This window comes from Streptomyces sp. NPDC001922 (genome assembly GCF_042891165.1).
Taxonomy (GTDB): Bacteria; Actinomycetota; Actinomycetes; order Streptomycetales; family Streptomycetaceae; genus Streptomyces.
This window is the reverse complement of record NZ_JBIASV010000015.1, coordinates 113,463-171,133: the sequence shown is the minus strand read 5'-3', so window position 1 is coordinate 171,133 and position 57,671 is coordinate 113,463. Positions and strand designations below refer to the sequence as shown.

44 protein-coding genes and 1 tRNA gene (2 of these 45 cut by a window edge) are annotated in these 57,671 nt (G+C 72.7%); 27 read left to right on the top strand and 18 right to left on the bottom strand.

The features are described 5' to 3' along the window. Positions 1 to 31: the 5' end (the start) of a DUF3995 domain-containing protein gene (locus ACFYYR_RS26660; protein WP_388858556.1), read on the bottom strand. The gene continues 497 nt to the left of window position 1, outside the view; only the first 31 of its 528 coding nucleotides appear in the window; its start codon is at positions 29 to 31; the stop codon falls past the left edge of the window. A 187-nt stretch (positions 32 to 218) separates the two neighbouring features. Between ACFYYR_RS26660 and ACFYYR_RS26655 the strand changes: the two genes are divergently transcribed. Next, positions 219 to 728: a GNAT family N-acetyltransferase gene (locus tag ACFYYR_RS26655; RefSeq protein WP_388858553.1), complete on the top strand. Its 510-nt coding sequence runs from the start codon at positions 219 to 221 to the stop codon at positions 726 to 728. A gap of 275 nt (positions 729 to 1,003) precedes the next feature. Here ACFYYR_RS26655 and ACFYYR_RS26650 read toward each other — a convergent pair whose 3' ends face one another. Together ACFYYR_RS26650 and ACFYYR_RS26645 are read right to left on the bottom strand one after the other, a co-directional pair. Further along, on the bottom strand, positions 1,004 to 2,443 hold the full coding sequence (locus ACFYYR_RS26650) for an MFS transporter (RefSeq protein WP_388858550.1): 1,440 nt from the start codon (positions 2,441 to 2,443) through the stop codon (positions 1,004 to 1,006). Positions 2,444 to 2,567: 124 nt separating this feature from the next. Then, positions 2,568 to 2,711 carry a hypothetical protein gene (locus ACFYYR_RS26645; RefSeq protein ID WP_388858547.1) on the bottom strand — a complete coding sequence of 48 codons (144 nt, stop codon included), beginning with the start codon at positions 2,709 to 2,711 and terminating at the stop codon, positions 2,568 to 2,570. A gap of 344 nt (positions 2,712 to 3,055) precedes the next feature. Between ACFYYR_RS26645 and ACFYYR_RS26640 the strand changes: the two genes are divergently transcribed. The 3 genes from ACFYYR_RS26640 (at position 3,056) to ACFYYR_RS26630 (ending at position 5,808) form a co-directional block, all read left to right on the top strand. Further along, positions 3,056 to 3,934 carry a hypothetical protein gene (locus ACFYYR_RS26640; RefSeq protein ID WP_388858544.1) on the top strand — a complete coding sequence of 293 codons (879 nt, stop codon included), beginning with the start codon at positions 3,056 to 3,058 and terminating at the stop codon, positions 3,932 to 3,934. Positions 3,935 to 4,117: 183 nt separating this feature from the next. Beyond that, positions 4,118 to 5,170, top strand: a complete 1,053-nt coding sequence (locus ACFYYR_RS26635) for a hypothetical protein (protein ID WP_388858753.1) — start codon at positions 4,118 to 4,120, stop codon at positions 5,168 to 5,170. Further along, entirely contained in the window at positions 5,167 to 5,808 is a 642-nt protein-coding gene (locus tag ACFYYR_RS26630) for an SMI1/KNR4 family protein (RefSeq protein WP_388858541.1), read from the top strand. The genes ACFYYR_RS26635 and ACFYYR_RS26630 overlap by 4 nt, the downstream gene beginning before the upstream one ends. A gap of 58 nt (positions 5,809 to 5,866) precedes the next feature. Here ACFYYR_RS26630 and ACFYYR_RS26625 read toward each other — a convergent pair whose 3' ends face one another. Continuing rightward, the gene (locus ACFYYR_RS26625) at positions 5,867 to 7,282 is read right to left on the bottom strand and encodes a PLP-dependent aminotransferase family protein (RefSeq protein WP_388858538.1); all 1,416 of its coding nucleotides are present in this window, start codon (positions 7,280 to 7,282) and stop codon (positions 5,867 to 5,869) included. A 47-nt stretch (positions 7,283 to 7,329) separates the two neighbouring features. Between ACFYYR_RS26625 and ACFYYR_RS26620 the strand changes: the two genes are divergently transcribed. Both ACFYYR_RS26620 and ACFYYR_RS26615 read left to right on the top strand, forming a co-directional pair. Continuing rightward, entirely contained in the window at positions 7,330 to 8,523 is a 1,194-nt protein-coding gene (locus ACFYYR_RS26620; protein ID WP_388858535.1) for an MFS transporter, read from the top strand. Positions 8,524 to 8,727: 204 nt separating this feature from the next. Further along, a complete protein-coding gene (locus ACFYYR_RS26615; RefSeq protein ID WP_388858532.1) occupies positions 8,728 to 9,003 on the top strand; it encodes a hypothetical protein in 276 nt (91 codons plus the stop codon). Between the two features lie 70 nt (positions 9,004 to 9,073). Here ACFYYR_RS26615 and ACFYYR_RS26610 read toward each other — a convergent pair whose 3' ends face one another. After that, positions 9,074 to 10,060: a teichoic acid biosynthesis protein C gene (locus tag ACFYYR_RS26610; protein WP_388858528.1), complete on the bottom strand. Its 987-nt coding sequence runs from the start codon at positions 10,058 to 10,060 to the stop codon at positions 9,074 to 9,076. A 670-nt stretch (positions 10,061 to 10,730) separates the two neighbouring features. Between ACFYYR_RS26610 and ACFYYR_RS26605 the strand changes: the two genes are divergently transcribed. Continuing rightward, positions 10,731 to 14,108, top strand: a complete 3,378-nt coding sequence (locus ACFYYR_RS26605) for a pyruvate carboxylase (RefSeq protein WP_388858525.1) — start codon at positions 10,731 to 10,733, stop codon at positions 14,106 to 14,108. Positions 14,109 to 14,294: 186 nt separating this feature from the next. On the opposite strand, the gene ACFYYR_RS26600 is transcribed toward ACFYYR_RS26605, so the two are convergent. Further along, positions 14,295 to 15,419 carry an FAD-dependent monooxygenase gene (locus tag ACFYYR_RS26600; RefSeq protein WP_388858523.1) on the bottom strand — a complete coding sequence of 375 codons (1,125 nt, stop codon included), beginning with the start codon at positions 15,417 to 15,419 and terminating at the stop codon, positions 14,295 to 14,297. A gap of 158 nt (positions 15,420 to 15,577) precedes the next feature. On the opposite strand from ACFYYR_RS26600, the gene ACFYYR_RS26595 reads away from it, so the two are divergent. Beyond that, positions 15,578 to 16,585: a TetR/AcrR family transcriptional regulator C-terminal domain-containing protein gene (locus ACFYYR_RS26595; protein WP_388858520.1), complete on the top strand. Its 1,008-nt coding sequence runs from the start codon at positions 15,578 to 15,580 to the stop codon at positions 16,583 to 16,585. Positions 16,586 to 16,742: 157 nt separating this feature from the next. On the opposite strand, the gene ACFYYR_RS26590 is transcribed toward ACFYYR_RS26595, so the two are convergent. Then, a complete protein-coding gene (locus ACFYYR_RS26590) occupies positions 16,743 to 17,828 on the bottom strand; it encodes a hypothetical protein (RefSeq protein ID WP_388858517.1) in 1,086 nt (361 codons plus the stop codon). A gap of 228 nt (positions 17,829 to 18,056) precedes the next feature. Between ACFYYR_RS26590 and ACFYYR_RS26585 the strand changes: the two genes are divergently transcribed. Beyond that, complete coding sequence (locus tag ACFYYR_RS26585; RefSeq protein ID WP_388858515.1) at positions 18,057 to 18,470, top strand: hypothetical protein; 414 nt, start codon at positions 18,057 to 18,059, stop codon at positions 18,468 to 18,470. Positions 18,471 to 18,754: 284 nt separating this feature from the next. Here the strand turns inward: ACFYYR_RS26585 and ACFYYR_RS26580 are convergent, their stop codons facing one another. Then, positions 18,755 to 18,931, bottom strand: coding sequence for a hypothetical protein (locus ACFYYR_RS26580; protein WP_388858512.1), 177 nt, complete (start codon positions 18,929 to 18,931; stop codon positions 18,755 to 18,757). 342 nt (positions 18,932 to 19,273) lie between these two features. Here ACFYYR_RS26580 and ACFYYR_RS26575 point away from each other — a divergent pair, with 342 nt between their 5' ends. From ACFYYR_RS26575 to ACFYYR_RS26555, 5 genes are all read left to right on the top strand, one after another. Beyond that, the gene (locus ACFYYR_RS26575; protein ID WP_388858509.1) at positions 19,274 to 19,705 is read left to right on the top strand and encodes a hypothetical protein; all 432 of its coding nucleotides are present in this window, start codon (positions 19,274 to 19,276) and stop codon (positions 19,703 to 19,705) included. A gap of 764 nt (positions 19,706 to 20,469) precedes the next feature. Then, a complete protein-coding gene (locus ACFYYR_RS26570; RefSeq protein WP_388858506.1) occupies positions 20,470 to 22,098 on the top strand; it encodes a M4 family metallopeptidase in 1,629 nt (542 codons plus the stop codon). A gap of 216 nt (positions 22,099 to 22,314) precedes the next feature. Further along, the gene (locus tag ACFYYR_RS26565) at positions 22,315 to 22,857 is read left to right on the top strand and encodes a GNAT family N-acetyltransferase (protein ID WP_388858750.1); all 543 of its coding nucleotides are present in this window, start codon (positions 22,315 to 22,317) and stop codon (positions 22,855 to 22,857) included. A 356-nt stretch (positions 22,858 to 23,213) separates the two neighbouring features. Next, positions 23,214 to 24,332, top strand: coding sequence for a DUF6183 family protein (locus ACFYYR_RS26560; protein ID WP_388858503.1), 1,119 nt, complete (start codon positions 23,214 to 23,216; stop codon positions 24,330 to 24,332). Between the two features lie 120 nt (positions 24,333 to 24,452). Next, positions 24,453 to 25,049, top strand: a complete 597-nt coding sequence (locus tag ACFYYR_RS26555) for a DUF2867 domain-containing protein (protein ID WP_388858500.1) — start codon at positions 24,453 to 24,455, stop codon at positions 25,047 to 25,049. Between the two features lie 76 nt (positions 25,050 to 25,125). On the opposite strand, the gene ACFYYR_RS26550 is transcribed toward ACFYYR_RS26555, so the two are convergent. Next, on the bottom strand, positions 25,126 to 25,635 hold the full coding sequence (locus ACFYYR_RS26550; RefSeq protein ID WP_388858497.1) for a DUF664 domain-containing protein: 510 nt from the start codon (positions 25,633 to 25,635) through the stop codon (positions 25,126 to 25,128). A gap of 474 nt (positions 25,636 to 26,109) precedes the next feature. Between ACFYYR_RS26550 and ACFYYR_RS26545 the strand changes: the two genes are divergently transcribed. Then, positions 26,110 to 26,787: a hypothetical protein gene (locus ACFYYR_RS26545; protein WP_388858494.1), complete on the top strand. Its 678-nt coding sequence runs from the start codon at positions 26,110 to 26,112 to the stop codon at positions 26,785 to 26,787. 197 nt (positions 26,788 to 26,984) lie between these two features. Here ACFYYR_RS26545 and ACFYYR_RS26540 read toward each other — a convergent pair whose 3' ends face one another. The 4 genes from ACFYYR_RS26540 to ACFYYR_RS26525 form a co-directional block, all read right to left on the bottom strand. Further along, on the bottom strand, positions 26,985 to 28,229 hold the full coding sequence (locus tag ACFYYR_RS26540) for a serine hydrolase domain-containing protein (protein WP_388858491.1): 1,245 nt from the start codon (positions 28,227 to 28,229) through the stop codon (positions 26,985 to 26,987). A 216-nt stretch (positions 28,230 to 28,445) separates the two neighbouring features. Next, positions 28,446 to 29,510, bottom strand: coding sequence for a chitinase (locus ACFYYR_RS26535; protein WP_388858489.1), 1,065 nt, complete (start codon positions 29,508 to 29,510; stop codon positions 28,446 to 28,448). A gap of 494 nt (positions 29,511 to 30,004) precedes the next feature. Further along, positions 30,005 to 30,787, bottom strand: a complete 783-nt coding sequence (locus tag ACFYYR_RS26530; protein WP_388858486.1) for a calcium-binding protein — start codon at positions 30,785 to 30,787, stop codon at positions 30,005 to 30,007. A 68-nt stretch (positions 30,788 to 30,855) separates the two neighbouring features. Beyond that, on the bottom strand, positions 30,856 to 31,638 hold the full coding sequence (locus tag ACFYYR_RS26525) for a calcium-binding protein (protein WP_388858483.1): 783 nt from the start codon (positions 31,636 to 31,638) through the stop codon (positions 30,856 to 30,858). On the opposite strand from ACFYYR_RS26525, the gene ACFYYR_RS26520 reads away from it, so the two are divergent. The 9 genes from ACFYYR_RS26520 to ACFYYR_RS26480 all read left to right on the top strand — a co-directional run bounded on the left by ACFYYR_RS26520 (position 31,621) and on the right by ACFYYR_RS26480 (position 51,163). Continuing rightward, complete coding sequence (locus tag ACFYYR_RS26520) at positions 31,621 to 32,247, top strand: pentapeptide repeat-containing protein (RefSeq protein ID WP_388858480.1); 627 nt, start codon at positions 31,621 to 31,623, stop codon at positions 32,245 to 32,247. The genes ACFYYR_RS26525 and ACFYYR_RS26520 overlap by 18 nt on opposite strands. A gap of 348 nt (positions 32,248 to 32,595) precedes the next feature. After that, positions 32,596 to 33,672 (top strand): Gfo/Idh/MocA family protein, encoded by a 1,077-nt coding sequence (locus tag ACFYYR_RS26515; RefSeq protein WP_388858477.1) that lies wholly within the window; start codon positions 32,596 to 32,598, stop codon positions 33,670 to 33,672. Positions 33,673 to 34,162: 490 nt separating this feature from the next. Continuing rightward, a complete protein-coding gene (locus ACFYYR_RS26510; protein ID WP_388858747.1) occupies positions 34,163 to 34,486 on the top strand; it encodes a hypothetical protein in 324 nt (107 codons plus the stop codon). Positions 34,487 to 35,210: 724 nt separating this feature from the next. Beyond that, positions 35,211 to 36,527, top strand: coding sequence for an RICIN domain-containing protein (locus tag ACFYYR_RS26505; protein ID WP_388858474.1), 1,317 nt, complete (start codon positions 35,211 to 35,213; stop codon positions 36,525 to 36,527). A gap of 188 nt (positions 36,528 to 36,715) precedes the next feature. Then, positions 36,716 to 36,994, top strand: coding sequence for a hypothetical protein (locus tag ACFYYR_RS26500; protein WP_388858471.1), 279 nt, complete (start codon positions 36,716 to 36,718; stop codon positions 36,992 to 36,994). Positions 36,995 to 37,718: 724 nt separating this feature from the next. Beyond that, positions 37,719 to 39,113: an MFS transporter gene (locus ACFYYR_RS26495; RefSeq protein WP_388858468.1), complete on the top strand. Its 1,395-nt coding sequence runs from the start codon at positions 37,719 to 37,721 to the stop codon at positions 39,111 to 39,113. Positions 39,114 to 39,138: 25 nt separating this feature from the next. Continuing rightward, positions 39,139 to 42,630, top strand: a complete 3,492-nt coding sequence (locus tag ACFYYR_RS26490; RefSeq protein WP_388858465.1) for a type I polyketide synthase — start codon at positions 39,139 to 39,141, stop codon at positions 42,628 to 42,630. Between the two features lie 47 nt (positions 42,631 to 42,677). After that, complete coding sequence (locus ACFYYR_RS26485) at positions 42,678 to 49,358, top strand: MupA/Atu3671 family FMN-dependent luciferase-like monooxygenase (RefSeq protein WP_388858744.1); 6,681 nt, start codon at positions 42,678 to 42,680, stop codon at positions 49,356 to 49,358. A gap of 50 nt (positions 49,359 to 49,408) precedes the next feature. Continuing rightward, entirely contained in the window at positions 49,409 to 51,163 is a 1,755-nt protein-coding gene (locus ACFYYR_RS26480; protein ID WP_388858462.1) for a condensation domain-containing protein, read from the top strand. 218 nt (positions 51,164 to 51,381) lie between these two features. Here the strand turns inward: ACFYYR_RS26480 and ACFYYR_RS26475 are convergent, their stop codons facing one another. Next, positions 51,382 to 51,810 (bottom strand): PPOX class F420-dependent oxidoreductase, encoded by a 429-nt coding sequence (locus ACFYYR_RS26475; protein ID WP_388858459.1) that lies wholly within the window; start codon positions 51,808 to 51,810, stop codon positions 51,382 to 51,384. 90 nt (positions 51,811 to 51,900) lie between these two features. After that, positions 51,901 to 52,704: an alpha/beta fold hydrolase gene (locus tag ACFYYR_RS26470; protein WP_388858456.1), complete on the bottom strand. Its 804-nt coding sequence runs from the start codon at positions 52,702 to 52,704 to the stop codon at positions 51,901 to 51,903. 266 nt (positions 52,705 to 52,970) lie between these two features. Between ACFYYR_RS26470 and ACFYYR_RS26465 the strand changes: the two genes are divergently transcribed. Together ACFYYR_RS26465 and ACFYYR_RS26460 are read left to right on the top strand one after the other, a co-directional pair. Then, on the top strand, positions 52,971 to 53,477 hold the full coding sequence (locus tag ACFYYR_RS26465) for a GNAT family N-acetyltransferase (protein WP_388858741.1): 507 nt from the start codon (positions 52,971 to 52,973) through the stop codon (positions 53,475 to 53,477). A gap of 493 nt (positions 53,478 to 53,970) precedes the next feature. After that, a complete protein-coding gene (locus tag ACFYYR_RS26460; protein WP_388858453.1) occupies positions 53,971 to 54,807 on the top strand; it encodes an endonuclease I family protein in 837 nt (278 codons plus the stop codon). A 144-nt stretch (positions 54,808 to 54,951) separates the two neighbouring features. On the opposite strand, the gene ACFYYR_RS26455 is transcribed toward ACFYYR_RS26460, so the two are convergent. From ACFYYR_RS26455 to ACFYYR_RS26445, 3 genes are all read right to left on the bottom strand, one after another. Further along, on the bottom strand, positions 54,952 to 55,437 hold the full coding sequence (locus tag ACFYYR_RS26455) for an MFS transporter (RefSeq protein WP_388858450.1): 486 nt from the start codon (positions 55,435 to 55,437) through the stop codon (positions 54,952 to 54,954). 153 nt (positions 55,438 to 55,590) lie between these two features. After that, positions 55,591 to 56,811 (bottom strand): DUF418 domain-containing protein, encoded by a 1,221-nt coding sequence (locus ACFYYR_RS26450; protein ID WP_388858447.1) that lies wholly within the window; start codon positions 56,809 to 56,811, stop codon positions 55,591 to 55,593. Positions 56,812 to 57,118: 307 nt separating this feature from the next. Further along, a tRNA-Trp gene (locus ACFYYR_RS26445) sits at positions 57,119 to 57,193 on the bottom strand. Between the two features lie 288 nt (positions 57,194 to 57,481). Here ACFYYR_RS26445 and ACFYYR_RS26440 point away from each other — a divergent pair. Further along, a protein-coding gene (locus ACFYYR_RS26440) for a peptidase inhibitor family I36 protein (protein ID WP_388858444.1) crosses the window boundary here: on the top strand, positions 57,482 to 57,671 show its 5' end (the start). 203 nt of this gene lie beyond the right edge of the window; only the first 190 of its 393 coding nucleotides appear in the window; it begins with the start codon at positions 57,482 to 57,484; the stop codon falls past the right edge of the window.

Here is a 57,671-nt window from a genome sequence, read left to right as displayed (position 1 = left end):
CCCCGCCCGCGAAGTCCGTCCTCGCTGCCACCACGGCACCGTATCCGGTCCCCTGTTCCGCCTCGGCTGTCCGCCCGCCGCGGGCACCGGGCCGACTCGTCGGCGTGCGCTCCGGGCAACGCGGCCGAGCAGGCACCGGCGGTCGGGGACCCGGCCCTTGAGCAATCGGCCCGAATAATGAGGGGTGTCCCCGGGCCGGGGGCGCGTACTGTGCCCGTATGCCCGAGCTCCAGTTGCTCCGCCCCGGCCACGCAACGGCCCTGCTCGCCTTCGAGCTGGAGAACCGTGCGTACTTCGCCGCCTCCGTACCGGACCGTGGTGACGACTACTTCGCGCACTTCGACGCCCGGCACCGCGGACTCCTCGCCGAGCAGGCCGAGGGACGGTGTCTCTTCCATGTCCTGGTGGCCGATGCCGGCGAGATCGTGGGGCGGGTCAACCTCGTCGACGTGGCGGACGGTTCCGCCGAGCTCGGGTACCGGATCGCGGAGCAGGCCGCCGGCCGGGGCCTGGCCACAGCCGCGGTCCGGCAGGTCTGCGGACTCGGCGCCACGGAGTACGGCCTGAGCACGGTACGGGCGGCTGTGACGCTCGACAACGCGGCGTCGCGGGCGGTGCTGATCCGCACCGGCTTCCGTGCTGTCGGCGAGACCGTGCTGGACGGCCGGCCGGCGATCTCCTCTGTGCGGGACCTGAGCGGAGAGCGCGCGGAGGCCGAGGGCAGTTGAGCCGGCAGTGCGGACGAGCCGAACGCCGGTCCCGGGCCCGGGGCGACGGGTGCCGGCGGTGCCATCCGTTGCCGGGGTGATGGCCCGTCATGCACGGTGCACGTGCTTTTCGCCGTCCCGGACGAGGCGGCGGGGCCGAGGCACACCGCGGGGAATGGGCGGGGTGCCGTCGGCCTGATGGATGGTCCGGGACCACCCCTTCCGCTCGGCCCGTGGCCGCCGTGCAGGCTGTGACGCGGTGCGGGTCGGCCGGGCCGACTGTGAAGCGGTGCCGGTCAGTTGCCCGGGCTGTCGGGGGCGCGCCGGAGCCGGCCACCGCCCGGGGCGCCGCGCAGTACCAGTGCGACCACGACCGCGCCGACGGCGAGTGCCACGGCGCTGCACCCGAACGCGGTCCGGTAGCCGCGCAGGGCCGCCGCCGGGCCGTTCCCCGCGGCCGTGACCACGGTGGCCAGCACCGCCGACCCCAGTGCTCCGGCGATTTCGATGACCGCATTGAACACCGCGCCCGCCACCCCGGCGTCCCGGTCCCCGACCTGGTCCAGTGCCGTGGCCGAACCCGCCGCGAACATCGGTCCCACACCTGCGGACAACACCAGGAGACCCGGCAGCACATGAGCGCCGTAGTCGCCGCCGCCACTGACCCGGCTCAGCAGCAGTACACCGGCGGCCGCGGTGAGCAGACCACCCGCCATCAGGGGGAGCGGCCCGGTACGCGGCAGCAGCCGTCCGCCGAGGGAAGCCGCCGCGGCCATTCCGGCGGAGAACGGCAGGAAGGCCAGACCCGAGGCCAGCGCCGACAGCCCGAGGCCGCGCTGCAGGTAGTAGCTCAGCAGCAGGAAGATGCCGGTGACGGCGAGCCCCCCGAGCCCCACGGCGAGCAGTCCGGCGGCCCTTCCCCGGTGGGCGACGACGTGCAGCGGCAACAGCGGGTGCTCGCCCCGCCGTTGCAGCAGCAGGAACACCGCGAGGAGGGCCGGCGCCGCGATGAAGGCGCCCAGTGCCTCCGGCGAGCCCCAGCCGTGCTGCTCGGCGGCCGTGAACCCGTACACCGGGGCGCCCAGGCCCAGTACGGCGGTCAGCGTGCTCGGCAGACCGGGGAGCCGTACGTCGTCCGCCCGGCTCTCGTCGAGCACTCGCGGCGCCATCACTGCCGCGAGCAGGGTGAACGGCACCGCGATGAACATGCACCAGCGCCACGACGCGAACTGCGTCAGGATGCCGCCCGCGAGCAGGCCGGTCGCGGAACCCGCGCCGGTGACCGCGCCGTAGACGCCGAACACCGCCGCACGCTCGGCCGGGTCGGTGAACGTGACGGTCAGCAGGGAGAGCGCGGCCGGCACCAGCAGAGCCGCGAAGGCCCCCTGGCCGGCCCGCATCGCGAAGAACATCGGCCCGTTCACCGCCAGACCGCCCAGAGCGGAACTGCCGGCGAACCCGCAGAGGCCCAGGACGAGCGCCCGTCGGCGCCCGGTGCAGTCGGCGATCCGCCCGCCGGGCAGCAGCAGGGCGCCGAAGGCCAGCATGTAGCCGGTCACGCCCCAGGAGCGGGCGGACTCGGAGATGTGCAGTGCGTGCTGCACCGAGGGCAACGCGATGTTGGTGATGGAGGCGACCAGCACCACGGTCAGCTGTGCCAGGCAGATGACCGCGGCGCCCAGCTTCCGTCGGCAGCGGACCGCCGCGGGATAAGGCGTCGTCGGAGGGGTGAGCATGGAGAGGATGAACCGTTCCGTCTACGGGGCGGCCCGTGGCCGCCCCGGTCTGCAGGGGCGTGCGAGGAGGACGGACGGCCCGACAGCCGTGAAGCAGCGCGCGGAACAGTGAGCCCGTGGCGCGTCAGGCCGAGGCAGCCGTCGTGCTCGGGCGCCTGGTGATCCACACCAGCCCGGCCGGGCGACGGCCCATGGCCCGGGTGACGCGACGGAACGTGGCCATGACGAAGCGGACCGCGCGCCGTGCGCGGTCTGCTGCTTCGGACATCAGAAAGGCCACCATCGGCGCCACTGTACGGGTTCAGGTCACGGGGCCGCACATCTGATCTCCGCCGGAGGACGGTGAGCAACGTCGGAGGAGTGTCCTGCAACGCCGGGGCCGGGGCGACCGTCCGCTCCCGTGACGGTCCTGCCCGCCCATCCGCCCATCCGCCCGTTCGCGGGGCAAGCGTGCCGTCCACCGGGAGGAACGGATGGCGCCGCCCCTGCGTGACAGCGCGCCCCGAGCCGTCCCGATGGTGCGCCCCCATGACTCCCGGTGCCGGGCCCCTTGGTTAGGGTGCTCCGGCGTCACCGCATCCGGGTGCCGCGCACGAACGAGGGGGAACCACCGTGGCCAGCCCGCCACCGCCGCACGGCTCGAATCCGTACGCGCAGCCGTCCGCACCGCAGCCCGGAGCCCCGTATCCGCCCCAGCCCGGAGCCCCGTATCCGCCCCAGCCGGGCGGCTGGGGCGCCCCGCCGCACGTGGGTGCACCCGGGTACCCCCAGGGACAGCCGGCGGGACCGGCGTTCGCCGGGCCGCACGCGTACCCCTACGCTCCGCAGCCCGCGCCGTACCCGGGCGGTGCGTCCGGCTGCCGGTTCTGCGGTGCGCAGCCCGCGGTCCAGGCCACCGTGCGCGGTCACCAGGGCATGGTCGTCATCATGCGGTTCCTGAAGACGACGGGGCCGTTCTGCCGGAACTGCGGGCTGGCCACGCTCCGCGACATGTCGGCCAACACCCTGGTCGCGGGGTGGTGGAGCCCGCTGTCCACCATCTTCACGCCGATCACGCTGCTGATGAACTTCTTCGGGCCGCGCTCCGCCCTGGCGAGGCTCGCGCCCCCGGCCGGCGGCTTCCGGCCCTCCCTGGACCCCGGCAGGCCTCTGACGCGTCGGCCCCAGGCCCTGCTGTTCCTCGTCCCGATGCTGCTCGTCCTCGTGGCGATCCCGGTGCTGATCGTCATCGGTGCGGTGGCCGGGGGCGGGAGCCCGGACGAGGGCGTCGAGCGGGCCGAGACGCTGTCCGTCGGCGACTGCGTGCGGAACGAGGGCGACTGGAAGGACCAGGACCTGCGGATCACCGACTGCGGGGCGCCGCAGGCGGAGTACGAGGTGAGCCGCAGCCTGGACGAACAGGGCGAGAAGTGTGCTGACGGCGAGTACTACGCGGACCTCAAGTACGGCAAGGGCGGCACGACGAGCCTCTGTCTCAAGACCCTCTGGTAGCCGGAAGCCGGCCTCGGACAGGGGCAAGAGCAGCAGCCGGGCGCTCCACGAAATTCCGGTGCCGCCGCCGTGAACGCCCGCCGTCCGCACGGACCTGCCGACCTGCCGCGGGCCCGGTGGAGTGCCCCCGGTCACGCCCTCGTTAGGGTGAGGCCCGGCATGACGGGGGCGGGGGCGATGGGTATGTCCGTGGGTGACCTGGCACAGCGCGTGCGCGCGCGGTGGTGCCGACGGCGGCCGACGTGGCCGAAGCGGATCGCGCTCGCCCTGGTCCTGGTGGTCCTGCTGCCGGTCACGGGCGCCGCGCTCGCGCTGCGGCTGAACTGCACCGGCGACGTCGGCGACGGGACCCGCACCCGGCACCGCGACGCCCTCTGGCTGGGGCACGCCTGGCTGGACGGCCGCAGGACCGACGCCGACCTCGCCGCACTCGCCACCCGGCTCCGGCGCACCGGCATCCGCGATCTGTACGTGCACGCCGGTCCGTTGGAGCACGACGGGAGTCTGCGCTCCGACCGCTACCGGCGCGCCCGGTGGTTCCTCGACGGCACGCGCCGCGCCCTGCCGCGGGTGCGCGTCCAGGCGTGGCTCGGCGACAAGCTGGCCACCGAGGGCCCCACCGGTCTGCGCCTGACCGATGCCCGCACCCGCGCCCGGATCGTGGCCTCGACCCGACGGATCCTGGACGCGGGTTTCGGCGGTGTGCACTTCGACCTGGAACCCCTGCACTCGGGGGACGGCGACTACCTCGCCCTCCTGGACCGGCTGCGTCCGCTCACCCGGAAGCGCGACGTGCCGCTGTCGGTCGCCGCGCACCAGATCGATCCGCTGCCCGGGCTGCACTCCGCCGCGGGCGCCCTCGCCGGGCATCCGAAGTGGTGGTCGCAGGAGTTCTTCGGGGAGGTGGCCCGCCGGGTCGACCAGATCGCCGTGATGTCGTACGACACCTCGATGCCGCTGGAGAGCCTGTACGGCGGCTATGTCGCCCAACAGACCTCGCTCGCCCTGGAAGTGACCCCCCGGACCACGGATCTGCTGATGGGGCTGCCGTTCTTCCACGAGGACGACATCGGGCACCGGGAGAACGCCGAGACGGTCGGCGCAGCGGTCCGCGGCATCCGCCTCGGGCTGTCCCGCACGGACCACGAGCGGGCGCGCTTCGGCGTCGCTCTCTATGTCGACTTCGCCGCCGAGGAGCGCGACTGGTCCGCCTACCGGAAGGACTGGGGAGCATGACCGGCTTGTGGACGGGCGTACGCGAGCGGGTGCTCGCGCTGCGCGAAGCCCCGGGCGCGCGCCAGGTGTTCGGAGCCGACCCGGACCGGAGCGGCCACGGCTTCCTGCTGCGGCCCCCGCTCGCGGAGGACGTGCTGGTGGCCGGTGAGCGGGCGATGGGCGTCCGGCTGCCCGAGGACTACCGGCGCTTCCTGCTGGAGGTGGCCTCGGGCGGAGCGGGGCCGGACTACGGGCTCTTCACCGTGGAGCGGTTCGACGGCCCGCGCGCCGCCGAGGCCGCGCTGCCGTTCGTCCCCGTGGTGGACGAACCGCCCGAGCCGGAGCGTGCCGGCTTCGCCGACGAGGCGGCCTTCCAGCAGGCCTGGGCCGACTACGAGCGGCTCGTCCTCGACGGGATGCACGACCGGGCCGACCACGGGACGGTGCTCCTCGGCCACCAGGGCTGCGGCTACTACACGTTGCTCGTCGTCAGCGGACCGGAACGGGGCACCGTCTGGGACGACGTGCGGGCCGTGGGCGAGTGGATCGTGCCGCGGGAGCGGTCGGACGGCAGCCGTGTGAGCTTCGCCGACTGGTATCTCGACTGGCTGGAGCGGGCGGAGAGGCAGGCACAGGACGGGGGCGTGCCGGCGCGGTGAACGGCCTGCCCGGCAGCGCCGTCCGGACGAGGCGCCGGGCCGCCGCTCCGGGCCCGGGTCACTCCGGCGCTCCCCGGGTCAGCACATCGGCCACCGCCGCGATACCGGCCGCGATGGACCGTTCGCCGACGTTGCCGAACCCCAGCACCAGCCGTACCGGTCCGGCGGCGGGGGCGGAGCGGCAGGCGCTCATGCCGTAGAGGCCGACGTTCCGGTCCCGCGCCGCGGCGACGACGGACCGTTCGTCGTGGTGGTCACCGAGGCGGGCGACCGCGTGGAAGCCCGCCGCGAGCCCGGTCACCTCGACGTCCGGGGCGTGCTCGGTGAGCGCCGCCAGCAGCGCGGTGCGCCGGGTGGCGTAGGCCGTCCGCATCCGGCGCAGGTGCCGGTCGAAGCGCCCGGACTCGACCAGGCGCGCCAGCGCCAGCTGGTCGAGGGCGGGAGAGCCGCGGTCGTTCACCCGCTTGTTCTCGACCACCGGTGCCGCGAGCGCGGGCGGGCAGAGCAGCCAGCCGATGCGCAGCGCCGGGGCCAGGGACTTGCTGACGGTCCCGATGGCGATCACCCGGTCCGCCGCCAGTCCCTGCAGCGCGCCCACCGGTTCCCGGTCGTAGCGGAACTCGGCGTCGTAGTCGTCCTCGACGATGACGGCGTCCCGCCGCACCGCCCAGTCCAGCAACGCGAGCCGCCGCTCGGGGGAGAGGGCCACACCGGTGGGCCACTGGTGGGCCGGGGTCACGATCACGGCACGGGCACCGGTCGCCTCCAGTGCCCGCACGTCGATGCCCTGCTCGTCCACCGGCACCGGGACCGTCGTCATGCCCGCCCAGCCCGCAGCGGCGGCCACCGCGGCCGGGGAGCCGGGGTCCTCGTGGGCCACGGTGCGGATGCCCGTCCCGGCCAGGGCGCGCAGCGCGAGCCCGAGGCCCTGGGCATAGCCGGAACAGATCACCATCCGGTGCGGGTCCGCCGCGGCCGCCCGCACCCGCCGCAGATAGCCCGCCAGCACCTCGCGCAGCTGCGCGTCGCCGCGCGGATCGCCGTAGTCCAGCGCCGCCGTCGGCAGGGTCCGCGCCGCCTCACGCAGCGCCCACAGCCAGTCGGTGCGCGGGAAGCTCCGCAGATCGGGCACGCCCCAGCGGAAGTCCGCCGTCAGACGTTCGGGTGCCGCGGGGGCGCTCGTCGGGCCCGGGGGTACGGACGCTCCGGCCGCGACCCGGGTGTCGGCACCGACGCGGGTCACCAGATAGCCCTCGGCCCGGAGCTGGGCGTAGCACTCCTGCACCAGGCCGCGGGAGAGCCCGAGGCCGCGGGCGAGGGCACGGGAGGACGGGAGCCGTTCACCGGTCCCGAGCCGTCCCGACCGGATGGCGTCCCGCAGCCGGCCTTCCAGCTGGGCCCGCAACGGCTCGCGGCTCTCCCGGTCGACGGTCAGTAACAGGTCGGGTGACGGACCGGACCACTGGAGCGGCATGGAAGTGGACCTTACCGGCGATCCGGTCCGGATCTAGCGTGCGTCGCATGACCGCACCGATGAGCTCGCCACCACCCGTGCCCGCCGCCGGGGCGCGGCCCCCACTGCTGTCACGGGCGTTGCTGCTGCGTTTCGTGAGCATCCTCGGGGCGTCGACCAGCTTCTACCTGCTGCTGTCCGTCGTTCCCCTGTACGCGGCGGCCTCCGGCGGAGGCGGCGGCACGGCGGGGGCCGCCATGGGGGCGCTGATGCTCTCCACGGTCGTGGGCGAACTCGCCGCACCGCGGCTGGTCGCCCGCTGGGGCTACCGGGTGACGCTCGCGGCGGGGCTGGTCCTGCTCGGCACACCGGCGCTGGTGCTCACGGTCTCCGGGAGCATGGGGTGGATCGTGACGGTCTGTCTGGTGCGCGGTCTGGGCTTCGCGTTGACGGTCGTCGCCGGGGGTGCGCTGACCGCGTCACTCATTCCGGCCGACCGCCGGGGCGAGGGGCTGGCGCTGGTCGGTGTGGTGTCGGGGGTGCCGTCGCTGCTCGCCCTGCCGCTGGGCGTATGGCTCGCGCTGCATGTGGGCTACACCCCGGTCGCCCTCGCCGGGGCGGTGGCGGCGCTGGCCGCGATCGCCACGGTGCCGGGGCTGCCCGACCGCGATCCGGAGGCGGGGCCGCCGCTCGGGATGCTCGCCGGCCTGCGCACCGGAGCCCTCGTCCGGCCCGCCCTGGTGTTCGCCACCACCGCGCTGGCGGCCGGAATCGTCGTCACCTTCCTCCCGCTCGCCGTCCCGCGGCAGTTCGCGGGACTCGTCGCCGTCGCGCTGTTCGTGCAGCCCGCGGCCACCACGCTGGCCCGCTGGTGGGCGGGCCGCCGCGGCGACCGGCACGGGACGGCCGGGCTCGTCCTCCCCGGCCTGCTGCTGTCGGCGGGCGGGACGGGCGTCCTGGCGCTGACGCACAGCCCGGTCGCGGTCGTGGCGGGCGTCGCCCTGTTCGGCGTCGGCTTCGGCGCCGCCCAGAACGCCACGCTCACCCTGATGTACGCCCGGGTCTCCGCGCCGGGCTACGGCACCGTCAGCGCGCTCTGGAACCTCGCCTACGACGCGGGCATGGGCATCGGAGCCGTCGGTTTCGGAGCGCTCGCGGGCCGGACCGGGTACCCCTGGGCGTTCGCTGTCACCGCGGCGCTGATGCTCACCGCTGTCGTCCCTGCCCGGGCCGACCGTCGGGGCGGCGGTGCCGAGCGGTGACGCACGGCTGCGGCAGCACCCCGGCCGGCGGCCCGGACCGCTGCCCTGGCCGCTCCTGCGGCGAACAGGTGATGACGACGGGTCGGCGCAGCAGGGCAGGGGGCAACTGCCCCGCCCCGGTGGAGGATGTCAGCCGGACGCCGGGCCGGTGCCCGGCCGCGGACGGCAACGTCCGCCGGGAGCCCGCGGAGACGGAGAGGCCGTATGCACGCAGTACTCGTGACGCTGACGATCGAACCGGTGCTGGCACCGGTGGCCGCCGCCGCGCTGATGGAGGACATCATGCCGAGCGTGCGCTCGGCCCCCGGCTTCATCGCCGGGTACTGGATGGAGCCGGTCGACGGCCGCGGGCTCTCGATGGTGCTGTTCGAGAGCGAGGACGAGGCCCGTGCGGCGACCCCGCCCGCCGCCGACTGGACGGCCCCCGGGGTCACGATCGAGGGCACCGAGATCCGGCGGGTGGCCGCCACGGCACCCTGAGGCGACCGGCGCGTCCCGGCGCGCCGAACCGGGTGGCCCCGGGTTCCGCGCACCGGGAGGTGCGGCCGGCTCAGACCAGCGCGTTCTTGTAGAAGATGTTGGAGCGCCGGTCGCCCGGGTCGCCGGAGGCGAAGCCGAGGAACAGGCGGGCCTCACCGGAGTCCGTGCGGTAGACCGCCATGCCCTCCGCCTCACGGAACGACAGCGACTCGCCCGCCTTGGTCAGCACCGGACCCTCCTTGATCTTCCCGGTGTTGAGATCGATGCTCGTGATCTCCGAGTCGACCACGTTGCCGTTGGTGACGTAGTCCGTGCCCGTCAGGCAGTACAGGTACTGGCCGTACGCCGTGTAGCCCTGGAACTTCGGGGACTTGGTGGGCAGCGCGGGCTGGGGGAAGTTCACCTTCGGGGTGCCGAAGGTGCCCGCGGACGCCGCGGCGAGGTCGTAGACGGCGATGTGCTTGGCCCCGTCCTTGTGGTAGCGGGTGACCAGGGTGTTGTGGACCGGGTCGATGGAGCAGGTGTACTCCGTCGCGCCCGCGATCGGGGCGAACTTGCGGATCGCGGTGGAGGTGTTGGACAGCGAGCCGCCCTTCACGAACTTGAAGCGGGCCAGCCGGGTCCCGAAGCCGCCCGTGTTGGCGTCGACCTCGGTCCACAGGTAGCTGTCGGTGCCACTCGGCTCGACGCCGAAGGCCACGCCGTGCCCGAACCCGGAGAGGTGCATGTACGAGACCTGGTTGCCGGCGAAGTCGAGCTGGGTGACGCAGAGGTTGCCGAGCTCGTCCTGTCCGCTGCCGTTGCGCAACTGGGCCACGAAGAGGCGCTTGTTGACCTGGTCGAAGGCGAAGCTCTGCTGCACGGTGTCGTCGTGCAGCGGCTTGCCGCGGAACAGGTCGTAGGACGGCTGCGTCAGATCGAACCGGGCGGAGGCCGGCACGGCGGCGGACGCCGCGGCGGCGCCGTGGCCGAGCCCGAGGGCGGCGAGGCCGAGGCCGCCGCCGGCGCGGAGCAGACCGCGGCGGCTCAGCGGGGCGTCGAAGGCGCGGGGGGACATGTGTTCCTCCAAGGGGGAGAGCGGTCGAGTGAACGGCAGGTGGCGCCGGGAGCGGGAAGGGGCGGGCGCGGCCCGGGCCGTCCCCCAGGGATCAGCTGTCTGAACCTGATCATCTTTAGTGGCCGAATATCGATGCAACAGCAGGTTTCCAGACACCTTCTCGGCGATATTCGGTCAGATCCGACGGTGAAAGCAGCCCGGAGCCCTGGCCAGGCCTCGGGGGTCCCGCCCTCGCGGCCGCCGGACGGCTCCCCGGCGTGCGCCACGGTCCGGACGGCATGGGCGTGGGACGGGCGCACGGACGCCCCTCAGGGGGCCGCGGGGCCGCGCCTGGCCCGGCGCGGCGCAGGGCCCGCCCCCGCCCCTGAGGGCGGCCCCGTGGGCAGGTGCCGTCGGCCCCGGCCCCGCGGCCGGGCCGGTCTCACTCCTCGGACTGCCCGGCCCCGGCCCCGCGGCCCGGGCAGTCCGAGGAGTGAGACCTGGTCAGAGCCCTACGGGAGGGTACGGTCACCGTGTGTGGCGTCCGGGGGACGAACCGGTCGAAGTGTGGACGGCCGAAACACCCGGCCACGAGAACTGGATCACATCAGGGCAGCATTTTGAGCCACCTGGGCAGTACTGTCACCGACAAGCTTGGGTTTTGCACGGGGCAGGTAGAAGGGATCGGGCAATGTTCCGCAAGGTGCTGGTCGCCAACCGTGGAGAGATCGCCATCCGCGCTTTCCGGGCCGGCTATGAGCTCGGGGCGAGGACCGTCGCCGTGTTCCCGCACGAGGACCGCAACTCGCTGCACCGGCTGAAGGCCGACGAGGCGTACGAGATCGGCGAGCCGGGCCACCCGGTGCGGGCCTACCTCTCCGTCGAGGAGGTCGTCCGGGCCGCGCGCCACGCCGGTGCCGACGCGATCTACCCCGGATACGGATTCCTGTCCGAGAACCCGGACCTCGCGCGGGCGTGCGAGGAGGCGGGCATCACCTTCGTCGGCCCGAGCGCCGACATCCTGGAGCTCACCGGCAACAAGGCCCGCGCCGTCGCCGCGGCCCGCGCCGCCGGGGTGCCGGTCCTCGGCTCCTCCGAGCCGTCGACCGATGTGGACGAGCTGGTGCGGGCCGCCGACGAGCTCGGCTTCCCGGTGTTCGTCAAGGCCGTCGCCGGCGGTGGCGGCCGCGGAATGCGCCGCGTCGAGGAGCCCGGCGCGCTGCGCGAGGCCGTCGAGGCCGCGTCGCGCGAGGCCGAGTCCGCGTTCGGCGACCCGACGGTCTTCCTGGAGAAGGCCGTCGTCGAGCCGCGCCACATCGAGGTGCAGATCCTCGCCGACGGCGAGGGCGGCGTCGTCCACCTCTTCGAGCGCGACTGCTCGCTCCAGCGCCGCCACCAGAAGGTCATCGAGCTGGCGCCCGCGCCCGACCTCGACCCGGAGCTGCGGGCCCGGATCTGCGACGACGCGGTGAAGTTCGCCCGGCAGATCGGCTACCGCAACGCCGGCACCGTGGAATTCCTGCTCGACCGCGACGGCCGGCACGTCTTCATCGAGATGAACCCCCGCATCCAGGTCGAGCACACGGTGACCGAGGAGATCACCGATGTGGACCTCGTGCAGTCGCAGCTGCGCATCGCCGCCGGCCAGACCCTCGGCGACCTCGGCCTGTCCCAGGACACCATCCGGCTCCACGGCGCGGCGCTCCAGTGCCGCATCACCACCGAGGACCCGGCCAACGGCTTCCGCCCCGACACCGGCATGATCAGCGCCTACCGCTCGCCGGGCGGCTCCGGCATCCGCCTGGACGGCGGCACCGCCCACGCCGGTACGGAGATCAGCGCCCACTTCGACTCGATGCTGGTCAAGCTGACCTGCCGGGGCCGTGACTTCGACACGGCGATCGGCCGCGCCGCCCGCGCCGTGGCCGAATTCCGCATCCGCGGCGTGTCCACCAACATTCCCTTCCTGCAGGCCGTGCTGGACGACCCGGACTTCCGGGCCGGCCGGATCACCACGTCCTTCATCGAGCAGCGCCCGCACCTGCTGACCGCACGGCACTCCGCCGACCGCGGCACCCGGCTGCTCACCTACCTCGCCGACGTCACGGTCAACAAGCCGCACGGTGAGCGGCCCCGGCTGGTCGACGCCCGCAGCAAGCTGCCGGCGCTGCCCGCCGGTGAGCCCCCGGCCGGCTCGCGGCAGAAGCTCACGGAGCTCGGCCCGGACGGATTCGCCCGCTGGCTGCGCGAGTCGCCCACCATCGGTGTCACCGACACCACCTTCCGGGACGCCCACCAGTCGCTGCTCGCCACCCGTGTCCGCACCAAGGACCTGCTCGCCGTCGCCCCGGTCGTCGCCCGGACCACGCCGGAGCTGCTGTCCCTGGAGTGCTGGGGCGGCGCCACGTACGACGTCGCCCTGCGGTTCCTCGCCGAGGACCCCTGGGAGCGGCTGGCCGCCCTGCGCGAGGCCGTCCCCAACATCTGTCTGCAGATGCTGCTGCGCGGCCGCAACACCGTGGGCTACACGCCGTACCCCACCGAGGTGACGAACGCCTTCGTCCAGGAGGCCACCTCCACCGGGATCGACATCTTCCGGATCTTCGACGCGCTCAACGACGTCGGACAGATGCGCCCCGCGATCGACGCCGTCCGGGAGACCGGCTCGGCCATCGCCGAGGTCGCCCTCTGCTACACCTCCGACCTGTCCGACCCGTCGGAGACGCTGTACACGCTCGACTACTACCTCAAGCTGGCCGAGAAGATCGTCGACGCGGGCGCCCATGTGCTCGCGATCAAGGACATGGCCGGACTGCTGCGCGCCCCGGCCGCGGCCACCCTGGTCTCCGCCCTGCGCCGGGAGTTCGACCTCCCGGTGCACATCCACACCCACGACACCGCGGGCGGCCAGCTCGCCACCTACCTCGCGGCCGTCCAGGCCGGCGCGGACGCGGTGGACGGCGCCGTCGCCTCCATGGCCGGCACCACCTCCCAGCCGTCCCTGTCGGCCATCGTGGCCGCCACCGACCACTCCGAACGGCCCACCGGGCTGGACCTCCAGGCGATCGGCGCCCTCGAGCCGTACTGGGAGGCCGTCCGCAAGATCTACGCCCCCTTCGAGGCCGGTCTCGCCTCCCCGACCGGGCGGGTGTACCACCACGAGATCCCCGGCGGCCAGCTCTCCAACCTGCGCACCCAGGCCATCGCGCTCGGCCTCGGCGACCGCTTCGAGGAGATCGAAGCCATGTACACCGCCGCGGACCGCATCCTCGGCCACCTGGTGAAGGTCACCCCGTCCTCGAAGGTCGTCGGCGACCTCGCGCTGCACCTGGTCGGTGCCGGGGTCTCGCCGGAGGACTTCGAGGCCGAGCCCAACCGGTTCGACATCCCGGACTCGGTCATCGGCTTCCTCCACGGCGAACTGGGCACCCCGCCCGGCGGGTGGCCCGAGCCGTTCCGCAGCAAGGCCCTGGAAGGCCGCAGCGCCGCCAAGCCGACGCCGGAGGAGCTGTCCGCGGAGGACCGCGAGCAGCTGGACACGGACCGCCGCAGGACCCTCAACCGGCTGCTGTTCCCCGGCCCCACCAAGGAGTTCGAGGCACACCGCGACGCCTTCGGCGACACCAGCGTGCTGGACAGCAAGGACTTCTTCTACGGTCTGCGCCCGCAGCAGGAGTACACCGTCGACCTCGACCCCGGTGTGCGGCTGCTGATCGAACTGGAGGCCATCGGCGACGCCGACGAGCGCGGCATGCGCACGGTGATGTCGAGCCTGAACGGCCAGATGCGGCCGATCCAGGTGCGGGACACCTCGGCGGCGTCCGACATCCCGGCGACGGAGAAGGCCGACAAGTCCAACCCGGGCCACGTCGCCGCGCCGTTCGCCGGTGTGGTCACGCTGACGGTCTCCGAGGGCGACCGGGTGGAGGCCGGCGCCACCGTGGCGACCATCGAGGCGATGAAGATGGAAGCCACCATCGCGGCGCCGAAGGCCGGCACGGTCTCCCGCCTCGCCATCAACACGATTCAGCAGGTGGAGGGCGGGGACCTGCTCGTCGACCTCGCCTGAGCCGACGGTCCCGACGGGCCGGCCCCGGGCCGGAACCGACGGACCGGGAGTGGGGTGCGGGTGTGTGCGGAGTGCCGCCGGCCCGTACCCCACTCCTGTCCGCCGCCGCGGCCGGCCTCCCGCCGGCCGTAGGTGCGCGGCTGGAAGGCGGTCGCCCCCGCAATCTCCGGACCCCCGCGCCCGTCGTCAGCCCTCCGGGGCCCAGCGGTCCAGTGAGAGAGCGTTCTTGGCGTGCTCCATGGACGCCTCGGAGGCGGGACCGCCGGAATTCTCCGTGGCCAGCGCCTGGTTGAGGGAGACGAACTCGCGCATCCGCCGCTCGTAACCGGAGTACGCGGCACGGTGGTCGCCGCCCGCCTCCGCGAGGCAGTCGGCCAGTACACAGGCACCCACCAGCGCCAGGCTGGTGCCCTGCCCCGACAGCGGGGAAGGGCAGTAGCCGGCGTCACCGAGCAGCGCCACCCTGCCCCGCGACCAGTGGTCCATCCGGATCTGGGCCATGGCGTCGCAGTAGAAGTCGGGCGCGTCGCGGGCGGCTTCGGCGAGACGGACGCCCTCCCACCTCAAGGACGCGAGCCGGTCGGCAACGAGGCCCCGGAGGGCGCCGTTGCCGCGGAGCTCCGGGGCCAGGGGAGCCGACTCGAAGCCGAAGGCGATCCTGAGCTCGGTGTTGTCGCGCACGGGCATGATGCCGAAGCCGGCGTCGCCGTCCCGCAGCCAGATCTGCCAGTCCTCCAGGCCCAGGAAGTTCTCCGCGCCGAACACCGAGAGGTAGCTGCCCAGGTGACGGGCGAAGCGCTCCTCGGGGCCGAAGGCCAGCCGCCGGACGGTCGAGTGCAGCCCGTCGGCCCCGACCACGAGGTCGAACCTGCGGGACGCCGCGAGGGCGAAATCGACGTGCACGCCCAGCCCGTCCTCGTCGAGCGCGGTGACACTGTCGCCGAAGAGGTACTCGACATCGGCGCGCGTGTGCTCGTGCACCATCCGCACCAGGTCCTCACGCAGCAGCTCGATGTCGTCGCTGTCGAGCCGGCCGCTGCTGAACGTCGCCTCGGTGGAACGGTCGATCTCCTGCCCGTCGGGGGCGAGGACCGACATGCCGCGCATCCGTGTGCGGACGCCCCGCGCACGGTCCAGCAGCCCCATCCGGTCGAGCACGTCGAGCGCTACGCCGCGGACGTCCACCGCCTGACCGCCGGGGCGGGGAGCCGGGGCGCGTTCGACGACGGTGACCCGGAAACCACGGCGGTGGAGCCAGTGGGCGAGCACGGGCCCGGCGATGCCGCCGCCGGAGATGAGAACGGTCTGCACGGTGAATCCTCCAATACGCTGTACGCGTACTGAACGTATGGCGTACGCGCACCCGCTTCAACTGGCTCAATGGGCCATCTGTACTAGGGCAGTTGGGCTCCGTCCGGCGTCCTCGCTGCTAACCTCTGCGCTAGTACAGGACAGGAAGGCGGCATGACGTGACGGAGCCCACAGGACCATCCGGCCGACCGCCCTATCGGCGCATCGTCGACGACATCCGGCGACGCATCCTCGACGGCGACCTGGCCCCCGGGGACCGGGTCCCCTCGACCCGACGGATCGCCGCGGACTGGGGCGTCGCGCTCGCCACCGCCACCAAGGCGCTCACCACCCTGCGCCTGGAGGGCCTGGTCGAGGCCCGCCCCCGGGCCGGCACGGTCGTCGCCGGAACCGCACCCGTCGCCCCGCCCCGCGGACACGCCTCACCCGGCCCGGCCCCCGAACCGGAGCTCACCCTCGACCGGATCGTCCGCACGGCCGTCGACATCGCCGATGCCGAAGGGCTGTCGGCGCTCTCCATGCGCGGGGTCGCCACGCGGCTCGGCGTCGCCGTCATGTCGCTCTACCGGTACGTCCCCAGCAAGGACGATCTCGTCCTGCACATGGCCGACGCGGCGTTCGGCGAGGAGAGCTACCCCGACGATCCGCCCGAGGGCTGGCGCGCCCGCGTCGAACTGGGCGCCCGGACCTTCTGGACCCTCTACCGCCGGCACCCGTGGCTGGCCCAGCTCGGTTCCCTCACCCGTCCGTTGCCGTTGCCCCGTCTGATAGCCCACGCCGAATGGATGCTGAGCGCTCTCGACGGCCACGGCCTGGACCCCACCAGGCTGTTCGACATCCACCTGCTGATCTACAGCCATGTGCAGGGCCTCGCGGTCCACTTGGAGCGGGAGGCGCACGCCGAGGCCGCCACGGGCCAGTCGGAGGACCAGTGGATGGACAGCCTGGCCCCCGACCTCGAGGGCCTGATGACATCCGGTCGCTTCCCGGCCTTCGCCAAGGTGGTCGGCTCCTTCGGCGAGGGGTACGACTTGCGGCTCGACGCCCTCTTCGCCTTCGGCCTCGAGGCACTCCTCGACGGCCTGACGCCCATCATCGAAGGCGGCCGGGGCGGCCGACCGGACACGGCGGATCCCGGAGTTCGGGACGCGGGCTCGACGCCTTGAGCGATGTCCTGGTCCCGGCGCTGCTCGCCGCCGGTCGCGTCACGCTCCTGGGGTGCTGTGTGCTGCCGGCCTCGCGGGTGCGCGGGGCTCTCCGGGGCCCTGCGATGCACGGCACCGGACCACGCGGCCGTATCGGGCGCTCAAGTGCAAGGACCGTTCAGAACGGACGGCCGTACGGCCGCTCCCGCACCCGGTCGTACACCTCGCGCAGCCAGGGCTGACGCACCGCGGGCAGCCGGGCCAGCGTGTGCAGGAAGGCTTCCCCGTCAGGCCGGAACCGTTCCCGGGGATGCAGCGGCAGCGGATCGTCCCGGAGCACACCGTCGGGCAGTCCACCCGTCACGGGAACGGGCACCCGTGCGCGGGGGAACGCCAGATGCAACCACACATCGGCCGCCAACGGCACGGCGGTGGTGGCGCCGGGCGGCTGCCACACCTGCCCCGTCTGCGGATGGCGCGGCACCAGCGCGATGTCGGGCGCCGGGCCGGACGCCGCCGGGCCGGACGCCGCCGGGCCGGACGCCGGCAGGCCGGGCCCGGCCAGGACCACGCGCCGCGCGGGCCGCCCCGGCGGGAGCAGCACGTCGAGCGCGGGGCCGAACGTCTCCGCCGGCAGCCCGCCGGGGACCGCCACCGGTGTGCCGGCCGAAGCCGCCACCAGGTGGGCCAGGGACGTCCCGACCGCCGCCGCCCACCCAGGACTCCACGCTCCGGACGGTTCGACCGGCGGAGTGTCCTCCCACTCCTCGGCCAGCGCTTCCCAGGCGACCGGCGGCCGGTCCGGGCCGGCGGGGAGGCGGCGTACGGAATCCCGGGCGAACCACACCGCCTGCCAGTACGAGCAGTCGTCGACGCGGGTCGCCACGGCCCGACCGCAGTGCACACAGGCCAGGTTCGGCCCGTCCCGCCCGTCGAGTCCCTGGCAGTAGCCGTCGCACCGTTCGGGGATCAGGGCGACATCGCGGATGTCGCCCGGCGCGACGGCGATCGCTCCCGGTGCGCCGAAGGACAGGCTGCGGACCGGCGCGAACACGCCACGGGCCGCTGCTTCCCCGGCGCCGATCTCGCTCCAACGCCGCCACGGCGGCCCGGACGGCTCCGGGTCGACGGCATACGTTCCCGGTTCCATCAGCGCGGGGAGCAGGGCGTGCCCGTAACTCCGACGGGCGTGAACGGGAAGCGCGACCTGCGCAACGGGGGCGGTCAGTACGGCGCCGCACCCCGCGCACGCGAACACGGCCATGGACGCTCCCTCCCCCTGGACCGCATTGTCCCGGCGCGGCGGTCGCAGGCCAACAGCTTTTCGTCCACCCCGGCCACCCCCGGTGCGGGGTCCGGCTCCAGGACGCCGCCGCGCGCTGCCGAGGCAGCAGGTCCGAACCTTCGGCAGTGGCACGACGGACCCGGAGTCAGGGGCGGGAAGCGGCCCCGCGTGTCGACGGTGCCATCACGAGTCGGAGAGAATGGTGCGATGAGGTTATATACCCGTTCAGTCGTGCTGGTCTGTGCCGGAGCCCTCGCCCTGTTGTCCGGCTGCACCGCCGACGGCGCGACCCGCTCCGAGAAGCCCGTCGCCACCCCCGGCCCCACGGCCACCACCACAGCCGTCTCGGCGGACGCGGCCCGGCTCGCCCACCGCTACCGGCGCGCCGGCGGACTCCGGCACGTCTACGGAATCGAGCGGCGCGACGGTCCCGGCGGAGCGCCGCTGCTGATCGTGCGGACGCGCGACGCGGACGGGAGCGCCGCGACCTTCGACGAACTGAACGGCTCGATCACCAGGTTCCTCGCCCGTGAGCGGGACCTCCCGCTGCGGAAGGGGTACTTGATGGATGTCTTCGGACCCGACGGCTCGCTCCGGCACCGCTTCGACGCCCGGCCCTAGGATCTGATGCCCACGACCGAATGCCGGGGTCGCGTGTCGTGCGGCGATGAGTGGTGCTGCGTCGCTCCGTGGGCCGGACCGCGGTCGGCGCGCCGATCATCCGTGAGGCAGTGGGGTGCCCGTCGCCCGCTCCACGAGCCGTACCGGAGGACCGGACTTGTCGGGCGAAGGTGAGAGAAAGGTGCGCTCCGGGCGAAGTGGCCCCGCGGATGCGGCGCGACAGCATCACCCGGAGGAGTGGCGTGCACCGGCGGCCCGTCGGCGGGCCGCCCGGAGCTGTCGGGCTATCCCGCGGTTCTGCCCGGGATCCCGTTCCGGCGGCGCAGGTCGCTGAAGTCGAGGGCCTCCTCCGTCTCCCGCTTCACCTGCTGCATGGTCTGGCGGGCCTCGGTGAGGACGTCACCGTGTTCCTGGACGAGGCTGTCGTAGATCGGCGCCTGGGGACGATCGTCGGCCGGCATGGGGGACTGCTCCCTGAGATCGGGTACGTGGGGAAGGCCGTCCGTGGTGTCAGCGGTCGGCCGGAGAAGACCTTACGTGCCCGGGAGGCCACCGTGAGCACCGGACCTCCTCCGGGGAGGAGCCGGGGCGCGCAGCACGCGCCGCGGAGCGCCGCCGGTCGCCCGACTGTGCGCCTCGCGCGCCGCTGACCTGGTGCGATGCGCGGGGCGTGTGGATCCGGTCGCCTGCGCGGAACGCCTCCGGCACGCCGTGGCGTTCTGCGTCTTCTGCCGCGTAGCGGGGGTGATGTCGGGTACTCGGAGGCTATGCCTGGATACGCCGTTTCTCCGACGAAGAATCCTGTGCACTCCGCCCTGCGCGCGGCTCCGGACGGACCGGGACGGCATCGCCGCCCGACGCGTCGTACCGGACGCTGGCGGCGGAGGCTGCTCGCCTACCGCGACGTCGACATCGTCGCGTCCCCGGCCCCCTCTCCCGAGGACGCCCGGTGTCTGCTGCTGGTGCACGGCCGGTGCGTGATCGGCAGCCTCACCTACCGGCTCTGTGAGCACTGTTCCACCGGAGTGATCACAGCGGCGGAGTTCTCCGGCGTGCTCCGGGGCGGCGGTCTGGGCACCCGGGCCATGTCCAGCCTGCGCGCACGCCATCCCGGAATCTCCTGGTGCACCGTGCTGCACCGCAGGGCGACGCGCGTTCTCATGCACCGGCTGCGCATTCCCGAGACGTCGAGCAGCCCGTGCCGCCACCTCGGCGCGGGCCCGCGGCCCGCCTGACGTATTCGGCCCGGCGCCCGGTGCCGGCGCTCTGTACTGTCTGCCGCCGCCCGGTGCGGGTGCGTGGCACGTGCCGTCCCTCCCGCGCGTCCCGCTGATCAGTGGCCCTTTCGCCGGGGCCCTGACGGCGTGCGGTACCTGCTGACGGTAGCCCGCCGCACGTGCTCTCCCGTCCGTGTCCGCCGCACACCTCGGGGTCCCGTCCCCGAGGTGTGGTGAGCCCGTCCGGCGAAGGCCCGCTGACAGGGGCCCCGAAGAAAGGCCCCTGAACTCGCCCTGACGCGCGGGAAGAACGTCGGCGTCGGCACGCAAGGCCCCTCTGATGCATCCCGCTCCCAGTCGGCGGAATATCCGGAACGGCCTCTCCTGTATGGCCTCGGCAGGCAACCTGCGGGCCCTCCCGGCGGTCCTCACTCCAAGGTGAGCGATCCGTTGGTCTGTGCCGGGCGCACCGCGCGGTTCCCGCGGCGGTGCCGACCGGCGGCCGGTCGGCCGTCGATCGCGACGTGTCGAAGGTCACGGCATACCTCGCCGGATCCGCCCCCTGGCCCGGAGCTGCCCCCAATAGCCCTGGTCAGGGCCGCATTTGCCCCACATCAGGGGTTCGCGGGAGGTGCCGGAAAAGGTGTGTCACGTCCCTTCATCAGGCCGCTTGCCGTGATCAAGAGGCAATCATTCGGTAAAAACAGTTCAACTTCTTTCATGTGACGGTCATTCTCTCTTCGTTCTTACTGACTTTTCGTCATCCCCCACGAGGAGACCGAGTGATATCTGCCTCCCCGCAGCGCCGTCGCATCACCGCGGCGGCGCTCACGGCCACGGCGGCCATGGTCGCCGCCGGACTTGCCGGATCCGCTTCGGCGCAGCCGCTGCAGGCCGCCGAAGCAGCCGCGCAGTCCAGTCGGGACAGCGCCATCACCCATGCCGAGGCGAACGTGGCCCGGAACGCCGCCGCGTTCGGCTTCGGCAAGGGCCAGGAGCTCAAGGTCAAGGACGTCGTCATCGACTCCGACGGCACCCAGCACGTCCGTTTCGACCGCACCTACCGCGGACTGCCCGTCGTCGGCGGCGACTTGGTGGTGCACCAGTCCAGCGCCGGCGCCTACCAGGGCAGCACCCGGGCGAGCGAGGGGAAGGTGGCGGTGAAGTCCGTCTCTCCCACCGTCTCGCCCAAGAACACGGCGTCGAACGCGCTGAAGCGTGCCGACGGTGTCCGCAACGCCACCTCCAAGCCGGTGCTCGTCGTCTGGGCCGCCGAGGGCGCCCCGCGGCTCGCCTGGCAGACCACCGTCAGCGGCTCCGGAGCCCACGGCGAGCCTGCGGGCAAGGTCGTGGTCACCGACGCCGCCACCGGCCGGCAGATCGAGACCTACGACGCCAAGCACCAGGCGAATCGTTCCGGCATCGGTCGCTCGGAGTACACCGGGAAGGTCCGTCTGGACACCACCCGGCAGTCCAACGGCCGCTACGCGCTGAAGGACCCGAAGCGCGGCACCGTCACCAAGGACGCGCGCAACGCCGACGCCGACTCGGTGAACGCCTCCACCGGCAAGCTCTTCACCGACGCCGACAACGACTGGGGCGACGGCAAGAAGTTCTCCACCAACCGCGCCACCGCGGCGGTGGACGCCCACGCCAACACGGCCATGACGTGGGACTACTACAAGAAGACGTTCAACCGTCGGGGCATCAAGAACGACGGCAAGGGCGCCACCGTCCTGGTCCACGTGGGCACCAAGTGGGACAACGCCGCCTGGGACGACGCGTGCTTCTGCATGATGTCGGGTGACGGCAACGGGTCCAACGACCCCGAGCAGGTCGACCTGGACACCATGGGCCACGAGATGACCCACGGCGTCACCAGCGCCACCGCCAACCTGCGCTACAGCGGTGAGTCCGGCGGCCTCAACGAGGCCACCAGCGACATCCTCGGCACCATGGTGGAGTGGCACGCCAAGAACCGCTACGACAAGCCGGACTACCTCTTCAGCGACCAGTCCACCCCGCCGTGGCTGCGCCGCTTCGACAAGCCGTCCCTCGACGGAGCCTCCAAGAACTACTGGAGCTCCCGGGTCGGCCAGGAGGACGTGCACCACTCCTCCGGCGTGGGCAACCACTGGTTCTACCTGGCCAGTGAGGGCAGCGGGAAGAAGAAGATCAAGGGCATCACCTACAACAGCCCGATCTACCGCGGCTCCTCCAAGGTCACCGGCATCGGCAACGGCAAGGCGTCGAAGATCTGGTACCGGGCGCTGACCCGGTACATGGTCTCGACGACCAACTACAAGGGTGCCCGCAAGGCGACGCTGAAGGCCGCCGCCGACCTCTACGGCAAGCGGAGCAAGGAGTACAAGACGGTCGGCAAGGCCTGGGCCGCCGTCAACGTCCGCTGACCCCGGCACCACCACGGTGCGGCCCCTTCCTTCCGTGAGGGGCCGCACCCGGGGCGTTCCGGTCGCTCCGCGCGACGGAGGGGGTCCGGCAGGCGGCGCGTCCGCCTGCCGGACCCCCGGTACCCCGGCGGGCATCACCAACGTAGGGTGCGCGCAAGCGAGGTGGGACCGCTGGCGACTATGGCCAAGAGCCCATGTGTGATCCAGAATGATCCGATGGTCACGCTTCGGACTCCCCGTTTGATCCTGCGTCGCTGGCGCGAGGAAGACGTTGCGCCCATGGCTGCCGTCAATGCCGACCCCGAGGTCATGCGGTGGATCCGTGACGGCAGCGTCCGTGACGAACAGCAGACTCGCGGCGGGGTCCGGGCATGGGAGAGCGAGTGGGAGTCACAGGGCTTCGGCCTGTTCGCCGTGGAGATCCGGTCCACCGGTGAGATGGCCGGGTTCACCGGCCTTTCGGTGCCTCACTTCTTTCCGGAGGTACTGCCGGCGGTCGAGGTCGGCTGGCGGCTGGGACGTTCCCACTGGGGGCAGGGCTTGGCCACCGAGGCCGCCGCGGCCGCTGTACGGTTCGCCTTCGAGGAGCGAGGGCTGGAGCGGATCGTCAGCATCGTTCAGGTGGGCAACGACGCCTCCGAACGGATCGCGGCCAAACTGGGGATGCATCCGGTCCGTGAGACCGTCAGTCCCACCTTCGGTCGGCGAGTGCGGGTGTTCGAGCTGTCGTCGGACCAGTACGTCGCAACCACGCGTTGACGGCGGCTCCGAGGACGGTGGCCTCGTAGCGGACCGCGAGTCCGTCGTACCTGGTGGCCACGGCTCAATGGCTCTTGAGGTGATCGATGGCTGATCGAGCCTGCGGCATGATCCGTCCCAGCCGCCACCGGCGCCGGGCGGTTCGGGATACGGGAACGCCCGGACCGGCCGTGACCAGCAGGTATATGCGTCACCTGGAACGCCGGAACGGAACGCCGGGCAGCTTCGGGCATTCTTGGCACCGAGTGAGGCCCCGGACCCCGCCCCTGATCCCGACCCGGTGACGGCCGCACGGCTGAGGGGACTCCAACGGATGGGACCACGCGGGGCGTGACGAGACGACAAGAAGGCGGCGCATGACGGGGCGGAGCGAGCTGGAAGCGGTGGCCGCATCGCGGGACTCCTGGGACACGACCGAAGGCTGGGCGAGGCAGGGCGACGCGGAGCGGGTCGGCGCCCTCGGCCGCGTGCTCGCCGAGCAGTACGAAGCGGCCGCGAAGGCGGTGCGCGGTCTGGACTCGCGCCTGGGGCACCTGATGCGGGTGCTCGCGCTCACGCCCGGCAGGCCCTTCGTGGAGCAGCTGCTCGTGCTGCACCGCGAGAGCCGGGAGCGTCCCGAGGGAATGCGCCCCCGGTTGCTGGCCTCCCTCATCGCGGAGGGGCAGCCCCTCCGGGACGCGGCGTACGTGCTCTCCGACGAGGCGACCAGGTCGGGCGACGAACTCAGGGCCTGCCTGTACCACGAGTTGCTGCTGCGCGGTGAGAACGCCGACGAACTGCACCGTCTCGCGGGCACCGCGTTCATCGTGCCCGAGTGGCACCGTCTCGCCTGGCTGCCCGACCGGCTGGCCGACATGGAGTACGGCGGGGAGTTCCCCGGCCGTTCCTACCGGGGAGCCGTCGGTGTCGGCTACCCGGACATGGCGTCGCGGCAGTGGGTGGACGCGGCCGCACGGCGCGCCGCCGTCCGGTACTCGGTCCACGAGTCGACGCCGGCGCATCTCGTCGAGGCCATCGGCGGGCCGCCGTCCGTCGGGGGATGGGGCGGCTACGAGGCTCGGGTCTTCACCTCGCGGGAACGGATCGACCCGGCGGACCTCCCCGGCGTGCTCGCCGGGCTGCCCATGGACTGCGTGGCCGGGCTGGGCGAACTGAGCCGTTTCGAGGCCGGGCCCTGCCCGTTGGACGAGGTGTGGCAGACGCTGTTCGCGACGGCTTCGGCCGGCGGCATGTACGCATCCGGAGTGCACGGTGCCTACGGGCGGCTCAGCGCCTGGCGCGCGATCGCCGGACTCGTCGGCGCGCAGCGGGACGCCGGCGCGGCGGAGGTGGAGCGGCTGGCGGTGGCGTGCACATGGTTCCGCTTCGAGGCCGACACCGAGTGGTTCCACAACGAGATCAGCGACTACGGGATCGCCGCCGTGGCGCCGGGTGGCCGCCGGATCGCTGTGCTGGCGGCCACGGACACGGACTGAGTCCCTTCCTCCACCACCCGTTGCACGCCGGTCGGTCCACTCGCGCCCGCTCTTCCGTACGGTGCCGTACGGGCGGTGGTAGCCTTGCTCCATACGGCACCGTATGGAGGGGGTTCTGCTGTGAGGCTGCCCGTGACCGCGCACACCGGCCGTCCCTGGCGGATCCACGAGATCGCCGGCGACTTCCAGGTCGAGGACGTGTGGGAGCTGCCGACGCCCGGCGGTCCCGACGACCTGACGTGGCTGGTGCGGCAGATGGCGAACGGGGACGGGGCGCACCGCACGTCCCCGGTGTCACGGCTGCTCTTCGCAGTGCGGTGGCGGCTCGGGCGGCTGCTGGGCTGGGACGAGCCCGGTGCGGGCCTCGGCGACCGGGTGGCGACGCTGCGGGACCGGCTGCCCGCGGACCTCCGCGAGGGGCCTCGGGGCCCGGACTCCCGGGGGACTCCGTTCACCTCTCTCTATCTGACGCACGACGAGTGGGCCACGGAGACCGCCAACCGGACCGTGCATGCGGTGATGCACATCGGGTGGGTGCCCGACGGCGCCGGCGGCTACCGTGGCCGGATGGCCGTTCTGGTGAAGCCCAACGGCCCGTTCGGCGTCCTCTACATGGCGGCCATCAAGCCCTTCCGGTACCTCGGGGTGTACCCGGCGCTGCTGCGGGGGATCGGCAACCGGTGGCAGGCGACGGCCGGTGAGCGGAGCGCGGCCTGACGGGGGCCGCGGGTGCAGCCTGAGCCGGACGGGGTGCCGTTGCGCAGCAGGTCGGTGGCCGGGTTCTCGCCGGACCTCAGCGCCGTTCGAGCGTTCCCCGGACGAATGCCGCCTGACCGGCGTGCTGGAGGTCGTCGGCGATGACGCTCACCAGCCGGACCCCGAGGGTCACCGGGGGATTCCACGCCTCGTCCACGACCCGGTCCAGCGCCGAACCGTGGAGCCCCCGCACGAAGCCGACCGTCCGCTCGTGGACGGCGTCGGCATAGCCCAGCAGCAGACCGGCGGAATCGACGCGCACCTGGCCGACCTGCCTGCGGGAGTGGCCGAAGCCGGTGGCTTCCACGGGGAACGGCAGCGCGAACCGCTGCGCCCACCCCCCGGCGCTCCACACCTGCTCCCGGCCCGCCGCGTCCGCGATGTGATCGTCCTGAATCCTGGTGAGGTGCCACACCAGCCAGGCGATGGAATTCGCTCCGGGATCGACGCGTGCGTGGAGGTCCTCGGCCGGAAGACCCTCGACGGCTCCGTGCACGGACTCCTGAATGCGCTCGAACGCATCGATGAGCAGGTCTGCGGTGTTCATGAGACGGTCCCCGGTTGTCGTGGCAGGGGTGCGGACCTCTCACCTTGGCGTGCCTCGGTGCGCCGTGCCGTACGACACGCCCCTCCGGGGCGGCAGCGGGCGGAATGCGCCCGCAGGCTCCCGTGAGGCGGTGCGCGACATGACCGCGGCCTGAGGGCAGGCTCCGGGGCCGGGTTTTCCGTCCTCCCGCTCGCGGTGCTGCCGGGCGGTATCGGGGCACCCGTTCGGATGGCCGGGCGTCCCGTGTCCGGCTCCACTGCACACGTCGGGAGTACTGGGTCGCCGGAATCCGCAACGCAGTCAGTCGTGCGGCACCGCACGGCATACGGCGGTCCCTGTGAGCCACCGGGGTGAATTCCGCGAACCCGCTCTGGTTGCGGTGTTCGAGCGCGCTGCCATATTGGTAACGCTCGCGTCTTTCTCCGGCCAGTCGGGAGAAGAACACCGGGCATGTCCCCGAGTAAGGAGTGAGGAATGCGCACCTCCGTCACAGTGTCTCTCCTGGCTGTACTTTCGGCTGCCACTCTTGGCTTTGCGGGTTCGGCTGCCTCTGCCGAGGAGCTGCACACCCCCGCGAGCAGCCGGACGCAGGACGATCCCGCGGACAGCCGAATGCAGGATGAAAACACGGATGACCAGATGCAGGAGGAATCCGCGGACAACGGGCAGCGTGACGAGTCCGAGGCGAACGGATCGGGGTCCGAGGAGAACGGATCGGGGTCCGAGGAGAACGGATCGCAGCAGAACGAGTCCGAGGAGAACGGATCGCGGCAGGACGAATCCGCGGAGAGCCGTGTGCAGGACGAGCACGCGGTCGAGACCTGGCAGGAATGGCCTGCGGGCAGCATTGAGTGCGCCAATGGCGAGCAGACCGTTTCCCCGTCCGTCGGCGGAGTTGTCGGCGAGGCCTCCCAGGAGCCGCAGGGATCGGTTGTCTGCCAGGTCGGTGAGGGCAATTCGGCCGTCACCTACCAGCCGAGCATCTTTTTCGTGAACACCGGCACGATCGCCATTTCCCCGGCCTCGACCCAGGCCGCCTCGGCCCCGGCGCAGGATGCCTCCGCGACCCAGGATGCCTCCGCGACCCAAGATGCCTCGGCGACCCAGGACGCCCCCGCGGCGGCCCAGGCCTCGCCGGCTCCGGCTGCCTGAGCGGATCCCGGCACGCCCGTACGCAGGCCCTCACCTCTCCGTGAGGGCCTGCGGCATGCCCGGGCCGAGGGACCCAAGGCATGCACCGGATGCGGGCGGACGTGCTCGCGGGGGTCGGCGCGACCGGCGTGGCCCGCCCCGCCGTCGGGGCGTGCTGCGGGCGGGCGTCGCCCGGGCACGGCCGATGACGGAGGTGCTCAGCGCAGGGTGTTGCGTGTGGCGGGGAGTGACGGCATGGCGCCGGCCGACGCCGCGGACGTGCCGCACAGGGCCTTCGACAGCAGCTTCTCGAAGTGCGCGCCCTTCGAGGGGTCTTCGCCGTAGGGGTTGACCGACACCGCCACCCGGTGACGTCCGTTCTCGCTGCCGAGCATGGCCGTCGAGTATCCGTCGATGCCGCCGAGGTGACCCCACTGAGGGCCGCAGGGGGTCCGGTAGCGGATCACTCCGAGCCCGTAGTCCCCGCCCAACTCGGTTGCCGGAACGGTCCTCTTCATCTCGTTCAGCTGGGCGGCCGGCAGCAGGCGGCCCCCGAAGAGCGCCGCGAAGAAGCGGTTGAGGTCCCGGGTGGAGGAGATGCCGGCGCCGGCCGCGTCCGCGATACTGGGGTTGAGGCGGCTGACGTCCGCCGGCCCTTCGGGCAGCGGCAGATAGCCCTTGGCGTGCGGTCCGGGGATGCGCGTGGAGGTGGCGGGCATGCTGGTGTCCGTCAGCTTCAGCGGGCGGATGATCCGCCGGTCCACCTCGTGCTGCCAGGTCCGTCCCGTGACCTTGTCGATGAGCATCCCGGCGAGCACATAGTTGGTGTTGGAGTACTTCCAGCCGCGGCCGGGCGGGAAGTAGGGCGCGTGCCGGCTCGAGATGTCGGCCAGTTGCTGCGGACGGTAACTCTTCCAGCGGCCCTCGGCCAGGTACCGGCGCAGATCCTCCTCGTTCTCGGTGGCGAACTGCGGGTCGGTGGTGTAGTCGAAGAGGCCGCTGGTGTGATTGAGCAGCTGCCGGACGGTGATCTTCTTGGCGTTCGGCACCACGCCGGGCAGATACCGCCCCACGGGGGCATCGAGCCGGATCCGTCCCTCGTCCACCAGTTGCAGGGTCACCGTGGAGACAAAGGTCTTGGTGACGCTCCCGATCCGGAACCTGCCGTCGGCCCGGGCCCGTTCCCCGGTCGCGAGATCGGCCTTCCCGGCGGCTCCGCGCCACTCGACCCGTCCGCGGTCACGCAACTCGGCGAGCGCCGCCGTCGCCCCCGCCTTGTCGACCAGGGCCCCGAGTTCCGCCCTCAGATCCGTGCGCCCGTGCCGGCCCTCGGACACCGGAGCCGGCTCGGCCGGGGCGGCCGACGCCACCGGCGCGAACGCCGGCAGACTCGCTCCGGCCAGTACCAGAGCGCACAACCGGAGTCCGATGCGGCGTCGGGCCGATAACTGCATGTCGGTCATTGCTGTCCCTCCCGGGGGGCCGGACTGTCGGCCCCTCGTGCCCAAGATTGCCAGCCGGGGCACCGCGGGGCGTCCTCCCACAGGAGCAGACCGGATTTCCCCCTCGGGAAGGATCCCGCGACGGCCGGGCGGGGTCCCGGCTGATACCCGGGACCCCGCCCGTGGGCCTCCCGCGAGGGGCGGGCCGCGGCCCGGACGGCCGTCGCGGCCGATGTGTCAACGCGCGGCCGAGCTGAATGCCTTGGCGAAGTCGTTCGCCGACTGGTCGACGCCGCTGCACGTTGCGGCGGCACGGCCGCCCGAGCCGCCGGGGCACGCCTTGTCGCGGCTCGCCGACCACATCGACACCCACGCCATGTCCTTGGACCGGGCGAAGCGGGCGACCTTGGCCGCGTCGGCGACGGTGAAGACCTCTTCCTTGACGTCGTTGACGCCGATCATCGGGGTGACGGCGATGCGCCGCCAGGTCTCCGCGTCGGAGGTGCCGAGGACGCCCTTGAGCGCCCTGTGCGTGTTCTCGACGGCGTCGATGGCGTAGTCCCCCATCCGTCCGTCCGGGTCGGGTGCCGGGGACGCGCCGTAGTTCATGGCCATCACGTTGACCGCGCCGATGTCGACACCGTGCGACTTCGCGTTGCGCAGCAGCGACACGCCGTCCGGGGTGAGGCCGCGGGGCAGCACCGGCAGGGTGAACGACACATCGAGGCCCGGGTGCGACTTCTGCAGCGCCGCGATGGCCCGGTTCCGCCGGTCGTTGCCGGCGTCGTCGGCCAGCGCACCGTTCTCGATGTCGAAATCGACCTTTTTCAGCTTGTAGCGGTCGATCACCTGGGAATAGGCGGAAACCAGCTTCGGGACGGACGGGCACGACCTGGCCAGCTCGTGGCCGCTCTGACCGCCGAAGGAGACCCGGACATCGCCCTCGGCCGACCGCAGGTCGCCGAGTTTCGCCGCCACCCGGTCCTGGCCGAGCGGGGTGGAGCCGCCCCACGCCGGTGTGCAACGGCCGCTCGGCCCCACGAAGGCGAGTGTGTAGTCCTTCACCCCGATGGTCCGTGCGGTCCCCGCCACATCGAAGGATGCCGCCAACGAGGTGTCGACGTACGGGGCGAACGGCACGGACACCGGCTTGGGCTCCCGCGTGGAGGGAGCCGGGGACGGCGGGTCGGAGTCGTCGCGGCCGGTGGGGGCGGGGCCCGCGGCCGGCGGCCGGTGCGCTGTGGTGCCGCCGTCGTTACTCAGGGCCCACGCCGCCCCGCCGATCACGCCCGCGATCACCATGGCGCCGCCTGCCAGCCATGCGCCCCGGGCCAGGCCCCCCGCGGTGGACCGGCGGGATATCGCACCGTCGGTATCGGGCTCGCGGGCCGCTGTTCCGTGGCGCGGTTTGCGCCGTCGTCCGGTGGGGTGTTGGGGCGGGAGGGAGGTCATAAGACCCTTTCGGCAGGGGGTGGTGCAAGATTCACATGGTAGTGCGGCGTCCCGTCGCGCACCCCGGGATCGGCCGGACACCCTCGGACCCGGCGAGGACCACCGCCGGCGGGAATGCGCAGGCCCCACGTCGCCGGAGCACAGGAGCCCGTGGGCCGATCACGCCGCGCGGACTCCGTCCGCGGGGGAGCCCCTGCCTGCATCCGCCTCTCCGGAGCATGGCCGGGGAGGCGGATACGGATGAACGGTCCGGCACGTCGGCTCTGCGGCTGCCGAAGCCGCAGAGCCGACGTGCCCGTCACCGTCGGGCCCGCACAACCGTGGTGCGACGAACCATCCCTCGATCAGGGGCAGTTGGCCATGGAGTCGCCCGCGTCGCGGCTGCACGAGTCGAATCCGAGACCGCCGTCGAGGCTGTCGTTGGCGTTCACCCCGTCACGGGTGTCGAGCGTGTCACTGCCCTCGTGTCCGGCCAGGCTGTCGTTGCCGCTGCCTCCGATCAGGGTGTCGTTGCCGGAGTCCCCGTTCAGGGTGTCGTTGTCCTCATTGCCGTTGAGCGTGTCGTTCCCCGCGTTGCCGTTGATGGTGTCGTTCCCGGCCAGACCCGAGATGGTGTCGTTGCCGGGGCCTCCGTTGATGGTGTCGTTCCCCGGGGTCGCCGCCGCCCGGCCGGTGGCGCCGGCCGGATCGTCGCCGACGAGGCGGTCCGCGTGCGGCCCGCCGTTGAGCAGGTCCTTGCCGCCGCCGCCGAAGAGCGTCGCGGGGGCGTCCACATTCGGGGACACCGTGATGTCGTCATCGGCGTCCTGCCCGTTGACCAGCACGGCCGTGGGGAGCGGGCAGGCCACGGAGTTCTGCGACCGCGCCTCGCACGGGGCCACCGCGCGCACCTCGTCCCCGGTGTCCGACACCAGGACGATGCCGCCCTGGCGGCGAACGGTGATGTCGTTCGCCACCCCCTGGCCGGCCGTGACCACCAGGGTCCCGGCCGTCAGCTCGACCACGGTGCCGCCCGCGGTCCGCCCCGGGCCGTCGGTGAGCGCGGCGGCCGAGGCCGAGGGGCAGGTCCACGCGGCGCAGAGCAGCGCCCCGGCCGACAGGATCACGTGACTGCGTCGCACGGTCATGGCGTTGCGTCTCCTTCGTGGTGCGGTGGCGGCTCGTCGGGGGCTCTCCGGTGCTCCCGCGCACCCGGTCACGGGCACTCCGTGACGCTGTCGCCCAGGTCGGCGGTGCAACGGTCGGCATCGGTGCCGCCCTGGACGTAGTCGTTGCCACTGATCTCGTCCACGGCGTTGATGCTGTCCCGGCCGGGGCCGCCTTCGGCGAAGTCGTTCCCCTCGCCGACGACCACCTGGTCGCCACCGCCACCGCCGCTCACCACGTCGTTCCCGGCCGCGCCGTTGATGATGTCGGAGCCGTCACGGCCTTCGATCGAGTCGTTGCCGGTGCCCCCGAAGATCCGGTCCGCGCCACTGGCACCGGTGAGTGTGTCGTTGCCGCCGCCACCGGAGAGGGAGTCCGCCCCTTCGTCGCCCTCCAGGGTGTCGTTGGCGGTTCCGCCCTGCAGACTGTCGTCCCCCGCGCCACCGACGACCGTCACTCCCGGAGCCGCCAGGGACGAGGTGACGCTGTCGTTCTGGTCACCGGCGTTGACGACGAGTTCGGTGAGCGTGCCGGCGGCCGGGCAGACCGCCTCGATGGGGCTGACCGCGGTGCAGCCGCCGAAGGCAGCGACGGTGTCCCCGGTGTCCCGGATCCGGATGGTGTCACCGGCCTGCCACACGGAGATGGTGTTGCCCCGGCCCACGCCCGCGGTGACGGTGACCGATGTGCCGCTCCTGCTGACCAGCGTGCCGGTCGAGCCGGAACCGGGCGGCTGGGCACCGGGCGTTGCGCCCGCCGGGCCGGTGAGGCACAGCGTGCAGCCGAACACCGTGGTGAGGAGCGCAACGGTGCGATGAAGCCCTCTGTTCATACCTGCCTCCTGGAAGTGCGCGGATCGAGAACGATCGGTCGTGCGGAGCTGTGCTCGTGCCTGACCCGTGGTGGTCACCGGGGTGCTGCCACCGCCGTGCGCAGGACCGAGGAGAGGCCCCGGGTGAGCGGCCGTTGCGACTTCGGGCGGGTTGGGCGGGTGCGATGCGCGTCGGTCGTGTGCCGGGTTCCGCGTCCGCGTGGGCAGGGTTCGGCACGGTGCCGCGCGGTGCTGAATTCCGGTCGAACCCCTTGCTGCCGGAGCCGGGAACGGCCGGGCGGAGCGTGTGCACGTTCGGAATGTCCTGGGCGGAATGGCGCCCGTGCGCACCGGACCACGGATCAATGCCGGAACGAAAGGAGAAAAGCGGGACGGACCGGGGGGAGCGTGCGGAGCCCACGTGCGTACGCGGATATGCATGGTGCGGACATGCGTGGCGCGGATATGCATGGTGCGGACATGCGTGGTGCGGACATGCGTGGTGCGGACATGCGTGGTGCGGACGTCCGAGGGTGCGGTGTCGAGCGGTTCCCCTGCTCGGACCTGCACCGCAGTGCTGCGGTCCGACGATCGCGGATGGGCCGTCGCCACGCCGTCCACGGGTCGTGATCGGCGCTGCACGCCGCCCCCATGGCTCGCGCCATGACGGGCGCCGGGCACCGGCTCGGCCAGCCGGGCCCGAGTATGCCGGGTGGCGAACGGAGCGAGGAGACGGTTTACCGCCATTGCGCAGGTGACTCGGTGACGGACCGCCGCCAATTCTTGACGTGCGGGAATGCCGGAAAGAGCCCTGGGCGCCGAGCGAAAGTCCGTGTCGCGGGTGGCGAAATCATGCGGAGAACGTCACCGAACGACCAGCGCACCGGTGGCCGCCCCGCACCGCTCGTCGGCACGTCCACCGGTCCGGCACGAAAACCGGTTGCCCACCCGGCGGTGGACAACCCCAGGATGGACCCCATGAGGACAGGAGTGATCGGTCTGCGGATGGGACTCCATCTCGCGACCTGGTGTCAGGAACTGGGCATGGACGTGGTGGCGGCCTGCGATCACGACCCGGAGCGCCGGGCCGCGGCGGGAGAGCGATTACCGGGCGCGGCCCTGACCGAACGCTGGCAGGACCTGCTGGAACAGCGCCTCGACGGGGTGGTGCTCGCCAACGACTTCGACGCGCACGCGCCGTTGGCCGCCGCGTTCCTCGAGCGGGGCGTGCATGTGCTGTCGGAGTCCGCGGCCTGCACGGACGCCACGGAGGGCCGACGGCTCATCGCGGTGGCGGAGCGGTCCTCGGCGACTTACTCCTTCGCCGAGAACTACGTGCTGCATCCCCATGTGCGCACCCTCCGGAAGGCGGTCGACGGCGGTGAACTGGGCCGGATCAGCATGATCGAGGCCGACTATCTGCACGGCATGTCCCCGGAGGCGGTCACCGCGCTGACCGGCGACCCCACCCACTGGCGAGGCCGGATCGCGCCGACGGCCTACTGCACCCACACCGTTTCCCCGGTCCTGGCGCTCACGGACGCGTGGCCCGTGGAGGTGACGGCGTTCCGGGCCGACGAAGCCGACCCCCGTGCCGCGGTCGTGATGGTGGTACGGCTCTCCACCGGTGCGCTGGCCGTCACCCGGCACGGCTTCCTCCAGGGCGAACCCGACAGCCACTGGAGCTGGCTCTCCGTCCGCGGGACCCGGGCCCTGGCGGAGTCCGTGCGCGGTCAGGGCGAACGGTCCTGGTCGGTGCGGGTCAGGGCGGAGGGGTGGACCCGGCCGGAGGGCCGCACCCACGAGGAGGAGCGCACCCCGCCGGCCCTGTCCCTCGCGGGGCGGACCGTGGAACGCGCGGCGGAGGGCACCGTGCTGCTGCTCCAGGGGTTCCGCGCCACCGTTGAGCAGGGAGCGCCGCCGCTGATCCCCGTGCGCCCCGCCGTCGCCGCGTCACTGGTCGGCGTGGCCGGAGCGGAGTCGTTGCGGGACGGGTCGCGCCCGGTGCGGGTCCCCGATGTCTCCGGTGCCGTCGAAGGGGGGCGGCCCACCTGAGCGGGCCGTGGCGGGACCCCCGCGCGAGCGCCAGGCCCGGCGCGTCCTGGCTCTCCTCGGGTGAGCTCCGGATGCGGCAGCCGACCTCCGAACGGGGCCGTGGTGCTTCGCCCCCGGCACGTCACGCATATCGGGCCGTGATGTCCGAATGCGCCATGCGTGCCGACCGGATCATTCCCCGGCCAAAGGGTTTCATCAGACCTCAAAGCCGGGAAACGGGCATGAGGTGCGCGGGCCGGCCGAGTCGGACCGGATGTCTTGATCGGGATTCACGCAGCCGAAGCGGCCGGTGATCGCGCATGGCGAGCCGAAATCCCCATAACAGGGGATTGTCCTCGCGGGGGCCGGACCATTTGGGACCGCGGTGCCGCTGATGTCGGGAATGGGGAATCCGAAATGATGCCGAGTGGTTATCGAATCGCAGGTGCGGGCCTGGTTTTGCACAGTCGGCTCCGGCTATGTGCAGGGCATGAGCGATACCCGCGAACCCATGCCCGCAAACAGTCCCTATGACGCCTATGACCGAAACCACTCCGGTGCCGGTGCCCATCGGACGGCCTTGATCCTGCACACGATCGGTGATGTGGCCGCAGGCTTCCTGGGGCTGTGGATCCTGCTGTACCTGCTCGAAGCCAACCAGGGAAATGTCTTCGTCGATTTCGTGCACGGAGTGGCCGACTGGCTCGCCTGGTGGTCCCAGGACATTTTCACCATGGAGAGCGAGGGCGTCCGTGTTTTCCTCAACTACGGTCTCCCGGCGGCTCTTTACCTGCTGATCGGCCACGGGATCGCCGCGCGGGTTCGCCGCGTCTGACCCCTGACCTCTCCCGGCCGGCAGAAGGTCCGCGATCGGACCACGCGGAACGATCGCGGACCTCTCGCCCGGCCCCTGTGCGGAAGCCACGGCTGCTTCCCGGACCACCCATTCCTCCGCGCTCTTCCCCGGTCGCGAACCTCAGGATCCCGGGCCTCTCGTGCCCGCCCCGCCGACGAGGAGCCGTCGCCCGAGCCGAGTCACCTCCGCCGGACGGCCGTCGTCCCGCGCCGCAGTCGCCGGACCGCCCTCGCGACCTGCGGAGCCCGGCCGGCGCCGGGCCGCGGACACCTTCTCCTCACCGCCCGGACACCGCCCGTTCCGTGGGTCCGCGCGTCGTCCTGCCGTCGTGCCGCTGTGCACACCACGTCGGCGAGAATCTTGGACCAACCCGGGGGAACGGCAGCCTCCCATCCGCGTTTTCCCTGCCCAGGTGGGGGATGCAAGCAAGCCCCGCCGGGCGGCTCAACTTGACGCGGGAGTCCCGGAGGATCAATCTCCTGACCAAGAGTTCGAGGGAAGCCTCGCAGCTCCGTCGACGCCGCGGCCCCCAACCGGCCGTCGGCGCCCGTCCGTGCACCGTCTCCCCATGTGAAGGTCCCACCAGCGACATGCACCACCCAGCGAGCAGCCCGGTGTGTTCACACCCGCTGCGATTAAGGGTGCCGACGTCGCCCCTCACCCCCGTAGGACCTGTACGTGACCCACCCGCACGAGGAGACCCGTGTCCGACCCCCTGGCCGCGCCCGATGACTCACCCCTGTCGCAGGCCTTCCGCGAGCTGTCCGAAACGATGCGGACGACCCTGGCGAACGCCCTCCGCGACCATGCCGACAGCGAGGCGCCGCTGCTGGAACCGGGTACCGACGCGGACTCCCCGCTGGCCCTCGCCCTGGACGGGCTGTACGAGGCCTACCTCCGGGCCTATGCCACACGGTCGCGCAGCCGGACGTGCCGGCACCTGACCGCGGTCCTGGGGGACACCGTCCGCAACGGGAGCTCCACCCGGTCCCAGGACTTCGACGAGCACGCCGACACCTGCGACAACTGCTCCCGTGCCCGCACCGACATCGTCGCCATCCGCACCGGGGAGTACGCCTTCCTCTCGGCAGTGCTGACGGCGGGCACGGCCGACGGGCCGTCGCGGCGCCCCGCCGAACGGAAGGCCGCCGCCCCGAAGATGTCGTCCCAGCCGGTGGCCCAGGCCAACAGGGCGTGGCCGGTGGGGTGGTTCGGATCCTGGGACGGTGGCCGGCGGTTCCTTCCCGCCACGCCGGCGGGTCTCGCCGCAGTCGTGGCCGTCGCGGTGGTGGTCACCACGGTGGTCGCCGTGGGCGTCACCGTCCACATCCTGACGGACGACACCCCCGCGCCCCCTGAGCCCCTCGCCCGGGAGACCTTTCCCGTTCCCGGGACGACCGTTGCCGCGCCGACCGCCACCCGCACGGTCTCGGTGTCCCCGAGTCCCGCCCCGAGCCGTACCACGGACAAGCCGCGTGAACGCCGGAGCGGCAAGCCGGCCGCTGAGGCCGTCGCTTCCGCCTCCTCCGCCTCGCCGACTGCTCCGGCAGGGTTCCAACTGGTCAACCGGGCGACGGGCCTGTGCGTGGGGATCGTGGGCGCCGCCAAGGACGAGGGCGCCATGATGCAGCTCCAGACGTGCGACACCTACGAGGCGGCGCAGCGCTGGAGCCGTGCCGCGGCGAGCCAGGGCAACACCTACGCACTGCGGAACACGGGCAGCGGAAAGTGCCTCGACGGGACGTCCGGCGGGGGAAACGTCGTCCGTGTGGTCCAGCAGGAGTGCGCTCCCGACGAGGGCCGGCCGTCCCAGCTGTGGACCTTCCAGCCCGAACCGGATTCCTCCGGCTACCGGTTGCTGTTCGTTCCGCAGGTCAGTGACACCGACTATGCCTCGCATCTGTTCGGTCCCGAGGACTGGCACGAGAGCAAGCCGCCGGGGAAGGGTACCTACCTCGCGCACCAGCCGAATTACTACAACTCCGCGAGCTTCGTGTTCACCATGCGCGACGGGGCGTGACCGGTAATCCGGACCCGGTCAATGGGTGACGGGCGAGGCTTCGCAGAAGTGGCGGGGCCTCGCACGCACAGGGCCGGTGCCCCCGTTCCTTCGCGGCGGAGTCGTGGAGAGAGGGCCGGGAGCGCGGTTGCGGCGGCCCGCGATCGGCGCACACTGGAATATGACGGCTTCACCGGAAGGATGACGTCATGGCCACCATTCACCGGCCCACGGAAATCGAAGCCTCCGCCATCGAGGTCTACCGTATCGAGCTCAGCGACGACGAGCAGAAGGAGCTCCTTGCGGACCCGGAGACATTCATCAGGGGCCTTCTGGAACGGGATGGTTACACGGTCAACAGGGTGCTGATCGATACGCGTATCGGGGACGCGGACGGTTGTCCCGGTGGGTCCTACGAATTGGTCCACCTCCTCTCGCCTCCCCACCGGCGCTCCGATCACGCCCTGCGCTGCATTCCTCTCAAGTGACGCCGTGCCTCTCACGTGACACGGAGCCAGGACTCCTTCCTTGCCGGGCGGGCGGGGTGACGGTGCCGCACCTCTTCGGGGTGCGGCACCGCGGTCTGTGGTGATGGCCGGGAATGCGGCGGTACCGGTCCGGGCCGCCGACGATCGCGCCCTGTCGGGCCAGTGGGTGCTGTCGGCCCCGCCAGTCCTGTCGACCCGGTGGGCCCTGCCCGCCCGGTGGGGCCCAGGGGCGTCCGGTGGAGAGACGGCGGTCCGCGTCGCCCGCTGAGGTCCGGCTTCCGAGGAGGCCTGGCCATCCTCCGGTGGGGCGGCTCCCCATGGTGCCGGTCCCGTTGGATGTGCCCCCGTTTCTCACCGTGCCGGTGCCGGGTGTCTCTCGCTGTGTCCCCTGCCCGCGTCACACGGTGCCGCCGGTGCCCGCGCCGTCCCGCAGGTGGCGTATGCGGGGGGTGTTCGCGGACGGCCTGGCCACCGTACGACGGTTCTCTCCGGAAACCCGGCGCCCGGACCCGAAACGGAATCCTCCGTTTCCGGTGGCGTCCCCTGCGGATTCGGTCAGGTGGATTCGGCCAGCCCGGCTGAAACAGTGTGGTTCTCGAGGCCCGGTTTTCGAGATTGCGCATGGAAGTGACAGTTTCGTTGTGCTTCTTGGCTGATGCGTGCCAACATGCTCAAGGTTGTTGATCACTGCTCACCGGACTGCGGGTGCAAGGGGGACATTGGCGTGCGCCACTTCAGGATTCTGGTGGCTGCCAACGGAATTTCCGCGTACGGCAGTTATCTCAATCTGGTGGCGCTGAACGTATTCGTCTACCACCTCACCGAAAGCGCCTTCCTGGCCGGCCTGTTCATGGCGGTCCGGCTGCTGACGAGTGTGGCGTCCGGGTTCGTCAGCGGAGCACTCGTGTCCCGGGTGGACCGCAAACGGTTGATGATCGGCGCCGACCTGTCGCAGGCGACGGCTCTCGTCGCCATGCTGCTGGCGCCCGAGAGCGTGGACCTCGCAGCGCTGTTCGGGCTCGCGCTGATCGCGGGTACGTGCTCGACCCTGTCGCAGGTCGCCCTGCGCAGCAGCATCCCCGAAATCGTCGGAGCGGAGCACCGGGCCAAGGCCAACGCCAGTCTGGTGACGGCCCGTTCGCTCGCCATGATCGCCGGGTTCGCCTCCTCCGGAGTGGTCGTGTCGCAGTGGGGGTACACGGCGGCCTTCGTGCTGGACGCCATCACCTTCACCGTCTCCGCGCTGGTGCTGTCCCTGCTGCCGATCAGGACCCGGGCCGAAGAGGCGGCGCCGGAGGAATCGGGGCCCGCGGAGAGCACCGGAAAGCCGCGGTGGGCCGCCCTGGTCCTGCTGCGGTCCATGCCGCTGGTCGCCCTGATGATCGCCGTCCGCGCTGCCGACGGCCTGGGCTCCTCCTCGCACAACGTCGCGCTGCCGGTCTACTCGGCCGGTCTCGACCCCTCGGACCCGGCCGTCTTCATCAGCCAGTTCTGGGCGACCTGGGCTCTGGGCAACATCGCCGCCCAAGTGGTGCTGGAGCGCTACGTCAAGAAGGCGGGACGCACCCCGGGCGAGCGGGTCTTCGCGCTCGGCGCCTGTGTGATGTCGCTGATGTTCATCCTGGTCTTCTCCGGCCTGCCCACCCCGCTGGCCGTCGCCGTGGCACTGCTCGCCGGAATGGCCGACGGGCTGACGGAGATCGCGTACGTCTCACGGCTGCAGACCACCCCGGACGAGCAACGGGGGCGGCTCTTCGGGCTCTCCGCCTCGGCCGAGAACGCCGGCTTCGGCCTCGGCATGCTGGTGAGTGCCGCCCTGCTGGAGCGCTTCACGCCGTTCCAGGTCGTGGCGGCCTTCCACGGTTCGGCCATCCTTCTCTGTGCGGGGCTCCTCGTCCTCCTGGTCCGGCGCGGTGCCGGACAGCGGCACGGCGCCGCGGATTCCGCCGTGCCGGGGCCCGCGGCGGCGCGCGGTCCGGACGGCAAGCCGCGGACGGCCGAGGCGGCGCCGCGACCGGCCCCCGAGGGCGGCAGACCGCTCCGCGCGTCACGGAGCACAGCGGCGTCCGGGGCGGCCGCGCCACCGGACGGCCGCGGCCCGGACAGCGAACGCACCTGACCCCGACCGGAAAGACCCCACGGTGATGGCACTTCCTGACGACCGGCGTGTGGCCGTGATCGGCCTGTCCTTCCGCTTCCCGGGAGCGGACACCCCGCACGACTTCTGGCGCCTGGTGCGCGGCGGGGAGAACCACATCCGCCGGTTCACCGGGGCGGAACTCGCCGCGGCCGGTGCCACCCCCGAGGACTGCCGGTCACCGGAGTTCGTCGGAGCCAGCGGCGTCCTGGAGGACGTCGCGTCCTTCGACGCGCCGTTCTTCGGGATGAGCGCCCGGGAGGCCACGCTCACCGATCCGCAGCAGCGGATGTTCCTGGAGTGCGCCCACCACGCGCTGGAGAACGCCGGCTACCCCCGGGAACGCGGGGGAGCCCGTACCGGTGTCTTCGCGGCGACCGGCTACCTCCTGTACTCCCTGCACACCTACCTGCTGAACAACGTCCTGCCGGGGCAGACCGGCGACGACTGGGTCACCCGGATGCAGACCACCGTCGGCAACTACGCCGACTTCACCGCCACCCGTACCGCCTTCCGGCTCGGTCTCACCGGCCCGGCCGTCAATGTGCAGACGGCGTGCTCCAGTTCGCTCGTCGCCGTGCAGCTCGCCGCGCAGTCGGTGGTCACCGGGGACTGCGACATCGCGCTCGCCGGCGCCGCCGCGGTCCATGTGCCCCAGGCCCTGGGCTACCGCTATGTGAAGGGGTCGATCCTCTCCAAGAGCGGCCGGTTACGCCCCTTCGACGCCGGGGCGGACGGCACCGTCGGCGGCATGGGGGTCGCAGCGGTGGTCCTCAAGCGGCTGGACCGCGCCCTGGCCGACGGCGACACCGTCCACGGCGTGATCCGCGGCTGGGGCGTCCTCAACGACGGTGCGGACAAGGCCGCGTTCACCGCTCCCACCGTCTCCGGCCAGCGCGCCGCCATCCGCCGGGCACTGGACGTCGCAGGAGTCGGCGCGGAGACGATCGGCTATCTGGAGACCCACGGCACCGGCACGTTCAAGGGCGACCCGATCGAGTTCGAAGGGGCTCTGCTCGCCCACCGGGACGACACCGACCGGTCCGGGTACTGTGCGCTGGGCTCCACCAAGGCCAACATCGGCCACCTCGACGTGTGCTCCGGCCTGGCCAGTCTGATCAAAACGCTGCTGGTGCTCCGGCACGGGGAGATCCCGCCGATGGCGGGCTACGCCCGGCCCAACCCCGCGCTGCCGCTGGACGGCAGCCCCTTCTACATCCCCACCGAGGTCCGCCCCTGGCCGGAGCAGGACGGCCCGCGGCGGGCGGGGGTCACCTCGCTCGGTGTCGGCGGCACCAATGTCCACCTCGTGGTGGAGCAGGCCCCGCCGCCCCCGCCGCGGCCCACCGGCACCGCACCGGCCCCCGGCCTGCTGCTCGTCTCCGGACGGAGCAGGGAAGCACTCGTCGCCAACGCGGCAGCCCTCCGCGACCATGTGCGGGCCCACCCCGGGACGCCCATGGCGGACGTGGTCACGACCGCATCGGCCGGCCGCTCCCACGGACGGCACCGCCTCACGGTCCGCGGAACGGATCCGGCCGCGTTCGCCGACGCGCTGGACGCCTGGCTCGCGGAACCGGACGCGGCGACCGGCACGGAACCGGTACGGCCCACAAGCGGCACACCGGCACGCGCGGTGGCCACGGAGGTTCCGGCCGGCACAGCGCCGGACATCGCCTTCCAGTTCTCCGGTCAAGGCAGCCCCTACCCCGGCATGGCCGCGGACCTGTACGAACGGTTCTCCCCGGTGCGGGACGCCCTCCACTCCTGCGACCGGCTCCACCGGGACCTGTACGGCACGTCGCTGCTCGACCCGCTGCTCGGCACCGTCCGGCCGGGTCAGCGGCCGCTCCCCGACGGGCCGGGCGGGATCTGGGACACCGCGACCGTCCAGCCCGCGCTCTTCGCCCTCCAGTACGCCGTCGTCCGGCTGTGGCGGGCCGCCGGAGTGACGCCCGCCCTGGTGGCGGGGCACAGCGTCGGGGAGTACGCCGCTCTGTGCGCGGCGGGCGCCCTGCCCGTCGAGGACGGGCTGCGCCTGGCGGCCGAGCGCGGCCGGCTGATGCAGCGGCACTGCGCACCGGGCGGGATGGCCGCCGTGCTCGGAGACCGGGAGACGGCGCGGCTGTTCGCCGCCGAGGTACCGGGAATCTCCCTCGCCGTCGTCAACGGGGAGCGCAACCACGTGCTGGCCGGGGACGCCGACGCGGTCGACCGGCTGTGCAAGCTGCTGGCCGACCGGGGGCAGCTCCACGAACGCCTCCCGGTGGACCGGGCCTTCCACACCGACCTGATCGAACCCGTTCTCGAGCCGCTCCGGGCCGTCGCCGCGGGCATCGCCCTGCGGCCCACCACCGTGCCCTTCCTCAGCGGCGTGGACGGCCGGCTCCACCCGGCCGGCTGGACACCGGACGTGGAGTACATCCTCCGGCAGACCCGGGAGCCGGTGCGCTTCGACACCGTGCTCCGGGAGATCGGACACCACGGCCCGGCGGCCGTACTCGAAATCGGCCCGCACACCACCCTGAGCGGGCTGGCCCGCCGTGCCGTCCCCGGCCTCGCCGCGGTACCGACGCTGCGCCGCGGGGCGGGACCGGACGCCCTGTGGGGCGCGGCGGCGGCCCTGCACGGGGCGGGCCGTGACATCGACTGGGAGACATTGCTGGAGGGCTGCGGGGGCCGGCGGATTCCGTTGCCCGGCTACCGGTTCCAGCACAGGACCTACTGGACGGGTCCGGAACCGGTACTCGGCCGGGCCGGGGCAAGTGCAAGGGCAAGCGAGGGGAACGCAGTGGTACAGAACAAGGCATCCGTCGAGCGGGTGCTGCGGCACGTGATCGAGCTGAGCGCGCAGCACCTCGGGTACGAGCAGGACGCCATCTCGGCGACGACCTCCTTCTTCGATCTGGGCGCCGATTCGCTCCAGATGATTCAGGTGCTGCGCGAGCTGGAGGAGACCCACCGGGTCAAGGTGTCGATGCGCGAGCTGTTCGAGGAGGCGAGCACGCCCGGCCTCCTCGCGGAGCTGATCGCCGACCGCACCGGGGACGGCGCCGCCCCGGCCGGGCCAGGGCACGCGACCGCCCGGCCGTCCGGGGAGACCGACGCGCTCTCCGCAGCCCCGCCGGCCCCGCCCGGGGCACCGCTGAACGGGGCGGGCCCGGTGGTTCCGGCCTCTGCCGCGGAGCCCGTTGCTCCTGCCGTCCCGGAATTCGCCGCCTCCGGAGCGTTCGCCGAGCCGGCCGTGCCGGTGGTGTCCGCCGAGCCCGTCGTGCCCGCGGCCCCCGCCGCATACGCCGAACCGGCGGGCGATGCCGACGGATCCGCCGCACCCGTGACCCGGGCCGAGCTGGAGAACCTCGCGCGCCAGCTCCAGCAGCTCACCGGCATCCAGCGCACCATGCTGGTGCAGATCTCCCAGCTGACGCAGCTCATCGCCGAGCGGCAGCCCGCCGTACAGCCGGCCGTGCAGCCCACCGACGGCCAGGTGCAGCGGTGACCGGGCTCGGGCGCATCTCCGCAGCCATCGAGGAGGACCTCGCGGCGATGGCCGAGCAGCTGTCGGCCGCCCTGCCGCAGCCCACTGCGTCGCGGCCCGCCACTGCGCCGCGGCCGACCGCTCCGGCATCCCGGCCGACTGCTCCGACGTCGCGGCCCGGCACCGCCGAGCCGGACCCCGGCACCGCGGTGGCGCAACCGCCCGCCACCGAGCCCGCCGCCCCTGCGCGCGGGCAGCTCGGCCCCCGGATGACGGTCTCCCGTACCTCCGGCATGGCGTCGGAGGGCGCCGGCGGATCCCGCCGGGCCCACGTCGACGACCTCGTCCGCCGCTACACGGCCAGGACCCCCACCTCGAAGAAGCTCGCGGACCGCTACCGGCGGGTCCTCGCCGACAGCCGGGCCGTGGTGGGATTCCGCAGCAGCACCAAGGAGATGCTGTACCCCATCGCGGGCCGGCGGTCCTCCGGTTCCTCGCTCGAGGACGTCGACGGCAACCGCTACGTGGACATCACCATGGGGTTCGGCACCCTGCTCTTCGGCCACGAACCCCCGTTCGTGCGGGAGGCGGTCCGCGAACACCTCGGCCGCGGGATGCAGTTCGGTGCCCGGAACGCCGAGACCGGTGAGGCCGCCGAGCTGCTCGCCGGCCTGACCGGGATGGACCGCGTGGCGTTCGCCAACTCCGGTACGGAGGCCAACGCCGCCGCGATCCGGCTGGCCCGCGCCGCCACCGGCCGCACCCGGATCGTCACCTTCCACGGCGCGTACCACGGCCATGCGGACAACGTCCTGGGCCGCTCCTCGCCGACGGCCGACGGCCGCCTCACCGTCCCCGTCTCCACCGGCATCCCGCGCAGCGCGGTGGCCGACCTGATGGTGCTCGACTACGGCCGTGACAGCAGTCTGGAGGCGATCGAGCGGCATGCCGCCGACATCGCCGCGGTCGTCGTCGAGCCGGTGCAGAGCCGCAACCCCGCCCTGCGGCCGGTCGAATTCGTCCGCCGGCTGCGCGAGGTGACCAGCCGCCACGGCATCGTGCTGCTCTTCGACGAGATGCTCACGGGCTTCCGGCCGGCCCAGCGCGGGGCGCAGGAGCTCTACGGCGTCACCCCCGACCTCGCCACCTACGGCAAGCTGCTCGGCAGCGGCTTCCCGATCGGCGCCATCGCGGGACGGCCGGACATCATGGACGGCATCGACGGCGGCTTCTGGCAGTACGGGGACGACAGCTACCCGGAGCGGGAGACGACCTTCTTCGGCGGCACCTACATCCAGCACCCGGTGTCCATGGTGGCCGCCACGGCCGTCCTCACCGAGCTCCGGCAGCAGGGCCCCGGCCTCCAGGAACGGCTCAACGCCCGCACCGACGCCCTGGCCGCCTCCCTCAACGCCTTCTTCGAGGCGGAGGAGTTCCCGCTGCGGATGCGGCACTTCGGCTCGATGTTCCGCTTCGAGCACCAGGCCGACATGGAGCTGCTCTACCACCATCTGATGCTCCGCGGCGTCTTCGTCTGGGAGTGGCGCAACTTCTTCCTCTCGACGGCACACTCGGACGAGGACGTCGCGTTCCTCGCGGACGCCGTCCGGGAGTCGCTGCGCGAACTCCGCCGGGCCGGCTTCTTCACCGGCACGGGCCGGCGGACCGCCCTTTCGACGGGCGGCAGCGCCCAGCGGCCGGTCACCTCACCCGGCGCCCCTGCAAGCGCGCCTGCTGCCACCGCGTCCCCTGCCACCGCGTCACCTGCCACCGTGGCCGACGCCCCGGTGACCCGTACCGAAGCGGCTCCGGCAGGGACAGCCACGGAGGCGACGGCCCCGGCCGGCACCGGTGTGCCGACGCCTCCGGCCGCCCCGGCCCGCGAACGCGCCCGCACCGTCGCGCTCAACACCGCGGCCGTCCGCACTGCCGCCCCGGTGACCGCCGATGCGGGGACTGCCGACGGCTGGACCGCGGACGGGGGGAGCGCCGTTCCCGAGCGCCCCGCGACCGGCGAACCACCCACCCGCACGACCGACTTCAGCCTCTACTACTTCGGCGACTATCCGGAGGACCACACCTCCCGGCACGGCCGGTACGAGCACATTCTGCGGACCGCCCGCTACGCCGACGAGCACGGCTTCCATGCGCTGTGGATGCCCGAGCGGCACTTCCACGCCTTCGGCGGCCTCTTCCCCAACCCGGCCGTTCTCGCGTCCGCCCTCGCCCGGGAGACCAGCCGCATCCGGCTCAACGCCGGGTCCGTCGTCCTTCCGCTCCACGACCCGATCCGGGTCGCCGAGGAGTGGTCCATGGTCGACAACCTCTCCGGAGGCCGGATCGGCATCGGCTGCGCGAGCGGCTGGCACGCCAACGACTTCGCCTTCTTCCCCGACCGGTACGGGCGCCACAAGGAGACGATGTACGAACAGGTAGCCCAGGTGCGCCGGTTGTGGCGCGGCGACGGAGTGCGGCGCCGGACCGGCGACGGGGACCAGGACATACGGATCTTCCCCGCGCCCGTCCAGGGCACGCCCCCGATGTTCACCGCCGTGGTCGGCAACCCGGACTCCTACCGGCTCGCCGCCCGGCACGACCTGGGCATCGTCACCAACCTCATGGCGCAGAGCGTCGAGCAGCTCGCGGAGAACATCGCGCTCTACCGCCGCACCCGCGCCGAGCACTCCCTCGACCCGGACGCGGGGAGGGTGGCGGTCCTGCTGCACACCTACCTGCACCCCGACCACACGACGGCCCGCACCGAGGCCTACGGCCCGCTGTCCCGCTACATGCGGTCGTCGCTGTCGCTCTTCGGCGGGTTCAGCAACAGCCTCGGCCACCGGGTCGATCTCGCCTCGCTCAGCGAGGACGATCTCGACACGCTGTTCCGGCGCGCCTACGACCGCTACTGCGACCAGCGGGCCCTGATCGGCACCGCGGAGACCGCCGCCCCCGTCGTGACGGCGGTACGCGCCGCCGGAGCCGACGAGATCGCGTCGCTCATCGACTTCGGAGTGGCCCCCGACGCGCTGTACTCCGGCCTGGCGGAGCTGAACACCCTCCGGCGCACCGTCCAGCAGCGGGAGCGGACGGAGCAGCGACCGGACCGGCCGGAGGCCGCGGCCCGGGAGCAGGCGGTGACCGGCGGGCCGTGGCCGACACGCCCCGCACCGCGGCCCGGCTCCGGCACCTCGCCGCAGTCCGGCACCGACGCGGAGTCGGCCCCGGAGCCCAGCGCCGATACGGAGCCGGTCCCGAAGCCCGGCGCCGACAGGGACCCGGTCCCGGTGCCCCACGCCGGAACCGCCGAACGGCCCGGCACCCGCACCGCTCCGCAGCCCGCTGCCGATGCCGCCGCGCGGGCCGACCGCCCCCACGAGGACGACGCACCGCTCTCCAGCGGTCAGCAGCGCATCTGGTTCCTGGAGCGCATGCTGCCGGGCCGGACGGCCTACAACGAGGTGGCCGCGATCGACCTCGCCGGCCCGCTCGACCTCGACGCGCTGCGCAGCGCGCTCGACCGCCTCGTGGCCCGGCACGCGAGTCTCCGCACCGTCTTCCGGGAGACCGGTGGCGAGCCGCGTCAGATCGTGTCGCCGCCTGTCCCGGCCGACTTCGAGGTCCTCGACCGCCGGGGTGACGAGGCCGCGGTCCGCACGGTGCTGACCGCCGAGAGCGCCCGCCGGTTCGACCTCGCACAGGGCCCGCTCTTCGTGGCCCGCCTGGTCGCCACCGCCGACGACCACCACGTCCTCGTCCTCTCCATGCACCACATCGTGGTGGACGCGGCCTCGGCCACCGTCCTCGCCCGGGACCTGTCCGCCTTCTACCGGGCCGCCACGACGGGAACGTCCGACGGCCTTCCCGCCCTCACCCGCCGGTACACCGACCACGTCCGCGCCCGGCTGGCGGAGCAGGACACCCCCGACGTCCGGGCGGACCTCGCGTACTGGACCAAGACCCTGGGCGGCACGCTGCCCGAGACGCAGCTGCCGACCCGCGGGCCCCGCCCCGGGATGATGACCTCCAACGGACGGGCCGTCTTCCGCACCCTCGACGCCGGGCTCTCCGAGCGGCTGCGCGCCCTGGGCCGCACCCACCGCAGCACCCTCTTCATGGTGCTGCTCGCCGGCTACGGGGCCATGCTGAACCGGGTCACCGGCCAGCGGGACATCATCATCGGCAGCCCCGTGTCCGACCGCCCCCGCGGCACGGAGGACCTGGTCGGCTTCTTCGTCAACACCCTCGCCCTGCGCCTCGACCTGAGCGGCGATCCGGACTTCGGCACCCTGCTGCGCCGGGTGCGCGGCGTCGCCCTCGACGCGTACGACCACGCCGCGGTGCCCTTCGAGGACGTGGTCCGGGCTCTCGGCCCCAGCCGGGGAACGGACCGCACCCCCGTGTTCCAGGTGATGGCGGAGTTCGAGAGCGAGGAGCCCTTCCGGTTCGACCTGCCCGGGGTCCGCGCCACCGCTCTGGAGGCCGGCCCCGACAAGGCGCTCACCGATCTGACGGTGTACTTCACCGACCGGGCCGAGGGCATCCGCTGCCACATCGAGTACAACACCGACCTCTTCGACGCCGCGGCGGTCGACGGGTTCTTCGACTGCTTCCACGGCGTCCTCACCGCCGCTGTCGACGCCCCCGACACCCCGCTGTCCCGCCTCACCGCCGCCTCGGGGCCCCGCCCCGTCCCGACAGCCGACGTGGACGACGGCCATCGTGCCGTCGCCGCGACCGAGGACCGTGCCGGGCCGGACTCCGGGTACGTCTCCGAGGGCGACGCCGTCCCCGGCGCCTGGGAGAACGGCCCGGTCCGCACGGTCGACGCGACCACCGTTCACGAGCTGGTGCTCCGCCGCGCCGCGGAGACCCCGTCCCGCACGGCCGTCGTCTCCGACGGCTCGGCGCTCAGCTACGGGCAGTTGGCGGACCGGTCGGCCCGGCTCGCCGCCGCCATCGGGGAAGCGGTGGGGGAGGCCGGGCCGGACGGCGTGGTCGCGCTGTGGCTGCCCCGCTCCCCGGATCTGATCGTCGCCATGCTCGCGGCGCTCCGGGCCGGATACGGCTATCTGGCACTGGACCCGGCGATCGGCAGGGCACGGGCCGAGTCCGTGCTCGCGGGGTGCGCGGTGCGGGCCGTGGTGAGCGACGCGACCCACACCGGCACCGCCCCGCCCGCACCACCGGCCGGCGCGGTGCTGCTCGACATCGCGGACCGGCCCCACAGCGGCACCTCCACCAGCCGTCCGGCCTCCTCGGCCGCCCCCGGCGCGGAGCCGGCGTCCGCAACGGCTTCCGGGCCGTCGGGGAAGAGCGGCGACGCGCTCTGCTACGTCGTGCACACCTCCGGAACGACGGGGCCGCCGAAGGGCGTTGCCGTCACCCACCACAGCGTCGTCAGCCTGTGCCAGTGGTACCGCAGCCGCTTCGGCCTCCGCCCCGGCGACCGCAGCGCGCTGGTGTGCAGCCAGAGCTTCGACGGCGCGGTCCTGGACATCTGGCCGGCCCTGACCACCGGCGCGTCGGTGGCCGTCGCCGACGACCGGACGCGTCTCGACCCGGTCGCCCTGGCCCGCTGGTACGGGGCGTGGCAGGTCACCCACTCCTTCCTGCCGACCGCCCTGGGCGAGGCGCTGACCGGCCTCGGCCCGGACCGCCGGCCGATGAGCCTGCGTCACCTGCTGGTCGGCGGGGACACCCTGCGGAACCGGCCGGCGGCCGGCACACCGTACGAGGTCGTCAACATCTACGGGCCGACCGAGACCACCGTGCTGTGCACCACCGCGACCGTCGCGCCGGAGGGGGAGCAGGGCACGCCCGTCCCGATCGGCCGGCCCGTCGACAACGTCCGGCTGAGCGTCCTCGGGGCCGCGGGGGAGCCCGTACCGGTGGGCACGGTCGGCGAGCTGTACGTCGGCGGGGCGGGCCTGGCGCGCGGCTATCTCGGCCGCCCCGAGGAGACGGAGCGGCGCTTCGTCACCCTCCCGGGGTCGGACGGCCGCTGGTACCGCACCGGCGACCGGGTGCGCTGGACGCCGGGCGGCGTCCTGGAGTTCCACGGGCGCACCGACGACCAGGTGAAGATCCGTGGCTTCCGGGTGGAGCCGGACGAGGTCACACGCATGCTCGCGGAGGTGGCGGAGGTGCGGGAGGCCGTGGTGCTCGCCCGGCGGAACGCCGCGGGCGAGGCGTACCTCGCCGCGTTCGTGGTCCCGGCCGGCACCGCGCCGGAGCGCGAGCACGAACAGCAGCGGTGCGCCGACCGGTTGGCGGACCTGCTCGCCGACCGGCTCCCCGAGTACCTGGTGCCCCGCGCCTGGGCCGTACTGCCGTCGTTGCCCCTCACCGGCCACGGCAAGCTGGACCGCGCGGCCCTGCCCGCCACACCACTGGTGACCGGGCGGCCCGGAGCGGCGGAGCACGCCGAGCGGTCGGTACCGAACGAGCCGACGCCTCCGGCACCGTCACGGGACTCCCTGGAGACCCGGCTGCGGGAGCTGTGGGCCGCCGAGTTCGAGGTCGAGGTGGACGCCATCGGCCCCGATACCTCGTTCTTCGACCTCGGAGGCCACTCGATCACCGCGATCCGCCTGCTCAACAGCGTGTGGGAGGCCCTCGGCACGGAGTACCCGATGGCCCGCTTCTATCAGGAGCCGACGGTACGGGCCATGGCGGCGGAGCTGGCCGGCCCGCAGGACACCGGACGGCCCGCGGAGCCGGAAGCACGCGTCGGAGGCCTGCTGTGAGAACGAGCGGAACCCCGGCCGGAACGACGGAGGAAGTGCCGAACAGGTCGGTGAGCGCCGGCCCACCCGATGTCGGCCCACCCGATGTCGGCACACCCGATGTCGGCCCATCCGGTGGCGGCACGCCCGGCATCGGCCTGCCGGACAGGGGAACGGCGGACACCGGTACGCCGGACCTCGGCACGCTGGAGGGGCTGTCCCCGGAGGACCTCCTCTCCCGGCTGCGAGCGCTGGGCGTGCGCCTCGGCGCCGAGGGCGACCGGCTGCGCTACGACGCGCCGGCCGCCCTGGCCGGTCCGGCGCTCCTCGGACTGCTCCGGCGTCACAAGCCGCACCTCCTGACCCTGCTCACCGGTTCCGACGCCCCCGGCGCGGCCCGGTGCCCGGATCCCTCCGCAGCCGCTCCGGGGCCGGCTGCGCCCGGAGGGTCCGCATCCGGGGAGAGCGTCCCCGAGATCGAGACCGTCGCCCCGGCCACCCTCCAGCAGACCGGCTTCATGACCGCGCATGACAGCCATCCGATGCCGCAGGTGCTGAACGTCGCCATGCGCCTCACCCTCACGGGCGCGCTGGACGTGACGGCGCTGCGCACCGCGCTCACCCGGCTCGTGGCCCGGCACGAGTCGCTCCGCCTCCGTTTCGCCCGGGGGAGCGAGGACGCCGACGCGTGGCGTCAGATCGTCCTGCGCCCCCGCCCCGTACCGCTCCCGGTCGAGGACCTCACCGCCCTGGACGAGCGGGCGCGCGCGGACGCGGTGGAGCGGATCGGCACGGAGCTCGCCGGCACGCCCATCGACCCCGAAGCCGGAGTGGCGCCGGTGTTCCGGCTGCTCGGGCTGGGGGAGTCTCACTGGGTGCTGATGTTCGCGCTGCACCACGCGGCCTGCGACGGCTGGGCCGTGAGCGTCCTGCTGCGGGACTTCGCCGCGCTGTACACGGAGGAGGCGACCGGCGTCCCGCACGGTCTCGACGACCCGGCCCCGCGCTCCACGGCATATGTGCGGTGGCAGCGGGAGCACTCCCGGCTGCGCGCCGACGAGCGCAAGAAGGCCTACTGGGCACGGCAGTTGGACGGGGCCTCCTTCCGCCTGGAGCTGCCCACCGACCGGCCTCGCCCGGAGCGGTTGAGCGGCCGGGGCGACACGGTCGTCTTCACCGTTCCCGCCGCTGTCCGTGCCGGTGCGGAGGCCTTGGCCCGCCGGCGCGGCACGACACCGTTCGCCGTGACCGCCGCCGCCCTGGGCACGCTGCTCTGCCGTCTCTCGGGCCGGCCGGACGTGCTGCTCAACGTCCCCTATGCCAACCGTGAGCGCCGGGAGTTCGAGACGCTCCTGGCCTGCACGGCGTCCTCGATCCCGCTGCGGATCCGCGCGGACGGCAGCCGGTCCTTCACCGACCTGGTGGAGGAAACCGGCCGGGACGCGATGGCGGCGATCGACCACCTGATGCCGATGTGGGAGGTCGCGAAGGCGGTGCGGGAGAGAACGACGTCCGCCATGCCCGACCGCATCCCGGTGGGGTTCCACTACCAGAGTTCGCTGGAGCTGGAGATCGAACTGCCGGGGGTGAGCGTGGCGGTCGACGACCTCGCGGCCCCCGTGGCCCGAGGGGAGTTCGGCTTCGGCCTGATCCCCACCGGCGACGTGCTGATGGGCTACATCGGGTACTCGACCGACCTGTGGGACCGCGCGCCCATGGAGCGGCTGGCCGACGCCTATGTCCGCCTGCTCGAAGACTCGGTCCGGCGTGAGGGCGGGTCCATGGGGAGAACCGGGGGCGGGGCCGACGCCCTCGGAGTGTCCTGACCGGAACGGTCGACGGCGATGTGCGGCCGCGCCCGCGCAGGCACATCTCGCGCGGGCGCGGCCGGCTCGCCGGGAGGGGGCCGCCGGACCTTCCCCGGATCCGGCCGACGGCTCCCGGGGGCAGGAGAGAGCCTGGCGACCCATCAGGGCCCACAGACCTTCAGGGCGGCAGCCCACAGCCCCCTCAGCGCCACGGACCCCTCAGTCACTTCGGGCCCTCAGGCCTCCTCCGGGCGCCCGAACGGTTCGACACCCACGATGCGGCGCACCCGCAGCGGCTCGATGACCACGCTCACCCGCCGCTCGTCGGGGAGCAGCCACTCGTACGGCGTCCCGAGGTACTTGTCCGCCAGCCGGTCCATGTCCCGGGCCGCTTCCTCGCCTTCGACGAAGCGGGTGACGCGGCCGTGGATCTGGACACGGTCGAACGGGTTCTCATGGTCGGCGTGGGAGAGGCACACGCGCGGGTCGTGGCGCAGGTTGCGTTCCTTCACCCGGCCCACCGAGGTGTTGAACCAGGGGGTGTCCCCGTCCAGTCCGACCCACATGGGGCTCACATGCGGCGACCCGTCCGGGTTCGTGGTCGCCACGAACCAGACCGCCGCCGAGGTGAGGCGCTCCCGAATGTCCTCCGTCAACTTCCGCACGTCGTACCTTTCCTCATGGTGCTTCAGTGGCCGTTCATCGGCCGTCCGTACCCACCCTGCCAGGTCACTTCGGACGCGGGTGACGCGGGATCAGATTCCGAGGCGGTCCACGGTGTCGGAGTGCTCCCTGAGGAAGTTCAGGACGAGCGGACCGGCGACGGCCCGGAACTCGTCGAAGTACGCGTGCCGCGCTCCGGCGATCAGCTCCAGCCGGGCACCCGGGATGCGCTCCGCGAGCAGGGGCGCGTTGGCGGTGGGGTTGAGGAGGTCGTCGCTTCCGTGCACGACGAGCGTGGGGGCACCGATGCCGGGGAGCGCGTCCCATGCGTCGTGGCCGTTGCTCGCGGCCAGGTGCCGACGGCGGGCGTAGGCGGGCATGGTGGGGTCGCCGAGCGTGGTGCGGGGCCCGGGGTGGGCGGCCGTCCAGGCCGGGGTGTACATCAGGGCGAGTAGGGCCTGCCGGGCCTCGGGCTCCGGCCGGGCCAGTGATGTGCGCACGTCCCGGTCGCGTTCGACGCTGTGCCGGCCGCCCGGTGAGGTGCAGCCGAGGACGAGTGCTCGGACCCGGTCCGGATGGTGGGCGCCGAGACACTGGGCGACCCGGCCGCCCATGGACGTGCCGTAGACGTGGGCCCGGTCGATGCCGAGGTCGTCGAGTACCGCGAGCGCGTCCCGCGCGAACTGCTCGGTGCTGTATGGCTCGTCGGGTCCGTCGCTGTCGCCGGTGCCGCGGTAGTCGAGGGTGATGGTGCGATGCGTTTCCTCGAAGTCCTCCCGGACACCGTCCCACCAGTGGTGGGAGTTGGCCTGGCCCGCGAGCAGAACGAGCGGGTCACCGGCCCCTCGGACCTGGTAGGCGATGCGGATCCCGTCCGCGCTCACGGCGTGCGGCACAACATGTCTCCCAACAATGCGAGTGTGCGCCCAGTATCCGCGGATTCCCCGGTATCCCCGATTCCGCCCACCGCCGTCGGCCGGGTGCGGCCCTCCGCTCCGGCACCTGCGCGCGGGACTGCGGACCGCGTGGCGCAACGGCTCGCACTCGCCGGCAGCCCCTGCTCCCACGGACCTCCGCCGACTTCCTGCCGACCTCCCGCGCGCCGGGGCGCCGCCGACGTCCGGCGTGGCCTTGCCGTGGCGTAAGGTCCCTGGTCGTGACCGTGCTGCGTGGCGCCTCCGTCGTCCTCCGTCCCACCGCACCCGACGACGTCCCCGCCCTGGCCGCGATCAGGGCCACCCCCGAGGTCCGCGCCCGGTGGAGGGGTGAGGGCGATCTCGCAGCGGACGTCGCGGCGGATCTGGAGGACCCCGGCGTCCATCCCTTCACCGTCGAGCACGAGCGGCGCATCGTCGGCATGATCCAGTGGTACGCGGAGGAGGAGCCCGACTACCGGCACGCGGGCCTCGACATCTTCCTCGCCCCCACGGTGCACGGCAGGGGCCTGGGCTCCGACGCCGTACGCACCCTCGCACGGCATCTCATCGACGACCACGGCCACCACCGGCTGGTCATCGACCCCGCCGCCGACAACACCGCCGCGATCCGCTGCTACGAGAAGGCCGGCTTCCGGCCGGTCGGGATCATGCGGCAGTACGAGCGCGGCGCGGACGGTACCTGGCACGACGGACTCCTGATGGACCTGCTGGCCGCCGACCTGGTCCGCTGACAACCTCCGCAGACCGCGGACCGCGGACCGCGGACCGCGGACCGCAGACCGCAGACCGCGGACCGCGGACCGCAGACCGCAGACCGCTCGACGCAGACCGCAGACCGCTCGACGCGGACCCGGACCGCTCACCGCGGCCCGGGACCGGAGCCGCAGGCGCCAACCCCACGTCGACGGGGGCGGCGGCCCGAGCGATCGCCTGCCGATTGCCCCGGCGCGGGGCTCGCGTCCGGAGCCACCGCCGGGACGCATGCTCGGATCAGCGGCCCCGCCTCCTTTCGGTGCGCATTCCAGGGGCCGCAGCGCACAGCGTGAGCTGCGCCTCATTGGCATGTCTGCTTCACGATGTCGTCACACAACAGTCGCATCGTGTGCACTCGGTGAGGTCATGGCCATGGCAGGCTCCAGGCCGAATGACCGTCACTTCGTGCCACCGACCGTCCCGTTACGGCCGGAGGGTGGCGCGCCGATCAGGAGAGGACACCCCCCACAGATGTCCGTCCCTCGCAAGAACCGCTGGAAGCCGCCGTTGATCGCTGCGGTCGTGCTCGCCGGCATAGCCGTGCCGACCACCGCGATAGCCACCCAGCCCGCCACCACCGACGCCCCCGCGCGGGACACCGCGGCGGGGGCGCACGCGTACGACGACGCGTACTACAAGGACGCCGAGGGCAAGACGGGCGCGGAGCTGAAGAAGGCCCTCCACACCATCATCAGCAAGCAGGACAAGCTCTCCTACGACGAGGTCTGGGACGCGCTGAAGACCACGGACGAGGACCCGAAGAACTCCTCCAACGTGATCCTGCTCTACAGCGGCCGCTCGCAGAGCAAGGAGAGCAACGGCCCGGGCGAGAACGAGTGGAACCGGGAACACGTCTGGGCCAAGTCCCACGGCGACTTCGGCACCAGCACCGGCCCCGGCACCGACCTCCACCACCTGCGCCCGGAGGACTGCACGGTCAACAGCATCCGCGGCAACAAGGACTTCGACGCCGGCGGCGACGAGGTGCCGGAGGCCAAGGGCAACCGCACCGACGACGACTCCTTCGAGCCGCGTGACGAGGTCAAGGGCGACGTCGCCCGCATGATCCTCTACATGGCCGTCCGCTACGACGGCGAGGAGAGCTTCCCGGACCTCGAGCCCAACGACCAGGTGGACAACGGCTCCAAGCCGAACATCGGCCGCCTGTCCGTCCTGAAGCAGTGGAGCAAGCAGGACGCCCCGGACGCCTTCGAGAAGAAGCGCAACGAGGTCATCTACGACAAGTTCCAGCACAACCGCAACCCGTTCATCGACCACCCCGAGTGGGTCGACGACATCTGGAAGTGATCCCTTCCGGTCGGCCTTCCGGCCGGCCGACCACGGTCCCCGGGCCCGACGCGAGGCCCGGGGACCGTCCCCGCGACGCGGGAAACCCACCGGAGAACCGGCCGCGCCGCACGGTCGGCCGACGCTCCGGCGCGGGCCACCGGGTCAACGCCGGGCGACGGTGCCCGGGCCCACGGCTCGGGGGCCGTCGGCGCAGGGATCCCGGCGGGACGGCACCCGGAGATGGCGAGCCAGGGCGAGTGTCGCGAGCAGCGCCAGGAGCCCGCAGACGCCCTGCCACCCGGCCAGGCCGTAGGCGCGCACCCCGAGCCGGGACCCCGCACTGCCACCCAGATAGGCACAGGTCATGTAGGCGGTGTTGAGGCTGCCGCGGGCGTCGGGGCGCAGGGCGAGGAACCGGACCTGGTTGGCCACCATGCCGGCCTGCATCGCGACATCGAGCAGCAGCGCGCCGAGCACGAGTGCGGCGAGACCCATCGGTCCACCCCCGGCCCCCGGGGCGAGGACCGCGGCCGCGAGGAGAACCCCGAGCATGCAGACCAGGTTCACCGGACCGGGTCCCCGACGATCCACCAGGCGTCCGGCGACGGGAGTGCAGAACAGGGTCGCTGCTCCCGTCAGCGCGAACATATCGTCACCCGGGCACGCGACGGACGCCAGGTCCTGTACCGCCGCAGCCCCCTCGGCGATCGACTGACCGGGCGGGGACCGTCGCCGGACGCCTCGCCGGACGGGTGAGCGCAACTCCCCGCCGTCCGGCACCGGGACCCCTCGGCCCCGCCGTCAGCCGGGGACGTCCGTACGGGGCGGCCTACCCGGGCGCCGCGCCAGGGTCAGGGTGCGGAGCAGCCACTCCACCGGCCCGTGCCGGAAGCGCCGCATCAGCCAGGAGCTCAGCAGGAGCTGGGTGGTGAACAGCGCCAGGGCGCCCGATGCGACGGCCGCTGGGCCGAGGCGGTCGTACAGGGCGAGGCCGTACCCGGTGAAGACCAGGGCCATGCACAGGGACTGGCTCAGATAGTTGGTGAGGGCCATGCGGCCGGCGGGGGCGAGGAGGGCCGTCACACGGCGCCCCCGGGCGGTCTCCAGGAACAGGAGCATCCCGCACACATAGGCGGCGGTGAGCGCCGGCGCGGTCACCATGCCCGCCATCTGGCCGGGCGCCACCCAGCGGTCGCCGAACGCGCCGCTGTCCGCCAGCGCCATGAACAGGCTCCCGGGCAGCCCGACCAGCGTTCCGGTCAGGCAGATGCGCCGCATCCGGTCGCGGTGAAGCCGTGCGTCGTCGAGCAGGCGCCGCTTGCCGCAGTGGAGCCCCACCAGGAAGGCCGCCATCACCAGGCCACCCATCAGCAGGAGGGCGAGCAGGGAGTCGGGCAGCTGGCCGATGTTGGTGTGGACCACCGAGCGGGCGTCGCCCCGGTATCCGGCGATCAGCTCGCGGGCCTCCGCGGCCAGTTCGGCGTCCCATGCCGCACTTTCCCCGTCCGGCACGAGCAGCGAGAACGCTCCGAGGAACAGCAGAAACCCGCTCGCGCAGCCGTAGACGATCTTCGCGGCGCGCAGAGCGGTCCGGGGCGAGCAGTGACGGGCGGCGATCAGGACGAGCAGCAGCAGGCCGTACGTCACGAGGATGTCCCCGACGTAGAGGAACACGGCGTGCACGGCCCCGAGGGCGACGAGGCCCGCCGCCCGGCGCAGCAGCCGGGGGAGGGCACGGGCACCGTCCCGTTCGGCAGAGGTCTGCTGGAGGGTGAAGCTGTAGCCGAAGATGAACGAGAACAGCAGGTAGAACTTGCCGACGAAGACCACCTGGACGACGGCTTCGACCGCCCGGTCGAGCGCCGGCGCATCCGGCCTGCCGAATCCCGCGGAGCCGTAGGGGCTCGCCATCACCAGGGCGTTGACCAGCAGAATGCCCAGGAGCGCGATCCCGCGCAGAACGTCGAGCTCCGAGATGCGGCGCTGCCGGGCCTGTTGTGTGTGCACAACGGTGGTGGCCACCGTTCCCCCCAGTGGTATCAGAGCCGACGTTCCCCGTGGCTGTCGTGATCGTGCCAACAGCCTCCCAGCCCCCACCACCGGAAAGATCACACCGCAGGACGAGCCCCGCTCAGACTCCAGAAGGAGGATCCGTCGGTGCGTTCGTCCGCCGCGCGCTTGCGAGCCTCGGCGACACAAGGGCCCCGCCGGGCGGCGACACCACCGGTCCGGCCCGCACACTTCCCGCCGCCCGGACGACGAGAAGTGACGCGGGCCGGTGGCCGGCGGCCCGATGACGCCGGACCACGGCGGTGCGGCGACGGTGCAGCAGGGGCGGCAGGATTCGAACCTGCGACATGCGAGTTTGGAGTCCGCTGCTCTGACCGGACTGAGCTACGCCCCTTCGGTGGTCATCAGCTTGGCACGGTGAGCACCGCCTGGCCACGGAGTTTTCCGCGGGCCGCGCTCCGGGGGCGGGGCCCCGTCCTCCCACGGATCAAGGGGGTCCGGCCGCCCCGAACCCCGACGTCGCGGCAGCGGACCGGATACCGCCGCGGGCCCGAGTGATCGGTTCATCGGTACGACAAGCCTGTCATCACGACTTCCGGGAAAGCGTTGACTCTCCCTGGCCGCCCCGCGAGCATCGGAACTCCAGGCAATGTCTCGGAATTGATGACATGGGGGAATTCTCATGAAGCGAGCACTGGGCATCCTGCTGGCCGCCATCGCGCTCTCCGCCGGTACCGCGACCCCGGGTGCGGCGGAGCCACGGGCCGTCGCTGTCGACGCCGCCGTCGCCTGCGGCTCCGGCATGGTCTGCATCTACCCGAACACCAACTACCGCGGCGTTCCCTACGTCCGGCGCGCGGCCGACGGAGGCG

What these genes read in the sequence shown, in the direction of transcription:
- ACFYYR_RS26635 (WP_388858753.1), top strand. Translation starts at nt 4,118, where the DNA reads ATGTCCGTGGGTGACCTGGCACAGCGCGTGCGCGCGCGGTGGTGCCGA.
- ACFYYR_RS26565 (WP_388858750.1), top strand. Translation starts at nt 22,315, where the DNA reads ATGGTCACGCTTCGGACTCCCCGTTTGATCCTGCGTCGCTGGCGCGAG.
- ACFYYR_RS26460 (WP_388858453.1), top strand. Translation starts at nt 53,971, where the DNA reads ATGTCCGTCCCTCGCAAGAACCGCTGGAAGCCGCCGTTGATCGCTGCG.
- ACFYYR_RS26520 (WP_388858480.1), top strand. Translation starts at nt 31,621, where the DNA reads ATGAAGCCCTCTGTTCATACCTGCCTCCTGGAAGTGCGCGGATCGAGA.
- ACFYYR_RS26610 (WP_388858528.1), bottom strand. Translation starts at nt 10,060, where the DNA reads ATGTCCCCCCGCGCCTTCGACGCCCCGCTGAGCCGCCGCGGTCTGCTC.
- ACFYYR_RS26560 (WP_388858503.1), top strand. Translation starts at nt 23,214, where the DNA reads ATGACGGGGCGGAGCGAGCTGGAAGCGGTGGCCGCATCGCGGGACTCC.
- ACFYYR_RS26650 (WP_388858550.1), bottom strand. Translation starts at nt 2,443, where the DNA reads ATGCTCACCCCTCCGACGACGCCTTATCCCGCGGCGGTCCGCTGCCGA.
- ACFYYR_RS26455 (WP_388858450.1), bottom strand. Translation starts at nt 55,437, where the DNA reads ATGTTCGCGCTGACGGGAGCAGCGACCCTGTTCTGCACTCCCGTCGCC.
- ACFYYR_RS26540 (WP_388858491.1), bottom strand. Translation starts at nt 28,229, where the DNA reads ATGACCGACATGCAGTTATCGGCCCGACGCCGCATCGGACTCCGGTTG.
- ACFYYR_RS26620 (WP_388858535.1), top strand. Translation starts at nt 7,330, where the DNA reads ATGACCGCACCGATGAGCTCGCCACCACCCGTGCCCGCCGCCGGGGCG.
- ACFYYR_RS26490 (WP_388858465.1), top strand. Translation starts at nt 39,139, where the DNA reads ATGGCACTTCCTGACGACCGGCGTGTGGCCGTGATCGGCCTGTCCTTC.
- ACFYYR_RS26545 (WP_388858494.1), top strand. Translation starts at nt 26,110, where the DNA reads ATGCGCACCTCCGTCACAGTGTCTCTCCTGGCTGTACTTTCGGCTGCC.
- ACFYYR_RS26645 (WP_388858547.1), bottom strand. Translation starts at nt 2,711, where the DNA reads ATGTCCGAAGCAGCAGACCGCGCACGGCGCGCGGTCCGCTTCGTCATG.
- ACFYYR_RS26605 (WP_388858525.1), top strand. Translation starts at nt 10,731, where the DNA reads ATGTTCCGCAAGGTGCTGGTCGCCAACCGTGGAGAGATCGCCATCCGC.
- ACFYYR_RS26485 (WP_388858744.1), top strand. Translation starts at nt 42,678, where the DNA reads ATGGCCGAGCAGCTGTCGGCCGCCCTGCCGCAGCCCACTGCGTCGCGG.
- ACFYYR_RS26580 (WP_388858512.1), bottom strand. Translation starts at nt 18,931, where the DNA reads ATGCCGGCCGACGATCGTCCCCAGGCGCCGATCTACGACAGCCTCGTC.
- ACFYYR_RS26530 (WP_388858486.1), bottom strand. Translation starts at nt 30,787, where the DNA reads ATGACCGTGCGACGCAGTCACGTGATCCTGTCGGCCGGGGCGCTGCTC.
- ACFYYR_RS26525 (WP_388858483.1), bottom strand. Translation starts at nt 31,638, where the DNA reads ATGAACAGAGGGCTTCATCGCACCGTTGCGCTCCTCACCACGGTGTTC.
- ACFYYR_RS26500 (WP_388858471.1), top strand. Translation starts at nt 36,716, where the DNA reads ATGGCCACCATTCACCGGCCCACGGAAATCGAAGCCTCCGCCATCGAG.
- ACFYYR_RS26655 (WP_388858553.1), top strand. Translation starts at nt 219, where the DNA reads ATGCCCGAGCTCCAGTTGCTCCGCCCCGGCCACGCAACGGCCCTGCTC.
- ACFYYR_RS26510 (WP_388858747.1), top strand. Translation starts at nt 34,163, where the DNA reads ATGCCCGCAAACAGTCCCTATGACGCCTATGACCGAAACCACTCCGGT.
- ACFYYR_RS26535 (WP_388858489.1), bottom strand. Translation starts at nt 29,510, where the DNA reads ATGGTGATCGCGGGCGTGATCGGCGGGGCGGCGTGGGCCCTGAGTAAC.
- ACFYYR_RS26515 (WP_388858477.1), top strand. Translation starts at nt 32,596, where the DNA reads ATGAGGACAGGAGTGATCGGTCTGCGGATGGGACTCCATCTCGCGACC.
- ACFYYR_RS26630 (WP_388858541.1), top strand. Translation starts at nt 5,167, where the DNA reads ATGACCGGCTTGTGGACGGGCGTACGCGAGCGGGTGCTCGCGCTGCGC.
- ACFYYR_RS26550 (WP_388858497.1), bottom strand. Translation starts at nt 25,635, where the DNA reads ATGAACACCGCAGACCTGCTCATCGATGCGTTCGAGCGCATTCAGGAG.
- ACFYYR_RS26585 (WP_388858515.1), top strand. Translation starts at nt 18,057, where the DNA reads ATGAGGTTATATACCCGTTCAGTCGTGCTGGTCTGTGCCGGAGCCCTC.
- ACFYYR_RS26615 (WP_388858532.1), top strand. Translation starts at nt 8,728, where the DNA reads ATGCACGCAGTACTCGTGACGCTGACGATCGAACCGGTGCTGGCACCG.
- ACFYYR_RS26625 (WP_388858538.1), bottom strand. Translation starts at nt 7,282, where the DNA reads ATGCCGCTCCAGTGGTCCGGTCCGTCACCCGACCTGTTACTGACCGTC.
- ACFYYR_RS26590 (WP_388858517.1), bottom strand. Translation starts at nt 17,828, where the DNA reads ATGGCCGTGTTCGCGTGCGCGGGGTGCGGCGCCGTACTGACCGCCCCC.